A 57,671-nucleotide genomic window follows, 5' to 3' on the forward strand; every position below is an offset into this window, starting at 1 on the left:
CGTTGTTACGCTTGGCTGTTGCCCTCGACCGCCGCCAAGTTGGGGCGATCGCCCAGCTCGGTTGCCGCTATTTCCCCACCACCAAACAACTACATTTAATCCTCCATCCTAATCAACCCGATGACCCCTGCGTGTTAGAACTCTGGAGTCTGGACCAGAAAAAAGCCGTATTTGAAGAGGAATATGACATTCAAGTAATCCCCAAACTAGAAACGGTTCCAGTTTCCCTGCGCTAAGAGTTTTCGTTGTTCATTTTGCTAACCCTTTAGTCCGGTTTTTGCAAGCCATGAATCTCTCTTTTTTACCCCGATATCTTCACAGCTTCAATCGTTACAAATGGCTAGTTTTAGCGCTCATTACTGCCGGATTGGGCATCGGGGGCGTCATGGCTTTGCAGATAGAACCCGTTCCCAAATATATCGCCACGGGTTCTTTACGGGGGAATGAACTGACGGATTCTGTATCGGAAACCACCCGGCAAATTATTAATCAAGGGCAGCAATTTTCTCAGCCGGAAGAGTTGGTCGGGTTGCTGTTAGCGGATAATGTAATTCAAGCGGTGGCTAATAATGTGAATCTGTCTCCGGTGGAAGTTCGCGATCGCCTGTTATTGAAACTCCCCAGTCCCGAAACCTCCGGGTCTCTCCTGGTGATGTATCAAGATAATAACTCTGAGCGTGCCCTCCAAACTGCATCGGGACTGATGGAGGCAATGGTCCAACAGAGTCAACTGATTAATACTGCCCGCTTAAAGGGAGTGGTGGAACAGCTCAATCTACGCCTCGCCCAAGCGCGTCAAGAACTCCAAGGAGCCCAACAAAATTTGGAGCAGTATTATGGAGTGGATGAGGCAAAGCGATCGCAACTGCAACAACAGGTGACCCTCAAACAAGAACGACTGACTCAAATCCAAACTGCCGTGACTGAAGCGACAACGGCGCAAGGGGAAATGATCAGCAGTTTGAGGATTGCCGAATCCCCCCAAGTTGCCGAAACAAAAGCCAATCAACGGTTTATTACCACCTTAGCCCTCGGTGCGATCGCGGGATTATGCCTCAGTGCTCTGGTGATTTTAGTCTTAGCTTTAGTCACGAACCCACTCCATTACAAAGCCTTTCGCCGTCAGTTATTAGCCGCCTATAAAGGACGATGCCCCATTACCGGCTGTGATGTAGAAGCGGCCCTGGAAGTGGTTCGTCTCGATCCCAATCGCCTAACCCGTTCTAGTGATATCTGGAATGGCTTAATTTTACGGGCGGATATTCAACGGTTATTCGCCGCCAAGCAAATTGCGATCGAACCGGGAACGTTACAAGTCCTGCTTTCTCCCGAATTGGGCAAAACCAACTATGCCAAATTAGCAGGACGGCGGCTGAGTGTCCCCGAGGAAGAAGCGGATCAACCGAACCTAGACGCCCTAGACGCCCATTATCGCCAATGTCCGTGGATCACAGACTTTACTCCAAAACTGGAAGAAACCAACGATTTAAAATCAGTTTAAATTCTGGGGAATCTTCTCCGTAATCCCACGGATAAAATCCAGACTTTGCCCATTCTCAACTCTTTAATTTTGTCCAGTTCATGTCAAACCTTTTTATAAAGAAAAAGTTAAACACTGGCAAAACTTCATCAAAACTTCATACAGTTTGGGAACTCTTTAAAAATAAAATGCCTAATGACACCCAGGCCCGAAAAAAAGTTCAACCTTTTTAAAATTAGGGGTTGTAAAGGGGGATTGAAGGCAAAAATTAAAGGGGTAAAATTTCTGCAAACCTTTTGTATTCCGGTTTTCTGGAGTTGCAGCTTAGACTATTCTCAACCCCCTACAAAAACAATTTATTTTTTCTATCTTTCTTGTCCAGATAGAGCTTAAGGAATGCGTATTAGGGAATATCAGTTATCCTAGGCAGTTCCTTTATGCGCCTCTCTACTATTCTGGTTCTCTCTACCCTCTTATTTGCTAATCTTGCTCCTAGTGCGAAGTCTTACCCCGTAGACCCTGGGGCTACCTCCAGTGAGGGCTTCTTTTCTCATGCTTCGTTAGGACGCTTCACCTTACCCTCAGAAAACAACCAGATTAACCCTTGCGAGACTCAGGATAGCAAACCGGGTTGCAGCCGCCGGGACTTCCGCGCTTCTGGAGGAGAACAGTCCCCCAGTGATAGCATCCTGCTGGCGCAAAAGCTCACCAATTCTACCAAAGCTGAACCTAACTGTCCCATGATGAAAACTCATCAGCAAGTTGGACGCGGTAGTGGGCGATGCGAACCCTAAGTCACGAACAAACTTTTTCCTCAGCGCTAACATTCCTATCTAGTAGTCTTTTCCTCCTTGAGATAGCGATGTTTTATTCCTCCAATCAAAAGCCGGTAGCACTCAACGTGACTACCGGCTTTTGATTTGGGGGATGAGGAAGACCGCCATCGGGATGGGGGAGATAGGGGAGATGGGGGGAAATGGGGCCTTTATTCGGGTCCCCGGAGGTTTTGATAGCGGGATAAGGCATAGGCATCAAATAAGACTCCGACTACGCTACAGGTGAGTCCAATGACGACGGCCCCTTGGAGGGGATGACCACTGCCAAAGGTGGATAAAAATTGTAACAACTGCTTAACAGCGGATTCACCGAGGTTTTTCAGTCCGGGAAGGTGGGCGATCGCCTCGGCAATGACTAATCCACCGGCCAAGATTAGCGTCGGGACGGCAAAACTCAGTAAACTGCTTAATAATAGCGATCGCAGAAAATGAGGAAAACTATTCATAAAATCAAAAAGGGATACTGATAAACTGTCTCTTTCGCCTGAATCTGAAACGCTTTGATTTATAAGATAGGCCCGATCGCAGCCCTCAAACAGTTCTGTCATAAATATTAAATTTTGATTAAAAAAGTTGTTTAAAATTTGTAAACAACTCTGCCCTCACCTGTCGTCACCCCCCTCAACACTCCTTTGACTCAAACCAAGTCAACCTCCAACTTAAGCCAGTGGTTCCAGCGTTTGCTGGCCGCAGTCGTCCTTGCCGGACAGGTGATCTTTCACCTCGTTTCCGGCAAAATCCACCGACGTAACACCATCGAACAGATGGCCCTCGTCGGACCTGATTCCCTGTTTATCGCCCTCCTCACCGCCAGCTTTGTCGGCATGGTGTTTACCATCCAGGTAGCGCGGGAGTTTCTCAACTTTGGGGCGGGAAGCGCCGTGGGTGGGGTGCTGGCGATCGCCTTGGCGCGGGAACTCGCCCCGGTTTTGACGGCGATCGTTCTCGCTGGACGAGTCGGTTCCGCTTTTGCCGCAGAAATCGGCACCATGCAAGTCACCGAACAAATCGACGCCCTCTATATTCTCAAAACCGACCCCATCGATTACCTCGTCATTCCCCGAGTCCTTGCCTGTTGTCTCATGCTACCCGTGTTGACCCTCCTCTCCTTTGCCACAGGAATGATCGCGGGAATGTTCATCGCTACCAATTTCTACCCCATTTCCCAAACCGTCTTTCTCGATTCCGTCCGCACCTTAGTGGAAACCTGGGATTTAATCGCCGCCTTAATTAAAGCCTTGTGCTTTGGTGGGTTAATTGGCATCATTGGCTGTAGCTGGGGCTTGACCACCACCGGAGGGGCCAAAGGAGTGGGACAATCTACCACCACGGCAGTCGTCACCTCTCTACTGGCCATCTTCACCTTCAACTTCTTTCTCTCCTGGCTGATGTTTCGCGGCATGGGTAGTGGTGTCTTCTAACCGGATTCCATGACTGAGCCTTTAAAATAGAAACATTCAATTCTCTATCAGCCTCGATCGCAATACAAGGTACTGTTGTGACCACACCAACTTCCACCTCAAGCTCAACTTCCACCTCAACCTCAACCCAAGAACTGGCTCCCAGTTACGTCCTGCCTTGGGCCTTTATCATCGGCAGTATTCCGCTGTTGGCTGTGCAACCTTTGGCGAGTTTACCGATAGCCGCCTTCGGGTTATTTTTAATGATCCAAGCGGCAACTATTCGCCTGCAATTTACCCCGAAAGCCTTAGATGTTTATCGCTCGGGAAACTTGATTCGCTCCTTTCCTTACGCAGAATGGATCAATTGGCGAATTTTCTGGCCGGGAGTTCCAATTTTGTTTTACTTTAAGGAAGTGAAAAGCATCCATTTTCTCCCAGTTTTGTTCGATCCCAAACAACTGCAAACCTGTTTGGAAGAACGCTGTCCCCGGATTTAAGGCCGATCGCCATCGTTGTGCCACCGCTTCTTTTACCCCTTTGAAAACCTACCTTATCCCCAAGCTGGGGCTAGAGGTGCGATCGGGCCCTTGAATGATTCATTTACACCAGGCATCCCCACCTTACTACCTCCCTGATCGGCTCTGGGTCACCTCTAAAGTTTAAAATATTTGGCCATGAATGCAGACGAAACACACAATCCAGAACCCTTAGAAACTCAGGACCAATCCAACTCCCCAGAGCCGTTTGAGGCTTCCTCCTCTGAATCGCTCTCAGCGGATTCCACTGAGGGGATAAATCTCTCGGAAGACCTCTGGAAAGAGTCGGAACCCTCTATTCCCGATGAAGCAGTATCGCCTCTACCGGAGTTGACCCTAAAAGAGGCGGAGTCCCCGACAACCTGGGAACCACAAGCTGAACTCCCAGTGGAACCCTCAGAACAACCGGCACAGGAACAACCGCCTGAAGAACTCACCGCTGAAGAACTCACCGCTGAAGAACTCCAGGCTGAAGAACTTGTAATTCCCTCGTTGGCGATTGAGGATGAAGCGGCATCTTTGGGGCGACGGGTGGCGCAATTACAGGAGCAAGAACGCGAACTCAAAGCCTCTATTCTGCAATTGCAAGCGAATCGTGCCGAACTGTTGCAAGAACAGACAGAAACTCAAGCGGCGATCGGTCGCCTGGTCCAAGATGCCTTAACCGAACTGGAACAGCGCAAGCACAATTTACAAATCTCCGTCGAACAACTCGAACGCCGTCAAGAACGCATCCGCACGGAAATGCGGACCACCTTTGCTGGGGTGTCCCAAGACCTCGCCATTCGGGTTCAGGGCTTTAAAGACTATCTTTCCGGCAGTTTGCAGGATTTGGTCAATTCGGTGGAACAACTGGAGTTAACCCCTCCGGAACCGGAACCGGCGAAGATGGCTCCTAAAGCAGCACCAAAAGGCGGCGATCGCACTGGCGATCGCACGGGCGCACCCACTCCCACCTTTGCCGAACAGCCGTTTCAAGACCGCGCCAAACAGATTCGGCGGTTGTTGGATAAATATCGCACCATGCCGGACTATTATGGTCCTCCGTGGCAAGTCCGGCGCACCTTTGAACCCGTACACGCTGAACGGCTTTCCAACTGGTTTTTTACCCAAGGTGCAAGAGGCGCAGTCCGGACCTTGGGGAGTCGCTTGCAAAATATTCTGGTAGCGTCGGCAGCGATTTCGGTCCTGAAGAGTCTCTATGGCGATCGCCTCCGCACCCTGGTCCTCGCCAACTCTCCCGAACGTCTCGGCGAATGGCGCAGGGGTTTACAGGACTGTCTTGGCATTTCCCGGATTGATTTTGGTCCCGAAGGCGGCGTGGTGCTATTTGAGGCTCCCGAAGCCCTCTCCCAAAAAGCGGACCGCTTGCTCAAACAGAAGCAAGTTCCGCTGATTTTGATTGATGAAACGGAAAACCAAATCAACCTTGGACTACTCCAATTTCCTCTCTGGTTAGCATTTGCTGCTGACCCGGAACTCCCTACCCTTTAACCCTTTGGGTCTTTGGTCCTTACCTAAGGACCAACCCCAAACTTGACTCTAAATTGCTTAAAACTGAGGATAAACGTTTATGAGTTTGTGGCTACTTTTAAATGGGTTGTTGTTAATCGCTGCCTACTTATTTGGTTCATTCCCTACAGGTTATATTGTGGCTCGACAGTTGAAGGGAATTGATATTCGGCAAGAAGGGTCGGGTTCCACGGGGGCGACTAATGTCCTGAGAACTGTGGGGAAAGGACCTGCTTTGGTGGTGTTTCTGGTGGATATTTTAAAAGGTATAGCAGCGATCGTTTTGGTCCGTTTTGCTTACGCTTTGCCACAGTTCCAGGAACTTGCTGCAAATATCGGACCCGCTGCCAGTTGGTTGTCTTGGATGGTCATCCTCGCTGGATTAGGTGCACTACTCGGTCATACCAAATCAGTCTGGATTAATTTTAAAGGTGGAAAGGCGGTTGCCACCAGTTTGGGGGTGCTATTTGCCCTCAATTGGCCGATCGCCCTCGCCGGGTTTGGAGTCTTTGGAATTGTCCTCGCCTTTACCCGCATTGTTTCCCTCAGTTCGATGTTAGCCGCCCTTGCCCTACCGGGGATCATGTTTGTAATGCATCAACCCCTGTCCTATCAAATTTTTATGTTAGCCGCTTCGATGTATGTCATCTGGCTACACCGCAGCAATATCAATCGCCTGCTTTCTGGCACTGAACCCCGCATCGGCCAAAAGTTACCCCAACCCTCGGAAAGTATTCCCTCTTAGGATGTGGATACAGTAGCCAGAAAATTACGGGATTTGGTTACATAAATGCGGGTAATTGGCAACAAATTCATCTTGTAAAATCCGGTTTCTTGTCCTATTTATCTAATCCTGTACCGACATCCTAGTCCGTCGGTACAGTCTTCCATCGTCGCCCTAAGTTAAGAATCGGGTCTCTCAAAGTAGCTTTTGATGATTTCTTGTAACAACTCCTCGGGAACCACTCTTTTTTTTAGGGCAGCATCTTTAATCCTTTTGATATCGGAGCCTTGCATTTTAATGGGTGAAAACTGTTCAGGAAATGCCCAAGGGCAAGTCTGGCATTCTAGTTGACAGCCTCGGCAAGCGGTACTCTTAAAATTATTGCACTCTTTGCATAAGGGTTGCCAATTTTCCTCCTGGTTGCCACCCCCTCTCAGGCGCGGAATTTTATGGTCCTGGTCGAGCCTAACCAAGGGTTTACCTCTACCACAAACTGCACAAGAATGAGAATATTTATTCAATATTTCTTTCCAAAGAATGTCTCCGAGCTTAATTCTTTGGATCCGCTTAGGATTTATTTCTAAACTAACAAGCTGATATCGGGTGTAAACTCCATTTCCCTGCTTTTCTATGCCAATGATTCCTTCTTCTCCCTGCAATTCTCGGATTCGTCGAGAGACATCTTTATAAGGTTCGCTGCTCTCTCTAAAGCGATCAATGACTTGACGGATCTCGGATAAAAAAACAACGGGACCGGGCAGGGTATGACCTGGAGGCCATAAAGTTTCGAGAATTAATTTATAATAATTTCTATTGGCTTGGCCTGACGTTACAAAAGAGGCACAAACATTGGCAATCCACTCCTCTCGATTGACTTCACTTTTACTCATGAGTGCTGCTCATTTCCTCGTAAAAGCCATTCTGGAGTAACTTCTAACAAACGGGCGATCGCATCTAGCTCAAAATCTTTGACTCCACGCTTTTGCCGCTCAATTTCAGAAATATCAGACTGATCTAAATTAATATTAAAATCTACAGAGAGTGCAGCCGCTAATTCACTTTGATCCCATCCAAGCTTTTCACGCCCTTGTCTAATTCTGGGGCCACTAATATTGGCCTTGGTCATTATTTGCATCAGGATAAAACTTCGATTAACACTATATAATGGGTTTAAAATGACCCGTAGACGATTTTCGTCTATTACCCCTATCTCTGGGGTTAAGTCATAATTACATCAGACAGGTAGAGCTTAAGGCTAGAGTTCGGTAACATCATGCGAGTAGCATCTTTTTTCGCGGGAATTGGAGGATTTGATCTAGGATTTGAACGAGCCGGAATGCAGGTTATATTTCAATGTGAAATTGATAAATTTTGTCAAGCAATATTAAAACGTCATTGGCCTAACGTACCGATTTATGAAGACATCACAACCCTCACCCCTGCAACTATCCCTCAATCTGACTTATGGTGTGCCGGATGGCCCTGCCAAGACCTCAGTAACGCCAACACAGAAAGAAAAGGACTCGGGGGAGAACGAAGCGGACTCTTCTATAAATTTATGGAACTTGTTGGAGAAGTTCACCCGCCGTGGTTGGTCTTGGAAAATGTGCCAGGGTTGCTCTGTGCAGAGCAAGGAACCGCGCTTGAGGCAGTTATCAACACGCTGGAAACGCACGGGTATTTGGGGGGATGGCTATCGTGTAACGCTCTCCATTCGGGCTTACCTCACGACCGAGATCGCGTCTTCTTTATCGCCAGTTTTAGATCACCACGTGCCTATAAAATCTTTACTGACAGCAGCGAATTGTCTGGGAATTCTCCGCCGGGAAAATCGAGGGAAACGGAAACTCGATCCAGTATTTGTGAAAGCACTTTCAGAAACAATCCGCTTGTGGTACAACGTCGCGGAGGCTTCGGGTACACCGTGGCGAGAAATATCTGCCCCACGTTACGCGCCCAAACTGGAAAACATCAAGGAGGTCATTCAGACCGACCAATACTCTGTGGCGAGAAACTTGACCTGGACCGAATGGGAAAGGTTGATGGGGTTTCCCCCAGGATGGACAGTCGTCGAGGGAGAGTCCTTGGTAATGCAGTCATCCCCCCGATCGCCGAATGGATTGGGAGAAAAATCTTAGAAGTTGAAATGTCTAGTTCGGGGATTCACTAGAGAGAAGACAAACCGGGTTTCTTGACCCAATCTCTGCTTACTTTGCCACGAAGAAAGGTCCAGAAACCCAATGTCTTGTGGTTTCCTGGTTGAAGTTTTGTTAGCTTCCCAGTTGGCGCGATCGCTCGGTTGCCGCTTGTACGGCTTCGATGCAGGCGGACCGAAATCCGGCTTTTTCTAATTGCGCGACTCCGGCGATGGTGGTGCCTCCGGGACTGGTTACCCGGTCTTTCAGTTCTGCCGGGTGTAGTTGGGTTTCTTGAATCAGTGTGGCTGTTCCCAATACGGTTTGTAAGGCGAGTTGGGCGGCAATGGCGCGGGGTAGACCCGCACGAACGCCGCCATCTGTCAAGGCTTCGATAAAAATTGCCACATAAGCGGGTCCGGAACCAGAGAGGCCGGTGACTGCATCCATCAGGGACTCGGGAACCTGAACCACATCACCCACGGCTTGTAACACAGTTTTGGCGCGGTCGAGGTGTTCGGGTTGGACCTGAGTTCCCGGGGCGATCGCCGTGATTCCAGCGCCGACAGTAGCGGGGGTATTCGGCATGGAACGGACAATCGGTACGCCAGGAAAAGCTCGTTCTAATTTACTCAGGGGGACTCCGGCTAAAATAGATAGAATCACTGGCACTTGTCCATTCTGGCCGAGAGACGGTAAGGCAGTGGCGACGGACTCGAACACTTGGGGTTTGATGGCGAGGAGCAAGACTTCTGTCGCTGCCGCTACCTCAGAATTGTCAGCAGTGACGCCGACGCCATATTGTTGCGCTAAAAACTCGCGACGCTGCTGCATGGGGTCGCTAATCAGAATTTCCCCAGGCTGATAAGCGGCACGAGCAATCAGGCGGGATAGGAGCGCTTCTCCCATGACCCCGCCTCCAATAATTCCTAGTTTTACCAACAACGGTTGCTAATTTCCTGTAAGGGTTTCCAGGTCCTTGGTCAACTTGGCTATTAAGGGCGATCGCTGACCAAGAACAGTTCATTTACTGAGCCATCCGGACTTGTTCCGGGGTCCAGCTTGTTTGGACAGAGGGAGGACGAGCAGTCCGTAGGTGGGGTTGCAAGACATCGTGAACCACACCGCTTTGAGTGCTGACTTGAACACAGCTCGGGGTAAACAGGAAAATGCTTTCCCCAATTCGTTCTTGATGCCCATCTAAGGCATAAGTCCCACCGGCAATAAAATCAACGGCTCTTTGCGCTTGGTCCGGATCCATCATCGTTAGATTGAGCACGACAGATTTGCGTTCCCGTAGAGCTTGAATGGCTTGAGGCATTTCCTCAAAGGATTTTGGCTCCATCACCACCACTTCAGAGATGCCGTTGGCGGCTCCAGGTAGACCGATCACGTTATTGATAGCATTCATACTTGATCCCATTGCGCTTTCTGATCCCACCATTCCCATTCCGGTTGGGGTCGTCCGCAAAGGAGTGCGATTCCGACGCGCTTCTGCTTCGGGAGAGGCTGCGGGTTGGTCTTGGTAAAGGTTTTGGTATCCTTCTCCTTCGATTTCGTCGTACTCATACTCGTAATCCACGGATTCGTTGAGTCCGACCATATCTCGTAGCTTAGAAAAAATCGTATTCACGGTTTTTGCTCCATCAAAACTAGGGTAACATGAGGGCATTCTGATACATTTACGCGACCTTTGTCTGGCTATTGCTGGACAATGGAGCGATGGCACTATCGCCATTCAAGGTAATAGAGGCGATATCCCGCAAAGCTTTTAGAAAGATTCCAAAAGCGCAAGATGGTTTAAGGTCGATTCGTCTTATTAGACTCGTACCCTCTTAGACTTAAGAATCCACCCCAACCTCGGCAACCAAGCGAGGAAGTCTCAAAGGTAGGGCGGAAAAATCTAAGCTCCGGCGCGAGTGGCTGCTCCATTTTCAACTCTTGTCGGATCTTATATCCGATTATCCGCAGATGCCGGGGAAATAAAGGATTAAATCCTTACTCCATTCGCCATGCCCAACCCTACCCAAGTTATCAGTTTATTGTATATTGCCATAAGTTGCCGATTATGCCCAAAATTTTCCAGACTTTGTGCTGGGAATTTGGTGCAATCGGGGGCGGTGGTTGATCACTATAATTGAAAACTGGATTTGAACTGGATTTGAACTGGATTTTGGGGGGATGGAACCGGGAGATTGCCCATAGCGATGGCGACTGGACTCAAGGGGGTAAGGGGGGATGATTCGCCCACTTTTTCCTTAATTCTAACGGTCCGGGGCTAGATTTTAGGACGATCGCTCTCCAAATAGGATTGTCCCTAGTCTGACTATTGTGGACCCGGCTTGGACGGCTAAATGATAATCCCCTGACATTCCCATCGATAACTCCTGCATGGAAATCTGATCCCAATTTTGGGCTTGGATTTCTTGAGCGAGGTGACGAGTGTGCTCAAACAGGGCCAGGGTTTTTGCTTGATCCAATCCCAAGGGGGGAATGGTCATTAATCCTTTGATTTCTAAGTTTTTACACTGATTTAGCGAGCCTAAATCCCCGATGAGTTCAGGAATCTGCCACCCCGATTTGTTGGGGTCAGGTACGATTTTTACTTGGAGGCAGACTTTTGGCTTAACCCCGAGTCCTTCCGCCACGCGATCGACTCGTTGCGCTAATTTCAAACTATCAATAGAATGGATCCATTGAAATTGATCTAAAGCGGGTTTAACTTTATTACTTTGCAGGTGTCCAATCAGGTGCCAGGTTAGACCGGGCAGGTCCCCGAGTTGCTCAGATTTGGCTTGAGCTTCCTGAATGCGACTTTCCCCAAAATCTCGAATTCCCGCCTGATAAGCTTGCATCATGGCATCCACCGACACCTGTTTGGTGACGGCAATCAGTCGGACTGATTCGGGTAAGTTGGCGCGGATCTGTGCAATCCGTTGGGCGATCGTCATTGAAACGTGCGTTTGTGGATGAGTTGAAGTTCAGCGAATTCCTGGGTTTGCCCCATTCGTCGCAGCAATCGCAAGCGGTTTTCGACGAGGAGGCGAGCATCGGCACGGGTGAGCGGCTCAAATCTTAACCCGTCTATGCCAGAAAGCGCTAAAAAAAATAGGCGTTGGGCATATAGGGTCGTGAATAACTCCTGATTTTGTTCGATCAGACACACCCGATAGAGTAGACCAAAAGTAGGATGATTTAAGTAAGTTTCAGTGTTCATTCAGGTTCAGATGAGTACCGTTAATCATAACGGTTATAGAGTCACTAAGGTCCCCCTGGCGGAGTCAGCTAGTATGGAGTTTCGGGAAATGACCCGTTTCCCCCCTGAGTTTTGGCCGCAAGCTTGGACGGGGATAATTTTATCAGAAAGTGCGGAAATCCCCATGCTCTTAGGCTAGGGATAGATAATAATTTGGATAATTCTTCCTCCCAGAGGCAGCGTCTTGTTCTGTACTGATCATCCCTGAGGGAGACGCTCCTTCTTTTAAATTCTATTATTTAACGGCTGCCAGATGGTTTATATTCCGGTTTTAATCGGGAGTTATATTTTTATCTGAGGCACTGCTATCAAAGGGGAGGGATTGCTGCCTTAATTCTCGGGAGTTTCATAACACCTGAAGCCAGCGATCGCCCCGGTTATGAACCTTCACGAAATGCGATCGCCATCTGTAGGGCCGCGAGTTGGGCGCGAGCTTTATCGAGGGACTCATACCATTCTTTTTCCGGTTCACTATCAGCGACAATTCCGGCCCCCACTTGTCCCCACACTCGATAGGTTTCCCTGTCATTCTTGGCCGTTCCCCATGTGTCTGGGGCAAATAATAAGGTTCTAATCAAAATATTCAAATCAAGCTGTCCTCGCCAGTCTAAATAGCCACAGGAACCATAAAACAAACTGCGGCGCACAGGTTCTAATTCTTCAATAATTTCCATACATCGGACTTTGGGACAGCCAGTAATGGTGCCACCGGGAAAGGTGGCGCGGATTAAATCGATACTATCGCGATCGCCCCGGAGAGTACCCACTGCATTACTCACCAAATGCATGACATGACTGTACCGTTCAATGGTCAACAATTCGTTAACTTGTACTGTTCCCCATTCGCAAACTCTCCCTAAATCATTCCGTTCTAAATCTACCAACATAATATGTTCGGCACGTTCTTTCCGGTTAGCGAGTAATTCGCTGGCGAGTTGTTCATCCTGTTCTGCTGTTTTCCCTCTAGCGCGAGTTCCAGCAATCGGACGAGTCTGAGCGGTTTTTCCTTGTAATTGTACCAATCTTTCCGGGGAACAACTCACCACATTTCCCCAGGGAGTCCGCCAATAACTGGCAAAAGGAGAGGGATTAATGGTACGCAAGGTCTGATAAACGTCCCAACTATCCTGTTGAGTTGTCGTTTCAAATCTTAAGGATAAATTGGCTTGAAATATATCCCCAGCAGTGATATATATTTGAGCTTTTCTAACCCGTTCTTCATACTCAAATTGGGATAAATGAAACTGGGGATAAGGGGAAAGAAAGTCCTCAGTTTTAGGCGATTTTTGAGGAGAGGTTTCCCGAGGGAAAAAGCTTTCTAATTTTTGTTCTAGGATATCCAGTTCAGCGCGATCGCTACTGGCAATCCACAACTGTTGTTGATGATGATCCAAGATGGCAAAGTTGGCGGGTTCATACCAGTAGCTTACCGGAAAGGGTAGGGGATCATGGTTCAGATGAGGGAGTTTTTCAATTTCCCAGGCTAAATCATACCCCAACCATCCTAACCATCCGCCGGTGAAAGGAAGCGCATCGTGATGAAGGATTTCGAGGGTATCAAGTTCTGGTATAAATTCAGGTTGTTCTGGCTGTTTGCGCTGGAGAAGTTGCCGCAAACTGGGCAGAATTTCCCCGACTTCTGGAGTCCACAATTGAGGACGATTGTCAATCGATCTCGGTGCACCCGCACAGATAGAATATCTAGCTTCGGGGATGGGGGTGGGAGTCGGATAAGGACTTTCTAGGAGGGTGGCGATCGCCGCGAACGGTTGCTTGTTTTCCGATTGAGGAATGAGAAACAATGCCTCAAATACTTGAGTTCCGGTCCGCTGTTTTAAGGGGAGCGATCGCCAATACCAAGGGGGGATGGGTTCGGGATTTAATGGGTTCATGCTTGCCATCCCCAGATGAAACGCATCCCCCAAAATCCCAACAATATGGCGATCGCCACCCAGTCTCCATTTCGGAGTGTTAACGGATGCCACTGCACCCGGTGGGTATTCGGCGTCGTAAATCCTCTCACCTGCATCCCTCCAGCAATTTGTTGAGCGCGCAAGAGCAGATTTTCTAGCAATCTTTCTACTACGGTAAACCATACTTTTGTTGTTCCTCGCAAGCCCAATTTTTTCCAATTAATTGCCCGAGTTCTCACGGAACGAATTAAATTCTGAACTTCTTCTAACACCAGGGGGATAAACCGCAGAGATAGGGTTAGAGTTAGGGCAATTTCTATGGTGGGAATATTAAACCGTTTCAGAGGACTCATTAAATCTTCAATTCCCGCCGCAATCTCTTCGGGTGCTGTAGTCAGGAGGTAGAGATTGGTGCTATAAATTAAGGTAAAAAATAAGGTGCTGATCCGAATTCCTAAATCCAGAGAACGGCGGGTAATCATAAACCGCCCTTGCTCAAAGAGGACGTAACGGTAATCCGTCGGTTGAGGGATTTCCCCCTCAATTGTCTCCTCGGGTTTGGTGGTTTCTTCACCCCAGCCCAAGGGATTGTACCAGGGATTTCTGATGGGTGTTGGAGGGAGGGTGAGGGGTTGGCGATCAAAGGTGAGTTCTTGAGAGGGGAGGCGGGGTTGGTGTTCAACCGGGAGCCCATCGGGGGCGATCGCTGTAATCAAGCAAACTAACAGAGATAGGGTTAACAACCACCCCATTTGTTTGCGCCAGACTCGCAGGGGAATCAAGGCACTAATTGTAATCAAAATTAGCAGCAAAACCAACCCAATCCGCCAGAGGGGATTCGCTAAGACTGGGGCGATTAAAAAGCTCATCAACCACAGCAGTTTGACTCGCGCATCCAAGCCATGTAACCAGGTAATGGGTTGCTCTAAATACAAGCCGATAGGCAGCGATCGCAGTAAATCCATCGGATTTGAGAAAGTAAAGGTTCAAAGCGTCTAAAACCGCTGTCCAAAAGGTTCGGGTTTACCCTGTTTTTTGTAGGGAAAATTCCTGAATTATCCCTCTGTAGAATAGCCAGGTATTTTAGGGGAAATTCCTAAATTCCCCCCATGCCGAATAGCAGGTTAGGGGAAACCCTACACTTTAACGGCTCGATTGGTGGTATTATTATCCTCAAAGTCACGGGCTTTTTTCCCACGCCATAACAACCGCAATGGACTCCCCGTAAATCCCAGTTGTTCACGGAATTGACGTTCGATATAACGGCGATAATTATCGTTAAATCGTTTCGGGTCATTCACAAACAAAGCAATGGTGGGAGGTTGACTGGTAACCTGAGTCCCATAATAGATTTTCCCCTGTTTTCCTTGGCGGCTGGTGGGAGGACTGTGCCAGTGCAGGGCATCTTTTAACACTTCATTAATCACTGAGGTAGAAACCCGCCGACGATGTTCATCAGCGGATTTATCCACTAGATCTAGGATGTTTTCCACCCGTTTTCCGGTGGCAGCACTCACAAAAATGGCTTCCGCCCATTCTAGGAAATAGAGGCGACTTTTGATATCCCGTTCATAGTCATAAATGGTATAGGAATCTTTCTCGATCGCATCCCATTTATTAATTACCATGACGCAGGCGCGTCCTTCTTCTTCGATTCGTCCCGCCAGTTTTTGGTCCTGTTCCGTTACCCCATCGACTGCATCAATGACCAACAGCACCACATCCGCCCGACGAATTGCTTTAAACGCCCGGTTAATGCCAAAAAATTCCGGTCCATATTCGACATTTTTCTTCTTCCGAATGCCTGCGGTATCGATAATTCGGTAAGTTTTTCCGTTGCGTTCTACAAAGGTATCAATAGTGTCGCGAGTTGTTCCGGAAATTGGACTAACAATGGCCCTTTTTTCTCCCAAAAAAGCATTGAGTAAGCTGGATTTACCCACATTAGGACGTCCAACGATCGCTACTTTAATTTCTGGCGTTTCTTCAATTTCAGCAGTGGGCGGCAAGTGGGGAATGACAATATCTAATAAATCCCCGGTTCCACTGCCGTGAATGGCAGAAATGGGATAAGGTTCACCCATGCCTAATTCCCAAAATTCTGCCGCTTGGGTCAATCCTTCCATTAAAGATTCACATTTATTCACGGCAAGGACAACGGGGACTTTTTGATGCCGTAACCAGTTGGCAATTTCGCGATCGGCTTCTGTAACCCCTTGTTGTCCATCGACAACAAACAGGGCAACGCTTGATTCAGAAAGCGCTGTCAGGACTTGTTCTCTAATTAAGGGTAAAAATTCGGTATCATCATCAAAGACTAATCCGCCCGTATCGACAATCTGAAAGTCTCGGTCCTGCCAGAAGGCATCTCGATAGGTGCGATCGCGCGTGACTCCCGGTTCATCATGCACGATCGCCTGTTTACCCCCAGCAATCCGATTGACAAGGGTTGATTTGCCCACGTTAGGGCGTCCGATAATAGCAACTATAGGTAAAGCCATAGAGGTGAAGGTTCCTGGGATTGAGCGAAGCAATCATATCTGTTTATTTTTTTATTATAGCGAACCGAGGCGATCGGCACGCTCATGAATTAGCCCACCTCTTTACCCTGGGGCTTCCCCTCTCAAGCTGACTCCCACTCTTTAATGGCTTTTCCTCTTACTGACAGGTTAAACTTTCATTCACCGCAGCAAAATCTTGGGGAGTTTTTTTGTCAATCAGTCGCTTATAGTGTTCGGGGTTTTGAATTAATTTGACTCGCGCAGTATCTAAGTCCGTATTTCTATAGGTTAACTCTCGCCTTCCTGAAAGTTCAATCGTCTCCTCTAGCATTTCGCTGGGGTCGGGTTGATACGTGAAAATTGTATTTCCTTCTTGTTCTCGAATCCGGAAACTAGCTTTTTCCCCTAATGGATTGGGTTGGCCCGCAGCGGGAGTATATTCGCAAATTCTACCCGTTGTCTGTTCCGTACAGCCAATCAGTCCGATTAAGCCAACTAGGCTCAAACCTAGGTATATTCGATTATTTTTCATGAAGATTTTGCTTGCTCATTTTCGGTAAATTTTACTGCTTATTATTATATCACCTCTAACCTGTTTACTTAATTATTGTATCGGAAAATTTCTGAATTTAAGAGTCTATCTATAAAACAAATCCTGCGGCGGTAGCCTTCATTTTAAAGGAGGGATTTATCACGGAAATTAGGGTTAATCTGAGCTTAAAATAAAAAAGCGTCCCCCTCACCTATGGGGATCGCTTTGGGTTTGTGGATTCACACAGATGCAGCGGCGATCGCTTTAGATATCCCCTTCCCCATCCGGGTCAATTCCGAGCGATCGCAGACGTTCCGCTAATCGTGCCGCTTTGCTTTCTGCCGCTTCCGCACGCTGTTTTTCCTGTTCCGCACGCTGTTTTTCCTGTTCCGCGCGCTGTTTTTCCTGTTCCGCGCGCTGTTTTTCCTGTTCCGCGCGCTGTTTTTCCTGTTCCGCACGCTGTTTTTCCTGTTCCGTTCGCTGTTTTTCCAATTCAGCGCGTTCCGACCCAATCAACAAGAGATTCCCTTCCAAATCCCACCAGCGTAACCACAATTGGTCTTGATTTTGATAAGTTCCCTGCCATAATCCCAACTCCACTCCCATTGGCACAATCGGATAATGACCTCGTTCATTCGGTTCTATCTTTTGATAAGAAAAATCCATCCAATGATAAACCTCTAACTGACCCGACTTGATTTCATAAATTCCATAGTAGGGAATACGGATAATCTGTTCATACACCCAAAACTTACCCGGTCTAACCGTTTTTCCCTCCACAGACACCCCCAGGGGAGTTCTATCCCGTTCTTCCTCCCCATTGCCACTGGCAAACTCTAAGGCAATCAAAGGGGCCCTCAATTCTCGCCACAGCACATAAGAACGGCGCACCTCCCCATCCAGGTTGGGTGGCACATTGGGCACATAAAACCAGTCCGGGGCCTCCGCTCCCTTTTCCGGGGGGTCCGTTTCTCGCCAGTAAATGCCGCTATCTTGTCCAATACAATACTGTCCATCCGGATGCCGTTGCTCTAAAACGGGTCCGAGGGAATCAGTCAGTAGGATGCTCTGGGGATGCTCCTGAAAATTTTTCACAAACGTGCCGTCTTCTTCTGGTAGTTGCGTATGGTCAGGGAATGGCGTTAGCCGGTTGATATCGGTTACTGTTTCGCTCATAAAAAAATTTTTCCCTTAGCTTTTATTTATTATCCCAAATTGTCGCTCAAAGAGCCTGCATCCCCAGGACAACTCTGGACTCTCTGCTGAAGTTGAGACTTATCATAAATCCCTTAAAAAATCATTGCTGATTGCAATGGGTAAAGTCTGACTCCGGCTGCGTACCAGGTATTTAGATATACTTTACGTTTGAGCCTGACTAAGCCAGTGCGGCGATCGCATCTTTAACCGTCACCATCAGTGTCATCGGATCGATCGCAGAAGCAGTAAATCCACACTTTTCATAAAACTGCTTGGCATCTTCCGAAATCGCCTGGACAAAAATTGCGCGAATTCCTGCAATTTCAGCAGCTTGCAGGGTACGAAGAATAGCATCTCGGAGCAGTGCATTCCCTATTCCTTTGCCTTGCCAGTGGCGATCGACAGCCAGTCTTCCAATCACCATCACCGGAATCGGATCGGGCATATTCCTCCGAACTCGACCCGTTGCTGTAATTTGGGCTACTGCTCCATTTGCAAGACAGTAATATCCAATCACTACCTCCCCCGCGCAGAGAACATAAGTTCGGGAAGCCCCCTCAGCTTCATTTTTTAATGCACGGCGCTTGAGCCAGTCATTGAGCGGGCTGTTTCCTGAGTCAAAGCCCTCAATTTGATGGGACGAATTCAGTTTTTCCGGCGGGCGAAGCGCGTCCCTCTCTAATCCCACGGAGATTGAGTTGTTAAGAGATGGTGTAACTGGGCGTTTGGCTGAGGGGCTGCATCGAGCAAGGCGACAAATTCCTGATATTTTTGCTCATCTAACCCAAAAAAAGTCCGCTCTAGCAAAGCATCTTGTGCTTTTTGATAGGCTGATTCAAGCATGAACTCGGACCGGCTTTTTCCCTGGATGTGAGCGGCTTGATCAATGAGATCCCTCTGACTCTGTGTGGCTCGGATGTTGATCGTTACATCCCGAGTCTGGCGAGATGAGTCTTCAAATTCTGACCTCGACATAATTTTCAACCTAGCAGCGACATTAATATAAGGCGACTTAGGGGATTCCAAAAAATAAATCATCCAAATTCTTTACTCTTGTAGCCTGCGGAGGCAGGCTTTGTCCGTGTAGCCCCAGGCTTCAGCCTGCGGGGTTTTTGCATATTTTATTTTATGGAGTTCCCTTAATGCCGACCCTTCATTAAATAATATTAGGCTCTTGTACACACAATGTCAACACAAACTGTCGAGTTGACTCCGAACCCCACAGCGATAATCTCAGCTTATCGCTCTCATCAGGATTGTTGTAGCTGAAACCCCTTTACAAATCGTTACAAACTCGTTAATCTAAAAACATCATAACTACCTCGACAAACCAATAGCAATCATAAAACTATGACCACCACATTACAGCAGCGCGAAAGCGCTAATCTGTGGGACCGCTTCTGCGAGTGGGTCGCTTCTACCGAAAACCGCCTCTATATCGGCTGGTTCGGCGTGTTGATGATCCCCACCCTCTTAAGCGCCACTGTCTGCTACATCATCGCTTTCATCGCGGCACCCCCCGTTGACATCGATGGTATCCGCGAACCCGTTGCCGGTTCTTTGCTGTATGGAAACAACATCATCTCTGGTGCAGTTGTTCCTTCGAGTAACGCAATTGGCTTGCACTTCTACCCCATCTGGGAAGCAGCCAGCTTGGATGAGTGGCTTTACAATGGTGGCCCTTACCAGCTCGTGATTTTCCACTTCCTCATCGGCATCTTCTGCTACATGGGTCGTGAGTGGGAATTGTCTTACCGCTTAGGTATGCGTCCTTGGATCTGCGTTGCTTACTCTGCACCTGTTGCAGCAGCTTCCGCCGTTTTCTTGATCTACCCGATCGGTCAAGGTTCTTTCTCTGATGGTATGCCCTTGGGTATCTCTGGAACCTTCAACTTCATGTTGGTGTTCCAAGCTGAGCACAACATCCTGATGCACCCCTTCCATATGTTGGGTGTGGCCGGTGTGTTCGGTGGTTCCTTGTTCAGTGCGATGCACGGAAGTTTGGTGACCAGCTCTTTGGTTCGTGAAACCTCTGAAACCGAATCTCAAAACTACGGTTACAAGTTCGGTCAAGAAGAAGAAACCTACAACATTGTTGCCGCTCACGGTTACTTCGGTCGCTTAATCTTCCAATATGCTTCTTTCAACAACAGCCGTTCCTTGCACTTCTTCTTAGCTGCTTGGCCGGTTGTGGGTATCTGGTTCACCGCTTTAGGTGTGTCCACGATGGCCTTTAACTTAAACGGATTTAACTTCAACCAGTCGATCATTGACTCTACGGGTCGTGTTGTTAATACCTGGGCTGATGTGATTAACCGCGCTAACCTGGGTATGGAAGTGATGCACGAGCGTAATGCTCACAACTTCCCCCTCGACTTGGCTGCTGGCGAAGCAACTCCGGTTGCTTTGACTGCTCCTTCTATCAACGGTTAATCTAAGATTTAACTAAAAAAAGCGCCTCCAATTTGGGGGCGCTTTTTTTATGTCTACATAGCTTTTTTAGGTCTATATAGTAGAGTCTTGAAAGAACCTCCATCCCCTAATTTAGGATTCCTGTTGTACAAGTGATTGAATTTCCCGATTAAACTTTTGGTTAATCGTCTCTATTACCTGTGCTTCTTCTGGTGTAACGATGCCATCTAATTGAGCGAGTTTTTCACATTGCGCTAGCAGCGGTATAGCAAAATCGCTATTGATTTGTTCGAGCAAGGTTTCCAAAGGCGGTGGTGATTGGAGATTGTTGCCGATCGCATCCAGTGAAGCTGGACTGAAGTTCAAGGTTTGTAACTCGGGCAAAATTTGTTCCCAAGTTTTATCGGGATTACCCGCTAAAACGAGGTGAACGAAAATCCGATCCATCAAGGATTGTTGCTCGATCGCTTCTTCTAAATATTTTTGACTTTCTACTTGGGTTTCTGCGATCGCCCCTTCCATTATTAATGGCTCGCTGAAATTTTCTTGATAAAAACGGCAGGCAGCATATCCCAGTCCATAGATGATCACTGCATTGCTACTAGCTCCAATTACCGCTCCGGCTAAAGGTATATTACCCACCAGACCCACACCTGCTTCAATAGCTAAGTTACTACCCAGAGATAAACTAAAAATGGCTAAAGCTTCCCCTTTGCGCTCGGGAGCTTCCAAATTATATCCATAAGCGGCAGCAATTTGATAAACTAATTCGGCTGATAATGCAGTGGTAGCGGCCAAATCAGCCCCTAACATCGCCAGTGCGGTTCCAGGAACTAAGCTACTCGCCAATCCGCTTCCGGCTGCAATTAAAGCTTTTTTTAACATCAGACGATGAGCGATTTCTCTTGGCTTTTCCTGCGGATATTTCTGCTGTAATTCTCGGACTTCAGTTTCAGCTCGGACTACATCGACTGCATCTATAAACTGAACTATCCAATCAACCTTGAGAGCTTTGGTAATATTTTTAAGCAGGGGACTCTTCTCAATCATTTCTAATACATGGCCCGCTCCTTTAGTTGATTGCATAGCGGTATTTTTAGCGGTTTCGATCGCCACCTTACTCGTTTGGAATGCTGTATTGGCAATCGAACCACCAACTTCAGGCGCTTTCTGGACAACTACTTTACCGGCTGTAAAGGTTGTAAAGGTAGCTTCAGCAATTGCCCCACCAGTTCCTGTTGCAGTTTCCAGCACTACTTTACCTGCACCCGATGCCATACCTGCGATCGCACCACCTACGTCTGGAACTTTTTCGCTCGCAGATTTACGGGCTTGTACTGTAGCGTCTGCGATCGCGTCCCCTGCTTGTTTCGCCTTCTTAGTCATCTGCTCCCAAAAAGATAGCTGTTTTGATTCCTTTTGAAGCGACAATGGGTTATCTGCTTTCCCCTCAACCAGCTTATTATTTTCAGCTTCATTCGCAATGGCTTCCGGTGTTTCTGTTAGTACAGGTTCCGCTTTTTCCACAGCAAACTCTTGTTCCCACTCCGGAAAATCATCGCCGTTCTGTTGGGCGAATATCTTCACGCTCGCCAAAGTTGGAATCCCTATATCAATTAAACCCGCCTGAATTATCGGAATTATGCTCTGTTGTTGGGGTACTTCGTCTGATTCTAGCTTGACCTGCAAACAATCATTTTTCCAACTCGCTTTAACTGCAATTCCTGGAGAGTTTAGCCACTGCTTGATTAAAGTGGCGATCGCATTCACATCACCCTGTTGAGCAGTTTCCTCCAAGCTGGCAACAATCGGCGCTTCCACCTCAAATTCTTCACTCCAAGCGGGAAATTCTTCCTTTGCCTGTTTCCCGTAAACCTTCACCCGCTTGATACCTTCTGCCCCCAACGTCAGAACCGACTTCCGGATAAGCGCTACTAATGTTTCTTGGGGGGCCACCTGCGCTGATTCCAGCATAATTTGCAGGCAATCATTTTTCATCGAGGCTTTAGCAGTAATCCCTTTCGGTTGTAGTTTGCGGTTCATTAGGGTGGCGATCGCCTTGGCATCTCCCTGTTTGGCAAGTTCCAGAAGATTCGGCTGATTCATAACTAGCAGAGACGGCCAGTCTCTAGAATAAATTTGAGTCTAATTATACCTCCATTGCCCGCCCTAAAAGATAAAAAGGCTAATCAATTTCAGTTTAATCAACTCTCCTGCTGACCGAGGATCCGGCTGAAAGCGGGAGCTATACCCCTGGGATATCGACAGATTTGGCTGCTGGAGAAGCGACTCCGGTTGCTTTGACTGCTCCGGCTATCAATGGTTAATCTAACTTTTGACTAAAAAAAGCGCCTCCAAATTGGGGGCGCTTTTTATTTGGGGCTGGACAGAGTTCTGACAACCGCTCAAAGAAGCAAGCTAAAGGATGTCAAACTTTTGATGGGTTAGCTTTGCTGGCGGTAGCGGTTGCTTTGCCGTTTTTGGTCTGACCGTTGCCATTGCGGGGCTGGAGAACGCCGTAACCACCGTGGTTGCGTTCGTAAATCACGTTAATTTCACCCGTGTCGGCATTGCGGAACATATAGAAGTCATGATCCACGAGTTGCAGTTGTTCCAAGGCTTCGAGAACACTCATCGGAGGCATGGCAAAATATTTAGTTCGCACCACTTCCTCTGGAAGTTCGGGGGTGCGTTCGCCGATTAGATCCTCGACTAGGGGTTGCTCTTCGAGAAGCGCTTCATTAAGCGTGTCTGGCGCTTGAACTTTCTGAGCGTGACGTTTTTCTTTGTATTTACGCAGTTGGCGAGCGATTTTATCAGCGACTAAATCGATGCTTGCGTACAGATTTTCACTGCTCTCCTCAGCTCGAATGATGGTACCATTTGCAAAAATGGTCACTTCAGCAGTTTGTTTAGAATTGTTCCGAGGATTTTTGGCCACAGACAGATGAACGTCTACTTCCGTGGTCAAGTTTTGAAAGTGACTCACTGCTTTCTCAACCTTTTGGTTGACGTATTCGCGAATGGCCTCGGTTATTTCAATATTTTTGCCGTGGATAACAAGCTTCATATCAATCTTCCCACTGAAGACTCCATCGTATTAATGATTTAGATTTTAGGGTTTGGAGGGGTGATAATAAAAGCGAAATACGCATCTCCAAGCCCGGTTTCTAAAGAATAGACGGAGGGAAAGCGGGGCGGGTAATGCCGCTTTCCTAACATTAGTTCTTTTGCCCGTTTTTGGCGTTTCGCTCGCTTAAGAACGGAGCCAAAACTTATCAAGGTTGACTACATTTGAAAGGGTAGAATTACTCTGCCCTGAGTTGCCCCGAGATTACGGCAGCTCTTTCAGGCATCGCGGTTGGGAATTGGGTAGGGCGATCGCCCGGAGTGGGGGATTGCCTTAAGACTGTGGAGCACTCGTCATCAACTGCGATGGCACGAGCTTCAAAGTCTGATGTGCCTGTTGGTCAGCACGTTCTGTCGATAATGAAGATGATTATAGCAATCAAGACCCAAAATTGTAAGTCTTGGAGACTTGAGTCGGAGGGTTCCACAAATTCTGTCCTAGGGGACAAGGCCACTTAGCGTACCCGATCAGTCAACTAAATGGTGTTGTAGGTTCTATAAAAGATGGCTTTTGGGAAACCCCTCCTGTGCTGCAATTCAACTCCTTACCTTTCACACTACCACCTTGGATTGAGAATTACACCGAATTTTGTTATCTCTTTAAAATTCGTTGCAATACGTTACGCAATGACAATCCAGTTACCCTGGGCTATAGTAGTTGTCCGGATTCCCTAACTGATATTTGTCGAAATTTCTGCCAAAAACCCCTTGCTTTTTTGGATGATATATAGTAGAAGTCTAGCCAATCCTGTTGAAAGCAGTTCCCCTCGTCGGCGTTGTGGGTTCTACAATCTCGATCGCCTCCCCTATCAGGAAGCTTGGACCTGGCAGCAGTCTTTGGTGGCCGCCAGACGGTCAAATCCAGATTTAGAGGATGTCTTCATTTTGCTGGAACATCCTCCGGTTTATACCTTGGGAAAAGGGGCGAGTTTAGAATTTCTCAAGTTTGACCCCACCTGTAGCGATGTGGAACTGCATCGGGTGGAGCGTGGGGGTGAGGTGACTTATCATTGTCCAGGTCAAATCGTAGGTTACCCGATTTTGAATCTGAGATATTACCAGACGGACTTGCACTGGTATTTGCGGCAGCTAGAAGGGGTGATTCTTCAGGTACTCGCTGAGTATGGCTTAAAGGGCGATCGCATTCCGGGGTTGACCGGAGTTTGGCTAGAGGGGCGAAAAATAGCGGCGATCGGGATTAAAGTCAGTCGATGGATTACCATGCACGGTTTTGCACTCAATGTTTGCCCGGATTTGAAAGGGTTTGAGCAAATTGTCCCCTGTGGGATTGTCAACAAACCCGTGGGTAGCTTGGCGGAATTTGTAGAGGGGATTAACCCCGATCGCGTGCGTCAGCAACTCGCTACAGCGTTTGCCGATGCTTTTGCCGTTGAATTGTGTGAGTTAAAATTGCCACAACAGGCCGAGCAGATTTAAGAGCGATAGACACAGAACCAGGGCGATCGCTCTTTCTTGGGGTGCATCAACACAGAAAACTCAAAAGAGCATAAGCCAAAAGCGGCATTTATCCCTCTCGCCCGAGGCAGCTTCATTGCCAACGCCAGGTTACCCGGTGAGCGATCGCCTGTTACCCGGTAGGGGATGAGCGCGCCTTAAACATTAAAAAAGGATAAAGAATTGCCCAGCCGCTCAACTCAGCCTTCATTCATAGCGCCCATGACTGCCTGTATTTCTCTCCCCCTCTCTTAAGAAACTCTCCCATCAGCTTAATTGCACATCCGCGCACCTGATTCGGGGTAAGCGCGGGAATTTTAAATCCCTCCCCCAATTATGAGTTCATCTACCAACTCCAGGGATCCCTTTTTCACCCAACTCCTTGAATTTAGTAAAAAGGCAGCAGTCTCGACACCATCAAGAAGGTGGCGGCGTTTTTTCCCAAGCAAAATTGAACCCCTATCCGACCTAGAGATCGCCACCTCTGACTTTACCGCCAATTCCTGTGATTTTTCCTCCGGGGCAGCCGAACCCTTGTGTGCCCTCAAAGAACGAGATACTAAAGCCTTAGCCGAACTGTTCGAGGACGAAGAGATCGACGCCATCCAAGCCGATGTTCTTCTTTGTTTGAGCTTCCTCTCTCCCGCACCCTGTTGGGATGAGCAAGCCTTTGAGTTTTTAAAAGAATTCCTTTAACCCTCGGATTTTTTGCGTTATAATAGCATGATAAAGCATCAAATCAACCCCCAATCCAATTAGCAACCGGGGCGAGCAATTGACCATCGCCCCGGTTGCTAATTCATACATTTCCCACAGCCAAAAGCAATGTCCTCTCCCAAACCTTGTCCCCACTCCGAATAAGCGATTCCATTGAAGAGGCGGAAGGCCAATTCACCCTCAGACAGCAGGATAACGATGGGTAGCACTTCCTCCAGTTCACGACTACAATAACAAACAAGCCGAGGGATTTCCAAATCATAAACCCCTAAAGGAATAGCCCTTTTACCCTAAATAGGTTTAACTCAAAGGGAACAAACCCGGAGAAATTTAGACTCCTCCAGTGACTATTTACCGAGAAAATTGCTCTATTCTTTCTTTCCATCCCCCATCCCCGGTTACCCAACCCCCGTTACCTAACCCTTGTTGATCATCCTTCTTTTGATATGCCTTCCATAGCCCGAAAAAACCTATTTGAAGATCTCCCGCGCTTTCTGGTCGCCCAAGCAGGCATTATGTTTGCGGTGAGTTTGATTACCATCCAAACTGGAATTTTCAAAGGGGTGATGCGCTCAACCGCCTTACTGGTGGACTATTCTCCAGCGGATATATGGGTCACTTCCCAGGATATGGAAACCTTAGAAATGACCCTCCATATGCCCTACAAGCGATTGAAGGAAGCTCAAGAAGTGGAAGGGGTCGCCCAAGCGGAAGCGCTGATCGTCCAGGGGACCCTGTGGCGAGATTCAACCGGCCATATTAACCATGTCCGAGTGTTTGGATTTGACCCAGATGGGGAACTCTTCGTACCGGGACAGATTGTCAGAGGCAGCTTAAACGACCTCCACAAACCCTACACCATGTTTGTAGATGAAGCCAGCTTTGATACCCTCAAGGTCTCCTGGCTGGGGGACAAAGTGGAAGTGGGGGCATTTTCCGCCACGGTGATGGGATTCACCCATGACACTCAATCCATTGTGGCGAGTCCCTATATTTTTTCTTCCTTAGATAGTGCCAACGCCTTCACGACGACTCGTCCCAGTGAAGAGGCGGCTTCCGAGACGCCAGAGGATCCAAAACCCTTAACGGAGGATGATCCGATCACTTACATTTTGATCAAAGCTGAACCGGGACAAGATTTGCAGGAACTCAAAGACAGACTGAAAGAGGCATTGCCCTATACCCGCGCTTATAGCCAGGAAGAAATGGCCCAACTCAACCGCGTTTACTGGCAAGAACGCACGGGAATTGGCTTTGTGCTGAGTTTGGGGGCCGGAGTGGGGGTGATGGTCGGCATGGTGGTTGTCGGACAGATTCTGTACGCTTCCGTCTCGGATCACATCAAAGAATTTGGAACTCTGAAGGCGATGGGGGCCTCCCAAAGCGTGATTTATGGGGTGATTATTGAACAGGCGCTGTGGATGGCTGTGTTAGGATACCTGCCAGGAATGCTGCTGTGCTGGGGGATCCAATATTGGGCCCTGGCGGCCCAGGGATTGACCATCCTGATTTCACCGGGAACTGCTGTGGGGGTATTTGGGATTACGGTGGTGATGTGTGTATCTTCGGCAATTTTTGCCATTCAGAAAATTAACCGAGTCGATCCGGCGATTGTTTTTAAAGCCTAGGTTGCAATTATGGGGGGTATTGGGCATAATTACTCAAACCCATCGGGGGATGACGATTCTAAAAGTGGCACAGACAATCAGAATAGAGTGAGGACCGACTGCCAGAATGCGATCGGGCATCCTCTTAACTTCTAACTCCTGATTGTTTTGCTCTCACAGCCTACCGTATATAGCATATTCACTAAACATTGAGACCAATGACTGCTTCACTAAACTTTAATGAATCTATGGGAAATCTCTCCACTCAGGTGATTGCACCCTCGTTAGTCGCACCAACAGCGGCACCGACAACAATGGGTGCGATTAAAGCTAGAGGCGTCAAGATGGTCTTTGAGTCGGGTTCCGAGGAGTTTCATGCACTCAAAGGGGTTGATTTGGAAGTCCGTCCCGGAGATATCCAACTGTTGATGGGACCATCGGGTTCGGGCAAAACGACCTTGCTCTCAATTTTGGCTGGGATGCTAACCCCAACAGCGGGAACGGTTAAATTACTCGGGGAAGAAATTACTTGGATGTCCCGGGCTGAATTATCCCGGTTTCGCCGAGATAATATTGGCTTTATTTTTCAAGGTTTTAATTTATTTCCCGCACTCACGGCGGCGGAAAATGTGGAAGTAGCGCTGAATTTGAAAGGAATTCGGGGACGCCATGCTCACCTAGAGGCGCAGCATCTTTTGGAACAGGTGGGATTAGGAGAGAAAGTTCATCAGTTACCTCGGGATTTATCTGGTGGACAAAAACAACGGGTGGCGATCGCCCGCGCTTTGGCGGGTCATCCTCAGTTGATTATGGCGGATGAACCCACGGCAGCGTTAGATTCTCATAGTGGTCATGCGGTGATCGAACTCCTGCGCCGATTGGCAAAAGAAGGGGGTAGCACTGTATTAATGGTGACTCACGATCCGCGCATTCTGGATGTGGCCGATCGCATTCTCTATCTTGAAGATGGGGAATTACAAAAGCCCAGTGCAGCCTAACTTTAGTTGATATAGAGTGCCTCTCAATCCGATGTCTCTATAGAAAAATTTAGAATTCCACAAAGGGAGCATTTCGCTCCCTTTGCTTTTGCCTAATTTTAGCCCAGATTCACCAAATTTTGGAGAAATTATTACCCCCCCAATAGATTAAAAAACCCAACCCGACTACCCAAACAGGAATCAGGGCGAGCAAAGTCTGTTGAGAGAACCATTTATTCCAGAAGTTACCCTGTATGCTCTGTGTTGAAACGGTGGGTTCGGGCCCGACTTGAATCTGAGTTTCGCTGCCTGAAAATCCGACTTGAATGCCTGCTCTAGTATTTTCTTTGGGACTATCGGGGACAAGTGCGAGAGTGTCAAGTTTTTGAATCTCTAAATCCGTTGCCGTTTCTCCCATTAAAAAATCATTTTGTGATATTTGGAGTGATTGCCTTGCCATTTGAATCTGACCCGCGATCGCAGTAGACTGGTAAGCGGGGGTAGCGGTAGCCCTTTGTGTGGGTTGGCTGCGGTAAAATCGCACATCTTCAACATTCAGATTACCCGGTATCCATTGAGGCGATGGTTGGGGAACGATCGCCGCGATCGCCGCTTGCTCTCTCAAAGTTAAGGTTAGCGCTTTTTCCTCGGGAATCCAGGTAAATTCTAAGGGAGTATCGCGGTTGAGGCGGCTACTTGGCGACTGTAGTTCTGTAATTTGATATCCTCGTAAACTCACTCGCAACGGCTGATTGCCGAAGTCAAGTTCTAGCACATTGGGACGAATTGCGGGTTGTAAGACAAGTTGGAGACGACGGCGATCGTAACGGAACTGTTCGACTAAGGTATGTTGTCTTAACCACAAGCGTTTGAGGGTCAGTTCACTTGGGCGATCGCCTTCAACGGGTGCGATTTCCCATTCACTCTCGGCAGTGGGTAGATCAACTGTGAGGCGGGATAGCCGATTCAATCGCGGATCATTGGCACTCTCAAACCGCCCGGTTAAAGTGAAGCTTTGTTTCCCGGCGATCGCCATCTGACGCAACCCGCTTATCTCTTCAAATAACACAAAACTTTGGGGCGATTCTCCATATCTAAAACTAAGTTCTTCTACTAAAATCCTGCCTTCAAATGGATGGGGAAAAGGGATGAATGTTACCAAGGGCAGGACGGCTAAGCAGAGGGCAATGAACGCGATCGCCCGATACCTATCTTGCGGCAGTCTGCCTTGTTGCTTCCGAGGCGGATTCTCTGGGGGAATTGGCTGTAGCCTGGGTTGAGAAATGCCCGACTTGCCTCTGGAATTTCCCAAGGGTGGAACAGTTCGGGTCACTGTTGGCAAATGGGTAATATACCAGGCAATCAATTCAATCAGATGGATCAACAACCAGAAGCCTTGAAAAGCGAATTGCCAAATCCCAAGCAGTAGCCATTTGAAGGGGAAGAGTAAAATAATGAAATCTCTTTGGGCGATCGCTTCCTTGACTTGTAGGAGCAGTCGCTGTATCCACATCCGGAGTTCTAAAAAGGCCCACACCAACAATTCAATAAGCTGAATCCCCAGCCAAAACAGGTTAACCAGCAGGTTCCAGATTCCCACCAGAACCCACCGCCCCAATTCCTGCACCCCCTTAAAAATTAGTCGAACGCTTGGTTTCACAAATGGTTCAAGGCTATGATTGGTTTAAGACAAGAGCATCATACCATTTTAGATTTTTTAAAAGGGCTGGAGGCGATCGGCTGGGGTTTGTCAAGTCCAAGGACACTTTAGGGGAACTGCACCGCATAAAATCTTCAATCCCTGTCAGCACAAAGCACTGCCTTGTCCTGACGCTTCCGTACAAAGTCCAGTCGCGAAGGACTAAAGTCCAATGCCTTAGCGCTCTTGCTGATCCCTGATAGCATAAAGTCTCGCGATGACACAGGCTAGAACTGCGTTGGGAACCGCAATCCAGGCATATTGAGGATTCAGGAACTAGAACATCCAGTTCGCAATGCTGGTTCAGAAGGACCAAGGAGAGATTTTTGGATGGGGGTTTATATTGCGCACACTCTGCCCGAGAAACCCACGGAAACTTACCCTCCCTCCCTCTGTAGCTACAGGGGAGGGAAAGGGTTCGGTGTCTCAGACGGAGGATTGGGAAGTTAAGTCTTAACTGGGCAACGCTTGTTTTAGAAAAATCTATGCCAATAGATAGAGGTTATTTTTTATTTTTTCCTCTGGTTTTCCTCACTAGAGGAGGATTGATAAATTTTTCTTTTGATTCACAAGTATTTTGGATGAGTTATATCATCTTAGTTGATGGCGATCGCTGTAGTTTTTTCTGGAGAAACTGGGTAAGCTGATGTATAGAGAGTTTCTCACGCGCTTAACTCTCTAGAAGGACATTTTATCCAAAGGAATGCAGGTGTTTATTAGCTAATGTAAGAGTTGCAGCCCGCCGGGAGAGATGACGGGTTCTACCGTTGAGACGGCGGCTCCCCAAAGAGGCTTGGTCTATAAAAATCAATCCGCGATCGCCTTGAGCTAGTTTTCTCTCTACCCCAGTGAGTGTTTTTGCTGATTGCCAGCCTTGTATTATTGTTGTAACATAGAAATAGGGGATTGCCCCTAACGAAGGAACATCACCCCGTAGAGAGATAGAGAGGCTCTTGGAGTGAACCCTACACCTTCAAACCTAGTCTAAAAGGAAAGGAGACTCCTACAGTCCCAGCGGGATGAATTTGCCCAGAAGCTCGACCTAAAGTTTGTCAAAAATTTATACCCTTGCCTACTCCCGCAGCAGGATTCAGGTCAAGAAAGGGAGGTGGTAAACTCAGGCTACTAAGTAGCAAACTCTCTCATTCAGTGGGGGAAACCCCCCTGTAACCCGGTTTTAATAGTACGGGCATTGCCCTGTTTAAGGTGCTGTCAAAGGCAAGTGAAATAGTGCATGATCTGTAAACAGAGGAGAATATCGTGGAAGTAGATTGGCACAAAAGACCTAAAACTAGAAACGCGATCCTAGGGGGTTTAACGGTTAAAGCCTATCCCCTAGTTTCTAAGTTGAAATCTAAAATCTTTCTTCTTTCACACCCCTTACATGGGATCGCTCAAATCCTCGTTGACCCGGGAAACGGGAATATTAAGGAAACTTTAACGTGACCAGGACTGACTCTAATCCCAATAACCCTTTACTCAATTGTAGATCTGACATAAGATAGAAGAAGTCAAAATCATAACGACTTTGAGTTGACTAGGAGTCACCCCCGGTCTGGTGCAGTGGATAAGCCCCCCCGAACAGGCATCTGTAAGGCGCTGAACCAAATCGCGAGGCGGATGTAACTTAGTCAGTGAGACCAAACCGCGAAATGCTACCCGTTGAGTGGGGCGAGTGCTTGCTACGCATAAGAATGTATTTCGTTTGGAGAACTGCAAAATGCCCACAATCAAATCTCGGCCAACCACTGTTAAGCAAACTTATATGGGTGCAAGACAAAGCGATTCGACTGATACCATTCGTTCGTATTTACATGAAATTGGTCGTGTGCCGCTGCTCACCCACGAGCAAGAAATTGTCTTTGGGAAGCAAGTGCAGCAAATGATGGCGTTTTTAGAAGCCAAAGAAGCGCTAGAGAAGAAGCTCAAACGCGAAGCTACGGAAGAAGAATGGGCCGAGGCGGTTGGACAAAGCGTCGCAGAGCTCAAGAACTCGGTCAAAATCGGTCGTCGCTCCAAGCAAAAGATGATTGAAGCGAACCTGCGCCTGGTAGTGGCGATCGCCAAGAAATACCAGAAGCGTAACCTAGAATTCTTGGACTTAATCCAAGAAGGAACCCTCGGATTAGAGCGCGGTGTAGAGAAATTCGACCCGATGCGGGGATATAAATTCTCCACTTACGCCTACTGGTGGATCCGTCAGGCGATCACCCGGGCGATCGCCCAGCAAGCGCGGACCATCCGTCTGCCGATTCACATCACCGAGAAACTCAACAAAATCAAGAAAGTGCAACGGGAACTCACCCAAAACTTAGGGCGGAGTCCTTCTCCTTCCGAGATTGGTGAAGCACTAGAGTTAGAACCGGCACAGATTCGGGAATATCTCTTAATGGCACGTCAGCCTGTTTCCCTGGATCTGCGAGTGGGAGATAACCAAGACACCGAACTGCAAGACCTCCTAGAGGATGCAGAAGCTTCTCCGGAAAATTACATCACCCAAGAATTGCTGCGGGAAGACTTAGAGAGCCTTTTGGCCGAGCTAACCACTCAGCAGCGCGATGTGATTATTTTACGATTTGGGCTGAAAGATGGGCGGGAATTGTCCCTTGCCAAAGTGGGTGAAAAGCTCAATCTGAGTCGCGAACGAGTACGCCAGCTAGAACATCAAGCGCTCGCGCACCTACGGCGCAGACGAGCGAATGTCCAAGAGTATTTAGCCAGCTAACCTATGGCTAATAGCAATGGGCTATTGGCGTTGAAGATGCGGAAGGGGATCGATTGAAGGTCCCCTTCTGTGTTTTTTTAGGGGAGTTGGGGGAGATGGGGAGGATGGGGAGGATGGGGAGGATGGGGGAGATAGGGGGGATGGGGGGGATCTTATACGGAATGCGGTTGGCAAAGGTCTATAAAAACCCACACCCTCAAGGGTGGGTCTATACGGACAAAGCCCAAGAAGCGCGGGCTAAAAGCGAAAACCGACTTTTAACAACCGGATTTGGTATTACAAGGGGAGGTTTTTTACGTTCAGGGTGATTTACCTTAGATTAATGGCACTTCCGGTCCCCTCCCCTGTGTCTTGGTCCGGGTTAGGGTGGGGTCCGCTCCCCTTAGAAGGTGACGCGATCGCGCAAGCGTTCTGATAGAGTGGGACCGATTCCGGAGACCCGTTGCAAATCCTCCACGGACGTAAACGGTTGCTGCTGCCTGGTGGCAATAATCCGAGCAGCTAAACCGGGACCAATACCGGGTAACTCTTCTAACTCCTGCTGAGTGGCTCGATTCACATTGATGCGGGCTGTTACAGGTAAGGCGGGAACAGGAGTCGGGGAAGCACATTGCTGAGTCTGCTGTTGGATTTGGGCCTGAATGGAAGTCGGTAACCCTAAATGAGCCGTGCTATAAAGTCGTTCAAACTCCCGCCTAAAATGGGCCGCCACGATGGGCGAGTCAATGACCAATAGGGTCTCATCATTGCGAGAATTAGCGGCGGCGGACCAGTTATGAGACCCGGTGATCACGATGCGATCGTCCAAGAGGGCAAATTTATGATGCAGGCGATCGCCCGGAGGTAATTGCGGAACACCTACCGTATCCAGGGGTGTAGTCCAAGGTTGGTTGCCCTGATGATACTGACAATTTTGATTGGGTAAAGCCACCCCCATCATGTCCAACCCTTCGCTATAACTGCGATAGGCAAAACTGGATTCAATGAGAGCACGGACCCGCACCCCCGCGCGATGACGGGCGTAAAGCGTATCGCTCAACTGCTGTTTTGAGAAGACAAACAGGGCCAGGTCCACGGATTGAGTGGCGCGATTTAACGTAGTGGCGATCGCTCCATTGACACTCTGGTCCCAAGGAACTCGCGCCCCCGTCGGGGCAAATTGCACCCCCACCGAAGTAGCCCCCAAATTAACTGACTGCTTCGGGCGAAAGGGTTTTTGCACTCCAAAGAGACTATCCGACTTACCGCCGGGGCCATCCCCCCACATTAAGTTAAACTCTTGTTGAAATAAACTGGCCAATTCCGGACTCTTAATTTTGAGTAAATTATTGGGATTACCGCGACTGGTGGCAGAGAGAAAATCTCCGTAGATATCACTGGTGGTAAAATTAGCCGAAGTGACGAGCACCGTGCGACCATCGGCGATCGCAAACTTGTGGTGCATCAACCCGCTGCCTTTGGAACCATCTGCGGTATCGTCAATTTTCGGCACTCCGGCATTTTTTAAAACGATTAAAGCGTCCCCCTGGGCGATTTCCTCGGGACTGAGGGAATCATCTTGGTTGCGATCGATCAGGTGACGCCACTCCTCATACCTCGCTTTGCTGCGTTCATCCAGACGGGCGACTTGCTGCGTTGTCAGCTCACTGAGGGGTTGGTTATAGGTATTTTCCAAAATCACCCGCACCCTAACACCCGCCTGATGCTTAAGCGCAAGGGCCTGGGCAATGTTGGGCAACTGCAACTCCTGAACTGCCACATCCACCGTGGATGTCGCGCCATTGATGGTATCCACAATCAACTGTTCCAAATCATCCCCCGGTCGAGTGATGCCTCGGTAAGGCTCTGGGTACTCCAAGACCGGATTGTGGTTCAAATAAACTTCTACAAAGGGATCTTGGGGTAGGGGAGGGAGTGGATGCAGTTTGGGTTGAATTTCTTCTTTGCAACTGCTGGCGAGCAGGCCCCAGGTCACTACAAGCAGAGGCCGAATAAGAGCTAAGAATTTAGGGAGTTGTGGAGTTGTTCGTAGGATCAGCAGTAGCAGCATAAGACCCGACAAAGGAGATGGGGGAGAGTTGGGGGGATAGGGGAGAGTTGGGGGAGATGGGGCTCAGTTGGGGGAACCGAGATAGAAGGGTTTAGGAAAAAAGTGTCCCAGGAGAGTAGGGAGTAGTAACGCATGGTAGAATTGCGATCTGTTAAAAAAGATTTGTCCATCGTCTTCGCCCTCCTTGTCCGGCATCATAGCATTGAGGATTGGTTATTCTGCCCTTTCGAGGGGAGGAGCCATGTCAACAAATTTTTAAGGGTTCAATTCAGCCGTTGAACCGGCAGTAATTTGGTTGACTTAAGGGATGTCTGGTGATGGCATGGAAAGATGGCCGAAATTAGGTTTCGGCTCGGGGATTAGGGTAACATCAGATCGATTGCTGACTGAGAAAGTTCGTGCAACGGGAAACAGTTGGCATGGACTAGAGGCTATTGGTTGAGGATAAGCTCTCATCACGAGTTGAAGTTGGAGGTTTGGGCCAGACAAACCAACACCAGTGTTTTATGCCGAGAAGAAAAAAAATCTTTCCATGCGGTCACAAGGGTTATGGTCAAGTTTGTCACCGTTGCGCCCACGATCAGGAGGTTCAGGAGCAAGCGGTACGTTCGCTGGCGGAAAAACGACAGCAAAAAATGGAATGGGAAGCCACTTTTGACAATGACCCTATCGATTTGAGAGAGTTACCCGATTACGTGGTTCATAAGGCCCGAAATATTATTGAGGGACTCAACGAACGGCGGAATTATCGCGAGTTTGGCGGAAAGCGTCTCCGTCACAATCGCTGCATTATCAGTATCCCAGTTACCCGAAACTATCGGATGATCTGCCGAGAGGAGGGGAATGTCACGATTCCCGAATCGGTATTGTCACATGAAGATTACAATGTGTGCAAGCCGGGGAGTTGAGGGTGCTGAGGGAATGGAGCGTGAATTTTCGATCGCACTGATGAAAAGATTGGTAAACTGCTTAGGTGGCGATCGCCAGTCTCCCGGGGTTATAGAGTCAGGCTCTTAGACCGATGGAGAGGCGAGCGCTCCCCCACCCCCAGTCGCTGCTGGATCAAGGCTCACGAGCGATTAGCCCTGTAGCAGCTTATCCTCAAGCTGAGTAACTCATGCAAATCTATTTAGATTACAGTGCAACTACACCGACTCGACGCGAGGCGATCGCCGTCATGCAAGAGGCCCTCACCCAGAATTGGGGCAATCCTTCGAGCATCCATGAATGGGGGCAAAGAGCGGCAACGGTGGTAGAAAAGGCTCGAATGCAGGTCTGCAATCTCATCAATGCACCGGCGGATTCGCTCATTTTTACCGCTGGGGGAACGGAAGCGGACAACCTGGCAATCCTCGGAGTGACTCGTCAGTATCAGACGCCACAACATCTGATTATTTCCGAGGTGGAACATTCTGCCGTCAGCAAAACGGCAGAGTTGCTAGAGCAGTGGGGATGGCGGGTGACGCGGTTGCCAGTCGATCGCTTAGGAAGGGTGAATCCCGAGGACCTGAAATCTGCCCTGCGATCGAATACGGTTTTAGTGTCGCTGATTTATGGACAGAGTGAAGTGGGAACGGTGCAACCGATTCAAGAATTGGGGGCGATCGCTCGCGCGGCAGGGGTGTTGTTTCATGTGGATGGGGTGCAGGTTGTCGGGCGATTGCCGGTGAATGTGCAAGAATTGCCGGTGGATCTGCTTTCCCTATCCAGTCATAAAATTTATGGCCCTCAAGGGGCGGGGGCGCTTTATGTCCGGGAAGGGTTGGAACTGGTTCCTTTGCTGACGGGAGGGGGACAAGAATCCAATCGGCGATCGGGGACTCAGGCGGTACCTGCGATCGCGGGATTTGGGGTGGCAGCAGAATTAGCGAGTGAAGAAATGCCAACGGAGACGCCGAGATTAATTCAATTGCGCGATCGCCTCTTCGACTTATTAGCGGATACCCCGGAACTGATCCCCACCGGCGATCGGTTGCACCGCTTACCGCACCATGTCAGTTTCTGTCTGCGGGAGGATGCTCATAGCCGAGGGAGTCACCCCATCTCCGGCAGGGCGATCGTCCGTCAAATGAACCTCGCCGGAATCGCCATCAGTTCCGGATCCGCCTGTAGTAGCGGCAAACTCAACCCCAGTCCCGTCCTCTTAGCAATGGGATACAGTCCCACCGAAGCCACCGCTGCTGTACGCCTCACCCTAGGACGACACACCACCGCCGCAGATATCGACTGGACAGCAATGGTCCTCAAGCAAGTTTTAGCCCGACTGATGCCCGAATTAGCCTTAGCTAGACTTTAATTCCATTGGCTCATTTTTTTGAATTTCCCTTTTTAAACTACCCAATTCTTGACTTGGCTTATGTCTTTTTTAGTCCAACAAAAGCCCACTTCATACCTGCATATTAAAGGGGATATACCCGTAGACCTTCCTAATGGCAGTTTTATCTCTATTACTAGAAAAACCCCGCTGAAAATTTACTCCCTGGGTTTTCAGCCTGCTAAATCAATTCCAGAAATTCCTCGGTGGTTTTTGCAAAAATACGGAACTAACCAGCCATTTATCGTATTAGAACCCTTTGCGGGATCCGGCACGACCCTGATTGAAAGCATCCGACAGCAAGCCTCCGTTTACTGGCTAGATTATCATCCCTTAAGCCGCTTAATTTGTCGCGTTAAAACCACCCAATTTTCACCAGGAGACTTACTCGAAAACACATCTAAAATTATCCAGTCTGCTTATCTTCACAAAAATGCCCCAAAAACCGTTAAATTTGCCAATAAAGATTTTTGGTTTCAAGCTGCTGTGCAAGATGGACTAGAAATTTTAAAATATTACATCAGTCAATCTTCTGAAAAGAATCAACCATTGCTATGGGTAGCATTTGCCTCTACAGTTAGAAAAACTTCAAATATGAATGATGGAATGCTGTTAGCTGCAAGGCGTGCTAACTTCAAAAAAATTCCCGAACGGTCACGGGAGGATGTATTTGAGTATTTTCAGGGTTATGTGGAGCGAGCAATCGAAGCCGTGCAGGAGTGGCAAGCTATCAACCCCGATTTGGAAAAATCTCAAGAATTACCTAGTCAAGATGCGCGAGATTTGGCTGGAAATTGGACTTGTGATGGAATCATTACCTCTCCGCCTTACATCAATGCGATCGATTATGTTTGGGCTGCAAAATTTGAACTCCACTGGCTGGAAATGGTTAGGGACGATAAAGCTCGGTTAGAATTGTATTCTCAAGAAATTGGGACGGAAAGAATACCAAGAGACCAATATAAAAAACTGGGTAAAACAGGCAATTCTCTATTGGATAGTCTTATTGAAGACATATATACTGGTAAAAAATATAAAGCAAGCAAGGGGCAAAATGAGCTGAGGGCCAGAGTGGTCTATCAATATTTTGTCGATATGAAAACCCATTTTTTGCAGAGTAACTCTCACTTAAAGCCGGGAGGATATTATTGTTTTTCCATTGGAGACATCAGTAAAATATGTGGCGTAGAAATCCCGGTTGCCTTGATTTTAAAACAAATGGCTGAATCCACCGGATTACGAAAGATATTTCATTTTAATTTACTCTTAAAAAATCGCCAATTAAATCTCCCTCGAAATGTTGATTGGGCTGGAACCATTAAACATGATCAGGTCATCATTTTGAAAAAATCTTTTTAATGAATCAAAATCCCCTAGACCAAACCTTAGAAAATATCCTCCAAAGGTACAGCCTATCCTTTTCCCTCAAAGTCTTTAGTGAAGAATCTGCAACAGAAGATGATTTGATGAGAGTCTTTGGGCTGACTCAACTCATTAAAGCGGAAAACAAACAATACTGGGGAAGAGAGTTGGGAATGTGTTGGCAACGAGTTATCACAGAAGTATGCCGAGAAAATTGTGAAGATTTTCGGACACCTATTCGACAAGGCAAAGATGAACTTTGCGATTTGATAATTGGACTCGATGCCATAGACACTAAATACCGAATTGGTTCGGGAGACGCGGGAACTTTAAAAAAATTTAGAGAGTATGCCGGAAAATTGCAAGGGTTAGGATTAACCCCCATCTTGCTCATCTTGCGGACAGACAATTTGCCTCAAGCTATTAATGCTTGTCGAATGGGAGGTTGGACTGTGATGGAAGGAAGTCATGCTTATGAGTACATCAGAAATAAAACTGGCTTCGATTTAGAATCCTGGTTACAAGATAGAAGAAATCGTTATTCTATAGCATCCTAAGTAAGAGAGATTAAACACCGGGGTTATACAGGAATTTTTGCAGTAAGTGTATCCTCATCCACCAGACATCAGCTTGCTGGGAGCTGAGAATACACCCGTTTTTTTATTTACTCTGTCGCCAGTTTCTATTCATAATGTCCCCCAGTGACTTTGCCTCGAAAGACCACATATTGATAGAGATTGTAGAACAACATCACCGGAATCAGCGCCCCAATCATTATAATCATAATTACTAAGGAACTCGGGTCCGCTGCGGCTTCATAAATGGTGATTTGCGAGGGAATGATATAGGGAAACACAACGAGGGCCAAGCCTAAAAATGTCAGTAAAAAAAGCAAAATAGTCCAAACTAAGGGCATTCTTTCCTGTTTACGATCCAAGCTTTTCAGCAATAGCCAAATTAGCAGCACACCGAGTAAAGGAATCAGGGCAAACACATAAACTTGGGGTCGTTCAAATAACCGAGACCGGGCTTGTTCATAAAAGATGGGCGTGACAATGGTAATTAAAATTGCGCCAATTAAAGTTGTTATGGAGGCAAGTCGGGCGGTTTTATAGTGGGTTTCCTGGACTTCTCCGGTAGTTTTCCAAATCAGATAAGTTGAACCAATTAAGACATAGCCTTGAATTAAAGTTAAGGCCACTAGAATGGATTGCCAACTCAACCAATCCCAAGTGCTGCCAATAAAATGGCCCTTGCTATCGACCTCAATGCCTTTAAGGACAGCACCCAAGGCAAATCCTTGACCGAGGGCGGCAAGAAAACTCCCGCCACCAAAGGCCAAATTCCACAAAATTTTTCGGGTAGATTGCTCTCGAAACTCAAAAGCAACCGCCCGAAAAATGAACCCAAATAGCATTACGAAAATGGGAATATAAAGGGCGTTGAGAATGGTAGCATAAGCTAAGGGAAATCCCCCAAATAAACCTCCCCCCATCAAAACCAGCCAAGTTTCATTGGCATCCCAAATATTGCTCAAACTGGTGATTAAAATATCTCGTCTATCTTCAGATGAAGCAGTCAGAGATAAAATTCCCACCCCTAAATCAAACCCGTCTAACATGACGTAAAGAAACAGGAACAGGGCTAAGACTCCAAACCAAACTTGGGGTAAAAAATAACTGAGTGTCTCCACGATCGCTCCTATTGTTTTGCTTCTACGGGTCGTTCATCGGGGAGAAATTCTCCCGGTTGAGTTTCTAGGGCCGGTTGCGGTTCCAATCCAGGAATGGGTAAGTCAAACCGGGGCCCGCGCCGAATAATCCGGCTGCCAAAATAGAGGACACAGAAGAATAAAATGCTGTAGACGATCGCAAAGGCAGTTAATGAGGTTAAAACATTACTTGCCGGGAGATTAGAAGCTGAATCAACGGTGCGGATTTGCCCATATAAGGTCCAGGGTTGCCGCCCCACACAGCGCACAATCCACCCGGATTCAATAGCAATATATCCCAAGGGTGCGGCAAAAATCCAGCTTCCCATTAACCACCGTTGCTGGCTAATATTTTCGGGAGAAAGTTTCCCGCGCATCCATTGGAGGGTAGAAATTAGCATTAAACCAGCTAAAAAGAACCCAATCGCAATCATAGTCCGAAAGGCATAGTAGATTAAACCGACTAAATGAGGTCGGTCCTCCGGTTGCCATTCTTTGAGTCCTTTAACCGGAAGGGTGAGTTCTTTTTTAAATTCCAGAATGTATCCCAAGGCATTAGGAACTGTAATTTCCCAATCATTTTTTTGGGCTTTTTCATTAGGGAATGCTACTAAACTCCAATCTCCCCCTTGTCCAGCCGGAATAGTTTCCCATTGCGCTTCCATTGCGGCTAATTTGGCTGGTTGATAGTGATAGACTTGTTCACCGCTTAAATGGCCGATATAAAGTTGTAATGGTGCCACGGCGATCGCCGCTGCCACCACAATTTTAAACGACTTGCTAAAAAATTCAGGGTGGCGATTTTTAAGAATGTACCAGGCGCTAATTCCTCCAATCACAAATAACGAGGTTTCCAGGGTGGCAAAAAACATATGAAGCACGCTATTCACCATAAAGGGATTCGTAATGGCTTCAAAATAATCCCGCACTACAAATTTCCCATCTATTAACTCTCCCCCCGCCGGAGTTTGCATCCAGGAGTTAGCTGTTAAGATCCAAAATGTGGATAAATTCGACCCGACTGCCACTAAAATAGTAGACAAATAGTGAATCACTGAATTTACCCGTTCCCAACCAAACACCATAATTCCTAAAAAAGCCGCTTCTAGCATAAACGCCCAGGAGGCTTCAAAGCCAATGACACTGCCAAAAAAATTGCCCACGGCTTCAGAAAACGGTGCCCAATTGGTTCCAAACTGAAATTCCATCGGAATCCCTGTGGCTACTCCAATTCCAAAATTTAGAATAAATAATTTGGACCAAAATCGGGCATGGTAATAGTAGTCTTTATTGCGCGTTTTCAGCCAGATTCCCTCGACAATCACCAGATAAATTGACATCCCCGTAGTCAGAACCGGCCACAGCATATGAAAAATAGCGGTCAGCGCAAATTGCATCCGCGATAACACTAGGGTATCGGAAAGAAAATCCACAATTTCACCTCCTTTAGAGTGTTATCAAAGGTTAACAAATTTTTGAAAAATAAACAGTTATCTACACAACGGTTTTAGGTGATTTGAGGGGCCAGAATATAACTTATAAGCAAGGGGTAAACCTCCCCACCTCAAGTAAGTCTCCCTGTGATTAGACAACCTGGAACGTGAGGGGTTACCCGTTGAGCTTAGAAATTGCCCTAGTGTAACGATGTGCTTAGTCAAATAGCCCTTGGTAAAATCTCCTGGAATATATCCGTAATTTTTATTTTTTAAATTTGGAATTAGCCTTAATTTTAGAGCGTTGCTCTGCCACATAAAGTAAGGTTTTTTGGGCCTCTGAGGCCGGGGTTTGCTCGGGGATATCTGTAATATGCCACCAGGCATAAATGAGTCCGGCTGCCACGCCTCCGACCACCCCAAATAAAATACTCAAAGTGGTGGAATAGCCTAAAACCCCAAACGCTACCATAAAAAATATCCACATTTTAACACCAAAAGAAATTCCTTTTTCTTTTGGTGATTTGGGAGGTATTTTGGCTGTGGCTGTCCCTTGTTTGTCTTGCAAGTTTGCCATAGAATTGCTCCGAATCGGGGAGAGGTGAAAAATGGGCGAAATTAGAGATTGATTTGGGTGATAAGGGGCTTTAATTGGGCCTCGATATCGGCGGTGGTGTCTAGGGAAGTAAGGTAGGGAAGTTCCTGCTCACAAAAGGGTTCGGCAGCTTGTTGCTGGCTGTCGAGGAGCTCGGCTGTGGCATCGGCGATATCTCCTTGGCGCTGATTGAGCCGATCGCGCAAGACGGCGATCGGGGCGGTACAATGCAGAATCAGCACAGGCAATCCAGAGTCTGTAGCAGCAGCGATCGCCGGTTGGCGCAACTCTTGGCGGTCATATTTGGCATCCAAAATCACCGTCCGTCCCTCACTTGCTACCATTATCCCTAATTCTAACAATCGCCCATAAGTCTGGGCGGTCATTTCTGGGCTGTATATCTCCTCACTCCCTTTCGACTGCAAGGGAATCCCCGCTAAATGCTTTCGGACTGCATCAGAGCGGATGTGAATCGCCCCAGTCGTCCGGGCTAATTGGCGGGCGATCGTACTTTTTCCCGAACCGGATAAACCAGACATTAAAATCAATCGCCCTTGCTTCGGTTGTGTGTACCGCCATGCTAATTGATAATAATCGGCGGCAGTTCGCCATGCTCCTTCCTTCTCATCCTCCGCAATGTTGGCATCGTCTAACATCAACGAGGTCACTTTAGCGCGCACATAAGCCTGCCGACTTAAGTATAATCCTAGCACTTGCAACCCTTGCCAGTCGCAGGTTTGTTCCAAATAAGTATTTAAAAACCCGTTGGCGAGGTCCTGCCGTCCCCTGGCTTCCATATCCATGACGACAAAGCCAATATCATACATAACATCTACAAACCGAAAAGCTTCGTTAAATTCAATGCGATCAAATAGCAAAATCTGCTCATCCCACCGGGCAATATTTTTTAAATGTAAATCCCCGTGGCATTCGCGAATTTTATCGGTTTGCATTCGCTTCTCAAACTGAGCGGAGCGTTCAGCAAAAAACCTGTCGCTGTAGGCTTTGGTTTCTTCAAATTGCTGGCGGGTTTGAGGTCCATCAATATAGGGTTGAGATTGCTGGTAATTATTATCGATCGCCTCCCGGATTTTAGCCACTTCTCCAAAACTTTTAATATAATCACTCGTCGGCGTTTGCCGATGGAACTCAGCTACCACTTTGCCTAATTGTTCCATCTGCTGCTGGGTGAGGTGACCCTGCTCAAATTGATGAATTAATAAAGCTTCTTGCGGAAACTGCCGCATTTTTAACGCATATTCGACGGGTTCCCCCTCCCCCTTCAGTTCCAAGCCACTGTCTGTTTTAGTCACTGCCACGACTTCCAGATACATCTGGGGGGCAATCTGTCGGTTTAAGCGCAACTCTTCGCAGCAAAAATGATGGCGTTTTTCTAAGGTGGAGTAATCTAAAAAACCAAAATTAACCGCTTTTTTGACCTTATAAACATAGTCTCCAGTCAGCAGCAAAAATGAGGCGTGGGTTTGCATCAAGATGACAGGTTGTTGCACCGGATGGGGATAAAAGTCACCCTGCATCATCTGGGCGATCGCCTGGGGAAGTCTCACCTGACTCATGTTGTCCTCCATTGTGATCAATTCCGCTCAGGGAAAGCGGAAGGATAAATGAATTGTCACCCTTCATCCTTCCTGCTTCTCCTATTATTCTTCTATTAGCGATCGCGTCTCTTCTTTCGATAACCGAGGGCCGTAGGTGGTGACAATTCGCGCCGCTGCTTTAGCCGCTAATTGTCCTGCTTCTGCATCACTCATTCCATGAGTAATCCCATACAAAAAGGCTCCGGCATACATATCTCCCGCGCCCACTGTATCGATCGCCTGCACAGAAATCGCCGGAATTTCGATGATTTTTTCTCCATCAAAAATTATCGAACCTTTAGCACCCAGGGTAATCGCAAAGCGTTTGGAAAGGGTTTTTAAATGGGCGACGGCCCCATCAATAGTATCCGTTTCAGCCATTCCGAAGGCTTCGCTTTCGTTGGCAAAAATAAAATCAATTCCGGGTCCAATCATCTCCAATAAACCCGATTTAAAGAATTTCACCATATTGATATCTGAGAGAGACAGGGCAGTTTTCACTCCGGATTGACTGGCGATTTCTCGGGCTTTAATAGCAGCAGTTTGTGCCGTGGGGGAACTGACCAAATAGCCTTCGATGTAGAGATATTCCGAGGCAGCAATCGCGTCGGGAACCAGTTCCGTGGTTCCCAAATTGCCGGTAATTCCTAAATAAGTATTCATGGTGCGATCGGCATCAGGGGTGACGAACACCAGACATTTTCCCGTTACCCCTTCCGGTCGAGGTTGGTGTTGTAAGTTAGTCTCTACCCCGTTGCGCAGAAGGTCTTCCAGATAAAATGTGCCGGTTTCATCATCGGCAACCTTACAGGAATAAAATCCTTTACCCCCGAATTGACTCACAGCGATAATCGTATTAGCGGCAGAACCCCCACAACTTTTTTTACAAGGGCGATCGCTGAATTGTTCAAGAAGGGAATGATGCCGATCTTCCTCGATTAAGGTCATCACTCCTTTATCGATTTGCGTCTGGACCATGAGTTCGGGGGATATTTCATATTCCATATCCACCAAGGCATTGCCGATGCCATAAACGTGATAATTGCTCATGAAGTTGTTAGTTTTTACGACGATACGGGAAAATAAATTTTGCCTTAAACCCTACGATACAAAGCAAAAAGGAAAAAGGCAACAGGGAGTAACCTGCCTGCCTTTTTCCTTCTATAAAATCAGAGGTTGGATTGTCGGACCCCAGAGAAACGATGCGATCGCCCCTGGTATCCCTGCCGCCAGGGATAAAACCGCTGCCTTTAGCAAGGGGTTCGTAGTCTCAGGGACCGGCAGAGGAACACAAACTAGAAGCGAACTATGCAGTGGCTGCTTCCTCAGCACCCTCTCCGCTGCCCGATTTCTCGCTATTTCTGGACTGGAGAATGGCCAAAACCGTGCGATCGCCCTCAACGTGAGCCGTTACTCCTTCCGATAAGGGGAGATCATGGACTTGTAAGGAATCCCCAAGTTTGAGGTGGGCAATGTTAATTTCAATAGAATCAGGGATATTGTCCCGAGTACATTGGATCGGGAGTTCCGTCATCATGATATCTAAGACGCCCCCTTCCTGGGTGACCCCATGAGGTTCTCCCACAAAATGCAGGGGAACCACCAAATCCAAACTCGTACCTGCCGACACCGCAAAAAAGCTGATGTGATAAACAGAGGTTGATTTCCAAGGATGAGTCTGAACTTCTCTGAGGATGGTTTGGCCCTTCCAGGAAAGATCGGGGATATTGAGATCCACCAAGGTATTGTTCACTGAGGCTTCTTTAAGCAATTTTTCAGCAACTTTGGCGGGAATAGTCAGGCTAATGGATTCGCTGCCTTGATGACCATACAGGGACGCCGGAATCAATCCTTCCCGTCGCAGGGCTTTGGGTTTGCTTCCTTCGTGGCGTTTTTGGCATTCAACGATGACTGTCATGTTAGGTGTTACTCGTTAGGGGTTAGCGATTTAATGATGGATCGGACGTTGTTCACGGTTTAACCAGAGGGTCCGGGAAAAACGCTGCAATCTCCTATTCTATCAACAGCGGGGACAGATATTCAAGCCCGCTGGAGATATTGATAGGTTTCATTTTCCACACAGCGGCGTAATTCATGCAGTTTTTTCAGGGGATAGGTCAGTTTTTGATAGTCCTCTTTGGACGGAGCATCTCCCAGGTTTTCAATGATTTTTTCACTTTCTAGGATAATCGCATCCCGCAGAAAATACTTGAGAAGCTGGCGATTTTCTGGATCGAGTTTAATCAACAGCAGTTCTTCTTTCTCTTCTTCTATTTTAACCACTGTCTGGTGAGATTTGCCTATTCTGGAAAAGTTCGTATGAGCCAACCACTCAAAAAAGTCTTCTTTCATCTCTACCGTATGCGGTTCTTGCCCTTCTGCGTAAAAGCTCATATCTAACATTACCTTTCCTCCTGAGATGTAGATTCCATAAATTCTGTTTCTGGAATATTTTCCGCCCAAGCTATCTGCGCTTTATCCAATAATTGTTTGGCATTCGGTGAAATAGTTCCGGTTGTCAAAACTGGGATTACAGTTCTTTTATTAATAAATTTTTGGGCTTTTCCTGGATAAATAGTTTGTTTGGTCTTGATTTCGATGTAAGGCATCGCTCTATCCATTAAATTGTCTGTTAATCCGCCGAATTATCTCTTGAACGCGGGGAGCCTGCTCTGGATTAATCAGCAAAATATCGCCATTTCGGTCGTTTCCTGTTGTTTTTTGACAGGGAATATTTTCTTTTTCTAATTGTTGGATCACCCAAGTAATGAAATTTTTGTGAAGGGTTAATTTATGAATCATCCTATCTTCATCAGTATCCCATCCTTGATTGGCCATTTTTAGGATTTACCTTTTAAATTAAAAAAATATTACCCATCACAGAACAGCTAAAGACCGGAACCCAATTTTCCTCCGGTGAAATGTTGGTCTTGAACCCCAAGGAATTAGAATCCTGAGAATTGCCCTTAACAGAAAAAGGGGGACAGCCCCCCTTTTTCTGTATTTTAAATCGTCAGGATTGAGGATGTCAAACCTGAGCTTAGACCGGGATGCCGTTGGCATCCAAAAGACCGCGTTTGGGACCGTGGATGGGGTCTTCAACGATGATGGTTTGGTCACGACTGGCCCCAATGGAGACCACGGCGATCGGGGCTGCCATCAATTCGGCTAAATATTTGAGGTAGTCTAGGGCTTGCTTGGGTAAGTCTTCTAAGGTGCGGCAGTTAATGGTGGATTGCTGCCAACCGGGAAGGGTTTCATAAATGGGTTTACACCGAGCAAACTGACGGGAACTGCTGGGGAAATTATCGCAGCGAGTGCCATCAATTTCGTAGGCAACGCAGACTTTAATTTCGTCGAGTTCGTCTAAAACATCGAGTTTGGTAATGGCGAGACAGTCGATGCCGTTAATGCGGACTGCATAGCGACCGATGACGGCATCAAACCAGCCACAGCGGCGTTTTCGGCCTGTTGTGGTTCCGAATTCTGCACCGCGATCGCACAAAACATCTCCGATTCCCTCGGTCATTTCCGTGGGAAAAGGCCCTTCACCCACCCGGGTTGTGTAAGCTTTCGCCACCCCAATCACGCGATCGATCATCGTCGGGCCGACTCCAGCACCCACACAGGCCCCACCCGCCACCGGGTTGGACGAAGTGACATAAGGATAAGTCCCATGATCAAGGTCCAGTAGTGTCCCTTGCGCTCCTTCAAATAAAATATTGCGCCGTTCTTGAACTGCGTCATAAATTTTCAGGGAGGCATCCACCACATGAGGACGCAGGCGTTGAGCGTATTGCTCGTACTCGTCGATCACTTCCTCCGGATCCAGAGGGGGCAGATCGTACAATTTTTCCAAAATTACGTTTTTATAATTAATCGTCCAATTGAGTTGCTTGCGTAGCCCCTCCGGATCGATTAAATCTAAGACCCGAATGCCAATCCGTTCGGATTTATCGGCATAAGTCGGGCCAATTCCGCGCCCGGTTGTCCCGATTTTGTGGTTTCCCCGACGTTCCTCCGATGCCTGATCGATGAGGCGATGGTACGGCATCGTGACATGAGCCGTCTGGGAAATCATTAGGTTCTGGGTAGAAATATTGAGCGCTTCGAGGCGATCGAGTTCTTCAATTAAAGTTTTTGGATCGATTACTGTTCCCGAACCAATGATACATTCGGTTTCTGGATAAAGGATACCAGAGGGAATCAGGTGCAGTTTGAAGGTTTGGTCCTTGACTACTACCGTGTGACCGGCGTTGACCCCCCCTTGGTAACGGACTACAACATCTGCCGATTTGCTTAACAGATCGGTAACTTTGCCTTTTCCTTCATCGCCCCACTGGGCACCGATTACAACGACGTTAGCCAAGGGTCTTTTTTGCTAAAGTTTACACAATCGACAATTATCGCCATATCCCGTCCCACTTGTCAAATTAATTTTTGTTAAATTTTCCGTTTCCTAAAAACCACACTAAAATATAACGTAATGGGCTTGACTCGGAGTGCATCTTTTCGATAGTCTAGATCTAATTAGCTCTCCGAACTCATTGACCCCTCACCCATCCACAAGAGGAGAAGCTGCTGTGGCTTTATATGCTGAACTGCACCGACATCTAGGAGGTTCGGTGGTGCCTCGGGTTCTGTGGCGATATTTTCAGCGCCACGATCGCAAACTGGCGCTTCGCTTTCCGGAATATCCGCTGTTTGAAGAGTTTTACACCAAACCCCGGGATACCCTAGATGAGTATTTAGAACTTCACACCCTGGTTGAAAATGTTCAAAGCGTTGAAACCCTCCCCTATTTTATCTATCGCTTGATTCGCGGGGCCTATATTTTTGAGAATTTGGCCTATTTAGAACTGCGTTATACCCCATACCTGCGGACTCCCCATGATTTGAGTCAATCTCAGCGAATCGATCGCATGGCAGAGATTGTAGAAGTTGTCGGCAAGGCGTCCCAGTTATCGGAATATCCCATCGTCACCAGCCAAATTCTCTGTATGCATTCGCGACTGCCTTATGAGGTGAATCGGGCGATCGTGGACTTGGCGAGTCAGATGCCTCAGTATGTCTGTGCGATCGATGTAGCGGGAGGGGACAATCATTATGGCGATCGCCTCGATGAATTTGTCCAACTCTACGCTTATGCCCGTAGTCTGGGTATAAATACCACCGGCCACCTCTACGAAACCCCCGACGGATGCCATCCGGAATTACTCCCCTACTTAATGCGAATCGGACATGGGATTCAAATTCCCTTAAAACATCCGGAATTATTACCGGAAGTCGCCCGTCGCGGACAATGTTTAGAAGTCTGTCCCACCACTTATTTTAAAACCGGAACCCTCCAGGATATCCAAGACCTAAAAATTGTATTTGACCGCTGCTTTGATGCCGGGGTTGATATTGCCATTTGTACGGATAATGCCGGATTACATGATATGCGCTTACCCTTTGAGTACGAAAGTCTATTAACTCAGGATATTATTGATTTTCGCCAGATGCAAGCCTGTCAGGAAGCCGCATTTCGTCACGCCTTTGCATGGCCTTATCAACAACCCCCAGCCGAAATGTTAACGGATTTGTTGAAACCGGAATCTATGCCGGTCATGCCCGGGGTTTAGGGTAAATTATCATCCAGAATCCCCCTAAATTGAGGGTGTAATCCTCATCAATCAGGCCCCGACAGGGGCTTTTTTGTGGGGAAATGAGTAGATTTACAGGGTTGGGTGCTTTGCCTAATCTGGAGCAAAAACCCGCACCCTAAAGGGTGGGGCTATACAGACAAAGCCCGCCTGCGCGGGCTAATCGATTAAAATGACTTTTCAGACCCGGATAATGCTCTATCTTGACAAAGGAGCGATCGCCCTCTTATCATTAAAAATAGGAGACTTATCCAAAAATCCCGTCAAATTTCTCCTTGATCATCACCAAATTTGACACCATCAGACCCTATAAATAAAACTCAATCGATTAAATCGAACCTATCGTTAATAGATTATGCCCCCCCAAAAGCAAAAGAAAGAACCCAGTGGATGTGGATGTGCCAGCATTCCGTTTTCGGTAATCCTCCTGTTTTTAGGTGGGGGTTATTTTTTATTCACCCAGCGCGAACATTTGCTCAGCCGAGTGATACCCGCAAATTCAAGAGAAAATATTGCCTCACAAATCAGTCGATTTATACCCGAGGATTTACAAGCTAAAATTCCCTTTTTGAATGCGTCTGATTCAGCGGATGCGGAGGAAATCAGTAAGAATTTGCCCGAGGCGACCCCAACTCCGGAACCCACGCCACAACAACCCCGGTTACCGGCAGCCCCAATTTCTAATCCATCTCCCCCCACCCCCACTGCTGAAATTAAACCACCAGCCACTTTACCAAAAAATCCCCCAACCCCTTCCACGCCTAAAAGTCCTTGGGAAAAAAAAGCGATTAGAGGGATTTATTTTAGTCGCTACCAAGTTACCAATAACGCAACAGAAGAAACGATTAGAGCGAGGGTAAGGTATTATCGCGATCGCGGGATTAATACCCTCATTCATGGAGTCTGGGGAAATGCTTGCACCATGTACAAAAGTGCAGTTATGCAGGCTAAATTCGGCTATGAGAGTTGTCCCAATGAGTTTGAGGATAAATGGCTGGATTGGTTAATTGACGAAGCGCATAAACATGACATGGAAGTCCATGCTTATTTTGAAAAAGGCATTAAAATTGATGAAAATAGTCCGGCATTCGATTTAGCCGTTCAGCGGGGGTGGATTGTTCCGGGAGTGGACCGCACTCATCCTGGAGTTGACCATTATGTTTTGAATGTTGGCATTCCGGAAGTTGCAGAATTTTTTACTAATATCTTGGTCGAGTTTGTCACAAAATATCCCAAAATTGATGCGGTACAGTGGGATGATTATTTGGGATATCATGCCGAGTTACCGGGACAAGTCGATCGCACCCTGGAATTAACCAAGTTTGTGAAGAAAGCGATTTCAGCGACAAAAGCCGCCAATCCTACCGTGAGTTTTGATATTTGTCATCATAACCCCTATTGGGCCAAACGCTACTTTGCAGCCGATTGGGAAAACTGGGGAGTGGATCGGGTGTTTATTCAAGTTTATGCCGACGAAAATTTCGCGGAAGAACTCCCTTATGTCGAGGCTTATGATGGTATTTCCATTACCGAACGGCAATTTAATCGCTTAGAAGAATTAGTCATGAATCCCAAAGTTGACAATATTTTGTTATTTCCCCTCTCTGGGAACCCGGAAAAAATGGCCGATGAGGTCAAGCGTTTGACAGCGAAGATTAAGTAGAATAAATCCCCCGCATTTTTTATCACAAATCAATAGGCTTTGAATGTTTGGCTTTTCTTCCTTCTACGGCCATCGATTAGGGTAGCAGTTTTTGAATGAAGGTAATTTTTGTCAGGGTTTACGGGAGTAAGTCAATTCTCAAAACGATTCTGTTTGTTCTTCATAGTCGTAAATGGTCAAACCGAGTATTTTCAGATAGGCGCGATCGTCGGCATTTAACTCGGGCTTATCTAAAATTTTGTTGATTTGGGTTTGCGTAGCTTGATATTCAAGCTCATTGGTGATAGGGCGAGGGGGAAAGGCTGTAATGAGTTCTAAGTAGTAACGGCTAGGATTCTTTAAACCACTCGTCATTTTTCCAGTTCTCCTTACTATATTCTGCATGGGTCAAAACTGACCGAATAAACACCATTCTATACTCGTAGTCAATATAGACGATGAGACGATTGGGTTTACTCGGGATGAATGGGAAGGGAAATCGAAAATTCTGTTCCCTTTCCGGGGATGGAAAAACATTCGAGTGTTCCGCGATGTTTTTCAACGATGATTTGATAGCTGATGGATAAACCTAAGCCGGTTCCGGCGCCGACAGGTTTGGTGGTAAAAAACGGGTCAAATATTCTTTGTCGGACTTGCTCTGTCATGCCGCTACCGTTGTCGGAAATTTTGATTTCAATTTGGTTTATCCCCTGGCGGGTTGTTTGAATGCGGATGTAAGGAGCCGGATTTGTGATAGTTAGGACTGCATCGGATTCGGTGGGTGTAGCCGGTAAGAGGGCATGATTGCGTTTGGAATTGTTATGATGCAGGGGTTGCTCTAAGGCATCGATCGCATTACTCAGCAGGTTCATAAATACTTGATTCAGTTCACCGCCATAGCATTCAACAAGAGGCAAACTTTCATACTCTTTAATAATTTTAATTTCACTCCGTCCTGGTTTAGCCTTGAGGCGGTTTTGGAGAATTAAAAGAGTGCTATCAATGCCTTCATGGAGGTTAACTGCTTTCATTTGAGATTCGTCTAACCGGGAAAAGTTTCTTAAAGAGAGAACAATTTCGCGGATGCGGTTGGCTCCGACTTTCATGGAGGATAAAAGTTTGGGAAGGTCATCAATTATAAATTCTAAATCGATTTCTTCTATGACCTCTTGGATTTCGGGGACGGGTTCTGCATAGTGGGTTTGATATAACTCTAATAAATGGAGTAAATTATGGATATATTCGTTGGCGGGTTCGATATTTCCATAGATGAAGCTAACGGGATTATTAATTTCGTGGGCGACTCCCGCTACCATTTGACCGAGGCTGGACATTTTTTCTGTTTGGATGAGTTGGGTTTGAGTTTTTTGCAGTTCTCGTAAGGTTTGTTGGAGTTGTTGGGCTTTTTCTCGGGCATGGCGGGCGGAGTCGGTGGCGCGGGTGTATAGTTCGGCTTGGGAAATGGCGATCGCCACTTGATTAGCGATCGCTTTGAGGAGTAACAGTTCGCGATCGCTCCAGGGGCGAGGTCCCCGACAGTGACCACAACTGACTAAGCCAATTTCCCCATTTAGGGTTTGAATGGGTAACGCCACAAATGCTTCATAACCCCATGCCGCTTGTAATTTCTGGTAGTCGGGATTCTGGGATTGCCTCACATCGTCTACCTTAATGGTTTCCCGATTCAACAATTGAGCCATTAAGGAACTTTCTCTCTCCGTGGGATAGTACCCTAAGAGGCTAGTTAAGTCCGGGGTGTGAGATTCTTTGACCACTTCCCAGCAGGGGGAAAAGGTGGGGCTTGCGCCATTGTGAGAACCGTTGTTATTTGCCAACCCTTGGGGACGATACCAGATAAATAAACAGCGATCGACTTGCAACAAGGACCGGATTTCACTCACAGCAGTTTCCAGAATGGTATCGATTTCTAGGGAGTTCCGGATTTGGTCCGTGAGTCGGTTAATTAAAGCTTCTTGTTTGGCAAGTTTCCGATAGCGTAATTCCGATTTGCGTAATTGCGCCTCAGCTTGTTTGCGATCGGTGATATCGCTGGCAATGCCGTCGATCCGCAGGGGATTGCCGTCGCGATCGCGCACTAAGCGGGTACGTTGCCGTAACCAGCGAACCTCTCCCGAGGGTCTCACAATCCGATATTCCACATCTGTCATCCCAGTTTCCAGACTACTTTGAAAAGCCAGATCCACCACGGACCGATCCTGGGGATAAATCACTTCCTGCCAAAGATTGAAGTTTTCAAAAAATGCTAAAGAAGGTCTTTGGTATATCGTTTCCACTGCCGGACTCAAATAGAGCACTTCTGAGCGGGTTCCGGAAATGGACCAAACCACATCATCAATGGACTGTAATATGCCGTTGAGCCGTTCTTGGCTTTGATGTAATGCCTCCGCGACTAACTTCCGTTCCAGGGATTCCCGTTGCAATTGTTCCAATGCTTGCCTTAACTCAAAGGTCCGATTTTGGACCCGTGTTTCTAATTCATCATTGGCTTGTTGTAGGGCTTCCTCCATCCGTTTGCGTTCCGTGATGTCGGCAATGGTTCCCACATAATCGCTGCTGTTGCAGTCTTTGTCGCCTTGGCAAACCGCTTGGCCCCAAACCCATCGTTCCATCCCATTTTCATCTAAAAACCGAAACTCAGATTGGAAGGGTAATTGCTCTTTTACAGACAGATTCCACTCCTGGATCACCCGCTCGCGATCGCTCGGATGAATCGCCTCAAACCAATCTCCTGTTTTAGCTTGGTTTTCCGTGAGTCCGGTAATTTGAGATAGGCGCTCATTCAGATATAAAAATTGACCTTTTTGACTCATTCGGAAGATTCCCACCGGGGAAATCGATGCCAAAGTATGATAGCGATATTCGCTTTCTCGTAGGGCAGCTTCGGCTCGTTTTCGCTCGCGAATATCCTGCGCTAAACAGACGATCGCCTGAATAGGACCCCCTTCTTCTCGCATCACAGAGGCGGAAAAATACACCGGAATAGTCTCCCCATTTTTACTTACAAACTCCACTTCTTTCCGACCAATTAAGCTATTGGCTATTCCAGCTTGAGTTGCTAATTCATCATAGGTAATCTGGTCTTTTAATAGGTTACTAATAGATACTCCTAACAGTTCTTTATCTTCTTCATAGCCTAGTAAAAACAAAGTAGCAAAATTAAAATCGCGAATTGTTCCGTCTGGGTTTAAGACAATTAAAGCATCAATCAGGGATTTAAAAATATTATCAACATAATGCTTGGAGACCGTTTTTTTAGTGAGTTCCTCTGCCATGCTATTGAAGGCATCGGCTAAAATGCCAATTTCGCTGCTACTGTTGATACGAACGCGCACATCTAACTTGCCTTGTCCGATGGCGATCGCTGCATTTTTGAGTTTAATAATCGGTTTAGCAATATTTTCCGCCAGCAGCAGTCCCAAGCTAAGGGCTAAAAGGCCAATTAAAATAATTAAAATTAGGTTAATTAAGTTGGTTTCATTGGTTTGATTTATAATAGATTTTTTTTCTTGTTGCAGCTCATAAATAGATTGAGAAGTTTGCTGGTTTATTTTTTTAACAAAAATATCCTCTATTTCTTCCAAGTCTTGATAAATCGTAGAAATAGGAAAATCGGTATTTTGAGATTTTAATTTAATAATTTCTTGAGCAATTCGGTCAACCTCTTGGGTAAGTTGCCGCACCTCTTCTAAAAACTCGCGCTCCTCTCCGCTGTCCGGGGTTAGCTGGTCTAATTGAGCGAGCCAGGTTTGGAGAGTTTCATAGGCTTCTTTATATTCCGTTGATTCTCCCTCTACGAAACTAGGGGGATTGTTCCGCTTTTCGCCCAACTCCTCTAATTCTGATTGGAATAAAGCGTATGAGGTGACTTCAGTTATCATCCGCAAAGAAGTTATTTTGATTTCCTCTAGGGCAACAAGTCTAGGGACTTTATGGGTAGAAATTACCTCGATCCTTTTGCTGATGTTTTGGTTTGAACTGACATGAATAATGCCCAGGAGACCAACAACGGCTGTTAACCCCAAAAAACTGGAAACCAATTTTGTTTGTAACTTCATCTTTTTTTGAACGAGAAATAAAAATAGAGGGAAATATACGAACCCTTAATCTAGAAATTAGGGCGAGGAATGAATGGACCTAAGTGGGGTCATGAATCGAGCCGATCGAGGCAGGCGATCGCTGCGGGACCTCCCCCAGTAGACTTACCGGCAAGGCACTTTTAGAGATCAACCCAGGTATCGCAGAACCCAGATACAGCTTGGCGATCGCCTCTCCTCTCCCTTGGTTTTGATGCCGAAGAACTCCTCCCTCCATTCAGGAGAACCCCCTGGGAACCTGAAAACGGGTTCATTCACACTCCCTGACTCAGAAGGGGAGAGGCGGTTGGTGCTACCCTATTCTAAGAGTTCCCGTTTGACCTGTTGGTTTGACTAGAATGTTTTTATTTATTTCCAAGCTGCTTCCCGTCTTCATTTACCCCCTCGGACTCAGTTGCTTATTGATGTTGGTTGCATTAGTAACCTTATGGAGACGTCCGAAATGGGCATCGGTGCCGATCGCCTCCGCATTGGTAATATTGCTCCTAAGCAGTAATGGATGGGTTGCCAACGGCATCGCGCAATCCCTGGAATGGCAGAATTTACCCTCGGGAGAACTCCCCAATGCAGCAGCAATTGTTGTATTAGGCGGCGGCATCAAACCCGCGATTTACCCCCGTCCCAGCGTCGATGTCAGTGAAGCGGGCGATCGCGTCCTTTATGGGGCCCAACTCTACAAGCAGGGAAAAGCACCTCTAGTCATTCTCTCCGGGGGCCGCATTGAATGGAAAGGCGGAGGACCCCCAGAAGCAGACGATATGGCTCAAATTGTAGCAGCAACCGGAGTCCCAAACTCAGCGATTCTCCTGGAACCCAATTCCCTGAATACATACCAGAATGCGGTGGAAGTCCGGAAACTCCTAGAAGCCAAAAATATTGAAAAGCGCGTATTACTCGTCACCTCCGCCACCCATATGCCGCGATCGCTGCGCATCTTCAAACGTCAAGGCATCGATGCCATTCCTGCACCCACGGATTTCCTCGTCTCGCAACAGGAACTCGACGAACTCTCCGAATCCTGGCAATCCGTGACCCTGAACATTCTCCCCGATGCCTATCGCCTCCAACAAACGACCCAATCTCTCAAAGAATATATTGGCACAATCATCTATCGCCTCAGAGGTTGGCTGTAAGGCGGGCAATTCTCCCGATTTGCGGAAATTGGCCCCCCTGCTGGTCCTCAGAGGCAGATGCTAGAATCAAAAGGAATTGTCCTAGAGCATCGGTACAATTTTAGAGTCCAGGGACAAAAAACTGAGTTTCTAGCCCAAAATCAGTTATGAATTGCCAAAAATTTTGTACAGAAACCCGGTTTCTAACCCAGGAAGTACCGACGCCCTAGAGCATCGGGATTGAGCTTAGAAAGCGGGTTGTTTTATAAAATTCAGGCATTTTTTGTAGCCCCGTCGAACAGAAATTTCGTTTTTAGTCCCTGGGATTAAATATTAACCCAAAAGCCCTGGGGCGATAAAAAAAGATTTAGGTAATAATAATTATGATGCTTCCCAACGAGTTTCCCCAAATTGCGCCCATTCCCCAAGATGTGGCGGAAAATTTAGAATCGGCGCAAGTCACTCGCCAATTTTATCACGAACTAGAATATCGTCAAGCCTTTGACGGGTATTGCCAATGGTACTACCAAACCGCAGAATGTCACCGCAAAGAGTTGCAAAAAATGCGGGGTGATATTAATATTCTAGGCTGGTTTACCCGCCGAAAATAACAGGGAAACGGTTAAATTAGCAATTAGCGGTCTTGCTAATTGCTAATCAGTCAGCGGAGTTTACACCGAGTTAGTTGAGCTTTTATTCAAGGGCTTCTATCTCATCTTCGCGGAAATGGGCTTTAAACTTTTTGTCAAATTGAACGTAGACAGGCAGGTTAGCACTAACGGGTCTCCCCTGCCATTCGGTAACAATGCCTATGACTTCGCCTTCGTGACCCTGGACATCATAGGGTTGATTGCGATGTTCTGGACTGTGGTAAACGATAACCGACTTTGTGATGCGGACGCGATCGCCAACTTTCATAGAGCTCTCAAATTCTAGTGTTCTCTTCTCTTACCGACTGCAAAGTGCAGGGTTTCAGTATCTTATCAAACAGCGTTTCCCTTTGGTCCTTGGTCTTATGTCGTTGGTCGTTGGTCTTATGTCATTGGAGATGGGGGGTTTATTCTTGTTGTTGGAAGATTCTTTCGCGCAGTTGGGTGAGTCCTCCTGAGTCGATTTGCCACCAGGCGGCAAAACCTACGGCGGCGCTAATGAGGGTGACGCCAACTAGGAGGGCGATGGTTTGGGGGAGAGTTAAGCCGGTGCGATCGCCCTTGGATTGGCGGCGACGACCCGGGGATGGGTCTTCCTCTTCATAAAGGAGGGCTTTGGACGCATCGGAAAGCTCATCCTCAGATAATCCCGTAGGGGGGAGTTGATTGGGGTCGAACAGGACCAGTTTTTCTGGGGA

General features: G+C 47.3%; 55 protein-coding genes and 1 pseudogene (1 of these 56 running past the window's edge). 22 read left to right on the forward strand and 34 right to left on the reverse strand.

The window, feature by feature from the left end:
* The 3 genes and pseudogenes from NG792_RS12750 to NG792_RS12760 all read left to right on the forward strand — a co-directional run.
* Positions 1–236: pseudogene (locus tag NG792_RS12750) on the forward strand (Ppx/GppA phosphatase family protein); the annotation flags it as partial.
* Positions 237–286: 50 nt separating this feature from the next.
* Complete coding sequence (locus NG792_RS12755; RefSeq protein ID WP_261235654.1) at positions 287–1,501, forward strand: hypothetical protein; 1,215 nt, start codon at positions 287–289, stop codon at positions 1,499–1,501.
* 416 nt (positions 1,502–1,917) lie between these two features.
* Positions 1,918–2,274 carry a hypothetical protein gene (locus NG792_RS12760; RefSeq protein WP_261197122.1) on the forward strand — a complete coding sequence of 119 codons (357 nt, stop codon included), beginning with the start codon at positions 1,918–1,920 and terminating at the stop codon, positions 2,272–2,274.
* A gap of 191 nt (positions 2,275–2,465) precedes the next feature.
* Here the strand turns inward: NG792_RS12760 and NG792_RS12765 are convergent, their stop codons facing one another.
* Positions 2,466–2,762 carry a hypothetical protein gene (locus tag NG792_RS12765; RefSeq protein WP_261197121.1) on the reverse strand — a complete coding sequence of 99 codons (297 nt, stop codon included), beginning with the start codon at positions 2,760–2,762 and terminating at the stop codon, positions 2,466–2,468.
* Between the two features lie 186 nt (positions 2,763–2,948).
* On the opposite strand from NG792_RS12765, the gene NG792_RS12770 reads away from it, so the two are divergent.
* The 4 genes from NG792_RS12770 (at position 2,949) to plsY (ending at position 6,512) form a co-directional block, all read left to right on the forward strand.
* Positions 2,949–3,737: an MlaE family lipid ABC transporter permease subunit gene (locus NG792_RS12770; RefSeq protein ID WP_261235655.1), complete on the forward strand. Its 789-nt coding sequence runs from the start codon at positions 2,949–2,951 to the stop codon at positions 3,735–3,737.
* Positions 3,738–3,814: 77 nt separating this feature from the next.
* Positions 3,815–4,216, forward strand: a complete 402-nt coding sequence (locus NG792_RS12775; protein ID WP_261235656.1) for a DUF3119 family protein — start codon at positions 3,815–3,817, stop codon at positions 4,214–4,216.
* Between the two features lie 177 nt (positions 4,217–4,393).
* Positions 4,394–5,749, forward strand: a complete 1,356-nt coding sequence (locus NG792_RS12780; RefSeq protein ID WP_261235657.1) for a DUF3086 domain-containing protein — start codon at positions 4,394–4,396, stop codon at positions 5,747–5,749.
* 79 nt (positions 5,750–5,828) lie between these two features.
* Positions 5,829–6,512 carry a glycerol-3-phosphate 1-O-acyltransferase PlsY gene (gene plsY / locus NG792_RS12785; protein ID WP_261235658.1) on the forward strand — a complete coding sequence of 228 codons (684 nt, stop codon included), beginning with the start codon at positions 5,829–5,831 and terminating at the stop codon, positions 6,510–6,512.
* Between the two features lie 158 nt (positions 6,513–6,670).
* Here the strand turns inward: plsY and NG792_RS12790 are convergent, their stop codons facing one another.
* Positions 6,671–7,381: an HNH endonuclease gene (locus NG792_RS12790; RefSeq protein WP_261197116.1), complete on the reverse strand. Its 711-nt coding sequence runs from the start codon at positions 7,379–7,381 to the stop codon at positions 6,671–6,673.
* Entirely contained in the window at positions 7,378–7,626 is a 249-nt protein-coding gene (locus NG792_RS12795; RefSeq protein WP_261197115.1) for a helix-turn-helix domain-containing protein, read from the reverse strand. Before NG792_RS12795 ends, NG792_RS12790 begins: the two co-directional genes overlap by 4 nt.
* A 138-nt stretch (positions 7,627–7,764) precedes the next feature.
* Here NG792_RS12795 and NG792_RS12800 point away from each other — a divergent pair, with 138 nt between their 5' ends.
* On the forward strand, positions 7,765–8,661 hold the full coding sequence (locus NG792_RS12800) for a DNA cytosine methyltransferase (protein ID WP_261235659.1): 897 nt from the start codon (positions 7,765–7,767) through the stop codon (positions 8,659–8,661).
* A gap of 100 nt (positions 8,662–8,761) precedes the next feature.
* Here the strand turns inward: NG792_RS12800 and proC are convergent, their stop codons facing one another.
* The 11 genes from proC to NG792_RS12860 form a co-directional block, all read right to left on the reverse strand.
* Complete coding sequence (proC, locus tag NG792_RS12805) at positions 8,762–9,571, reverse strand: pyrroline-5-carboxylate reductase (RefSeq protein ID WP_261235660.1); 810 nt, start codon at positions 9,569–9,571, stop codon at positions 8,762–8,764.
* An 82-nt stretch (positions 9,572–9,653) separates the two neighbouring features.
* Entirely contained in the window at positions 9,654–10,259 is a 606-nt protein-coding gene (locus tag NG792_RS12810; RefSeq protein ID WP_261197112.1) for a cell division protein SepF, read from the reverse strand.
* Between the two features lie 652 nt (positions 10,260–10,911).
* The gene (locus NG792_RS12820; RefSeq protein WP_261197111.1) at positions 10,912–11,577 is read right to left on the reverse strand and encodes a YggS family pyridoxal phosphate-dependent enzyme; all 666 of its coding nucleotides are present in this window, start codon (positions 11,575–11,577) and stop codon (positions 10,912–10,914) included.
* Positions 11,574–11,843 (reverse strand): transcriptional coactivator PipX, encoded by a 270-nt coding sequence (pipX, locus tag NG792_RS12825; protein WP_261197110.1) that lies wholly within the window; start codon positions 11,841–11,843, stop codon positions 11,574–11,576. Before pipX ends, NG792_RS12820 begins: the two co-directional genes overlap by 4 nt.
* Positions 11,844–12,259: 416 nt before the next feature.
* Entirely contained in the window at positions 12,260–13,867 is a 1,608-nt protein-coding gene (locus tag NG792_RS12830) for an anthranilate synthase component I (protein ID WP_317619506.1), read from the reverse strand.
* On the reverse strand, positions 13,771–14,760 hold the full coding sequence (locus NG792_RS12835) for an energy-coupling factor transporter transmembrane component T family protein (RefSeq protein ID WP_261235661.1): 990 nt from the start codon (positions 14,758–14,760) through the stop codon (positions 13,771–13,773). The genes NG792_RS12830 and NG792_RS12835 overlap by 97 nt, the downstream gene beginning before the upstream one ends.
* Positions 14,761–14,931: 171 nt before the next feature.
* Positions 14,932–16,296 (reverse strand): ribosome biogenesis GTPase Der, encoded by a 1,365-nt coding sequence (gene der / locus NG792_RS12840; RefSeq protein ID WP_261197108.1) that lies wholly within the window; start codon positions 16,294–16,296, stop codon positions 14,932–14,934.
* Between the two features lie 157 nt (positions 16,297–16,453).
* Positions 16,454–16,828, reverse strand: a complete 375-nt coding sequence (locus NG792_RS12845) for a hypothetical protein (protein ID WP_261235662.1) — start codon at positions 16,826–16,828, stop codon at positions 16,454–16,456.
* A gap of 264 nt (positions 16,829–17,092) precedes the next feature.
* Positions 17,093–18,004, reverse strand: a complete 912-nt coding sequence (locus NG792_RS12850; RefSeq protein WP_261235663.1) for a Uma2 family endonuclease — start codon at positions 18,002–18,004, stop codon at positions 17,093–17,095.
* 199 nt (positions 18,005–18,203) lie between these two features.
* Positions 18,204–18,713 carry a GNAT family N-acetyltransferase gene (locus NG792_RS12855; RefSeq protein WP_261235664.1) on the reverse strand — a complete coding sequence of 170 codons (510 nt, stop codon included), beginning with the start codon at positions 18,711–18,713 and terminating at the stop codon, positions 18,204–18,206.
* Positions 18,704–19,063, reverse strand: a complete 360-nt coding sequence (locus tag NG792_RS12860; RefSeq protein WP_261235665.1) for a type II toxin-antitoxin system TacA family antitoxin — start codon at positions 19,061–19,063, stop codon at positions 18,704–18,706. Before NG792_RS12860 ends, NG792_RS12855 begins: the two co-directional genes overlap by 10 nt.
* A gap of 312 nt (positions 19,064–19,375) precedes the next feature.
* Between NG792_RS12860 and psbA the strand changes: the two genes are divergently transcribed.
* Complete coding sequence (gene psbA / locus NG792_RS12865) at positions 19,376–20,458, forward strand: photosystem II q(b) protein (protein WP_015149763.1); 1,083 nt, start codon at positions 19,376–19,378, stop codon at positions 20,456–20,458.
* A 111-nt stretch (positions 20,459–20,569) separates the two neighbouring features.
* Here psbA and NG792_RS12870 read toward each other — a convergent pair whose 3' ends face one another.
* Both NG792_RS12870 and hpf read right to left on the reverse strand, forming a co-directional pair.
* Positions 20,570–22,543, reverse strand: a complete 1,974-nt coding sequence (locus tag NG792_RS12870; protein WP_261235666.1) for an EcsC family protein — start codon at positions 22,541–22,543, stop codon at positions 20,570–20,572.
* Between the two features lie 322 nt (positions 22,544–22,865).
* Positions 22,866–23,507 (reverse strand): ribosome hibernation-promoting factor, HPF/YfiA family, encoded by a 642-nt coding sequence (gene hpf, locus NG792_RS12875; protein ID WP_261235667.1) that lies wholly within the window; start codon positions 23,505–23,507, stop codon positions 22,866–22,868.
* Between the two features lie 779 nt (positions 23,508–24,286).
* Here hpf and lipB point away from each other — a divergent pair.
* From lipB to NG792_RS12895, 4 genes are all read left to right on the forward strand, one after another.
* Positions 24,287–25,003, forward strand: coding sequence for a lipoyl(octanoyl) transferase LipB (gene lipB, locus NG792_RS12880; protein WP_261235668.1), 717 nt, complete (start codon positions 24,287–24,289; stop codon positions 25,001–25,003).
* Positions 25,004–25,357: 354 nt separating this feature from the next.
* Positions 25,358–25,717: a hypothetical protein gene (locus tag NG792_RS12885; protein WP_261197095.1), complete on the forward strand. Its 360-nt coding sequence runs from the start codon at positions 25,358–25,360 to the stop codon at positions 25,715–25,717.
* A 467-nt stretch (positions 25,718–26,184) separates the two neighbouring features.
* Positions 26,185–27,366 (forward strand): FtsX-like permease family protein, encoded by a 1,182-nt coding sequence (locus NG792_RS12890; RefSeq protein ID WP_261197093.1) that lies wholly within the window; start codon positions 26,185–26,187, stop codon positions 27,364–27,366.
* Between the two features lie 293 nt (positions 27,367–27,659).
* Positions 27,660–28,343, forward strand: a complete 684-nt coding sequence (locus NG792_RS12895) for an ABC transporter ATP-binding protein (protein WP_261197286.1) — start codon at positions 27,660–27,662, stop codon at positions 28,341–28,343.
* A 109-nt stretch (positions 28,344–28,452) separates the two neighbouring features.
* Here the strand turns inward: NG792_RS12895 and NG792_RS12900 are convergent, their stop codons facing one another.
* A complete protein-coding gene (locus NG792_RS12900; protein ID WP_261197092.1) occupies positions 28,453–29,982 on the reverse strand; it encodes a hypothetical protein in 1,530 nt (509 codons plus the stop codon).
* A 1,759-nt stretch (positions 29,983–31,741) separates the two neighbouring features.
* Here NG792_RS12900 and NG792_RS12905 point away from each other — a divergent pair.
* Complete coding sequence (locus NG792_RS12905; RefSeq protein WP_261197090.1) at positions 31,742–32,746, forward strand: RNA polymerase sigma factor, RpoD/SigA family; 1,005 nt, start codon at positions 31,742–31,744, stop codon at positions 32,744–32,746.
* A 382-nt stretch (positions 32,747–33,128) separates the two neighbouring features.
* On the opposite strand, the gene NG792_RS12910 is transcribed toward NG792_RS12905, so the two are convergent.
* Positions 33,129–34,796 (reverse strand): phospholipase D-like domain-containing protein, encoded by a 1,668-nt coding sequence (locus tag NG792_RS12910; RefSeq protein ID WP_261197088.1) that lies wholly within the window; start codon positions 34,794–34,796, stop codon positions 33,129–33,131.
* Between the two features lie 506 nt (positions 34,797–35,302).
* On the opposite strand from NG792_RS12910, the gene NG792_RS12915 reads away from it, so the two are divergent.
* From NG792_RS12915 to NG792_RS12930, 4 genes are all read left to right on the forward strand, one after another.
* Positions 35,303–35,704 (forward strand): DUF7682 family zinc-binding protein, encoded by a 402-nt coding sequence (locus NG792_RS12915; protein WP_261197086.1) that lies wholly within the window; start codon positions 35,303–35,305, stop codon positions 35,702–35,704.
* A gap of 209 nt (positions 35,705–35,913) precedes the next feature.
* Positions 35,914–37,092: a cysteine desulfurase family protein gene (locus tag NG792_RS12920; RefSeq protein ID WP_261197084.1), complete on the forward strand. Its 1,179-nt coding sequence runs from the start codon at positions 35,914–35,916 to the stop codon at positions 37,090–37,092.
* 60 nt (positions 37,093–37,152) lie between these two features.
* Positions 37,153–38,469, forward strand: a complete 1,317-nt coding sequence (locus tag NG792_RS12925; RefSeq protein WP_261197082.1) for a TRM11 family methyltransferase — start codon at positions 37,153–37,155, stop codon at positions 38,467–38,469.
* A complete protein-coding gene (locus tag NG792_RS12930; protein ID WP_261197081.1) occupies positions 38,469–39,029 on the forward strand; it encodes a hypothetical protein in 561 nt (186 codons plus the stop codon). The genes NG792_RS12925 and NG792_RS12930 overlap by 1 nt, the downstream gene beginning before the upstream one ends.
* 125 nt (positions 39,030–39,154) lie before the next feature.
* On the opposite strand, the gene cydB is transcribed toward NG792_RS12930, so the two are convergent.
* The 10 genes from cydB to NG792_RS12980 all read right to left on the reverse strand — a co-directional run bounded on the left by cydB (position 39,155) and on the right by NG792_RS12980 (position 48,178).
* Positions 39,155–40,165: a cytochrome d ubiquinol oxidase subunit II gene (gene cydB, locus NG792_RS12935; protein ID WP_261197079.1), complete on the reverse strand. Its 1,011-nt coding sequence runs from the start codon at positions 40,163–40,165 to the stop codon at positions 39,155–39,157.
* 8 nt (positions 40,166–40,173) lie between these two features.
* On the reverse strand, positions 40,174–41,616 hold the full coding sequence (locus tag NG792_RS12940; protein ID WP_261197077.1) for a cytochrome ubiquinol oxidase subunit I: 1,443 nt from the start codon (positions 41,614–41,616) through the stop codon (positions 40,174–40,176).
* A gap of 265 nt (positions 41,617–41,881) precedes the next feature.
* Entirely contained in the window at positions 41,882–42,193 is a 312-nt protein-coding gene (locus tag NG792_RS12945) for a hypothetical protein (RefSeq protein WP_261197075.1), read from the reverse strand.
* Between the two features lie 41 nt (positions 42,194–42,234).
* Entirely contained in the window at positions 42,235–43,800 is a 1,566-nt protein-coding gene (locus tag NG792_RS12950; RefSeq protein ID WP_317619507.1) for a bifunctional aminoglycoside phosphotransferase/ATP-binding protein, read from the reverse strand.
* 72 nt (positions 43,801–43,872) lie between these two features.
* The gene (locus NG792_RS12955) at positions 43,873–44,859 is read right to left on the reverse strand and encodes an adenosine kinase (protein WP_261235669.1); all 987 of its coding nucleotides are present in this window, start codon (positions 44,857–44,859) and stop codon (positions 43,873–43,875) included.
* 256 nt (positions 44,860–45,115) lie between these two features.
* A complete protein-coding gene (locus tag NG792_RS12960) occupies positions 45,116–45,727 on the reverse strand; it encodes a 50S ribosomal protein L25/general stress protein Ctc (protein WP_261197071.1) in 612 nt (203 codons plus the stop codon).
* Positions 45,728–45,849: 122 nt separating this feature from the next.
* A complete protein-coding gene (locus tag NG792_RS12965) occupies positions 45,850–46,212 on the reverse strand; it encodes a hypothetical protein (protein ID WP_261197070.1) in 363 nt (120 codons plus the stop codon).
* A complete protein-coding gene (locus NG792_RS12970) occupies positions 46,212–46,418 on the reverse strand; it encodes a hypothetical protein (RefSeq protein ID WP_261197069.1) in 207 nt (68 codons plus the stop codon). The genes NG792_RS12965 and NG792_RS12970 overlap by 1 nt, the downstream gene beginning before the upstream one ends.
* A gap of 4 nt (positions 46,419–46,422) precedes the next feature.
* Complete coding sequence (locus NG792_RS12975; RefSeq protein WP_261197068.1) at positions 46,423–46,647, reverse strand: hypothetical protein; 225 nt, start codon at positions 46,645–46,647, stop codon at positions 46,423–46,425.
* A gap of 202 nt (positions 46,648–46,849) precedes the next feature.
* On the reverse strand, positions 46,850–48,178 hold the full coding sequence (locus tag NG792_RS12980; protein WP_261197067.1) for an adenylosuccinate synthase: 1,329 nt from the start codon (positions 48,176–48,178) through the stop codon (positions 46,850–46,852).
* Positions 48,179–48,392: 214 nt separating this feature from the next.
* Between NG792_RS12980 and NG792_RS12985 the strand changes: the two genes are divergently transcribed.
* Both NG792_RS12985 and NG792_RS12990 read left to right on the forward strand, forming a co-directional pair.
* Positions 48,393–49,433: an adenosine deaminase gene (locus NG792_RS12985; RefSeq protein WP_261235670.1), complete on the forward strand. Its 1,041-nt coding sequence runs from the start codon at positions 48,393–48,395 to the stop codon at positions 49,431–49,433.
* 376 nt (positions 49,434–49,809) lie between these two features.
* On the forward strand, positions 49,810–51,117 hold the full coding sequence (locus tag NG792_RS12990) for a family 10 glycosylhydrolase (protein ID WP_261235671.1): 1,308 nt from the start codon (positions 49,810–49,812) through the stop codon (positions 51,115–51,117).
* A gap of 138 nt (positions 51,118–51,255) precedes the next feature.
* On the opposite strand, the gene NG792_RS12995 is transcribed toward NG792_RS12990, so the two are convergent.
* From NG792_RS12995 to NG792_RS13010, 4 genes are all read right to left on the reverse strand, one after another.
* Entirely contained in the window at positions 51,256–51,471 is a 216-nt protein-coding gene (locus NG792_RS12995; protein WP_261197064.1) for a transcriptional regulator, read from the reverse strand.
* Positions 51,446–51,658, reverse strand: a complete 213-nt coding sequence (locus NG792_RS13000) for a type II toxin-antitoxin system HigB family toxin (protein WP_261235672.1) — start codon at positions 51,656–51,658, stop codon at positions 51,446–51,448. The genes NG792_RS12995 and NG792_RS13000 overlap by 26 nt, the downstream gene beginning before the upstream one ends.
* The gene (locus NG792_RS13005) at positions 51,570–54,995 is read right to left on the reverse strand and encodes a PAS domain S-box protein (protein WP_261235673.1); all 3,426 of its coding nucleotides are present in this window, start codon (positions 54,993–54,995) and stop codon (positions 51,570–51,572) included. Before NG792_RS13005 ends, NG792_RS13000 begins: the two co-directional genes overlap by 89 nt.
* Before the next feature lie 256 nt (positions 54,996–55,251).
* Entirely contained in the window at positions 55,252–55,428 is a 177-nt protein-coding gene (locus NG792_RS13010; RefSeq protein ID WP_261197056.1) for a hypothetical protein, read from the reverse strand.
* Between the two features lie 121 nt (positions 55,429–55,549).
* On the opposite strand from NG792_RS13010, the gene NG792_RS13015 reads away from it, so the two are divergent.
* Together NG792_RS13015 and NG792_RS13020 are read left to right on the forward strand one after the other, a co-directional pair.
* Positions 55,550–56,344 (forward strand): YdcF family protein, encoded by a 795-nt coding sequence (locus NG792_RS13015; RefSeq protein ID WP_261197055.1) that lies wholly within the window; start codon positions 55,550–55,552, stop codon positions 56,342–56,344.
* A 362-nt stretch (positions 56,345–56,706) separates the two neighbouring features.
* A complete protein-coding gene (locus NG792_RS13020) occupies positions 56,707–56,934 on the forward strand; it encodes a hypothetical protein (protein WP_261197053.1) in 228 nt (75 codons plus the stop codon).
* Between the two features lie 82 nt (positions 56,935–57,016).
* On the opposite strand, the gene NG792_RS13025 is transcribed toward NG792_RS13020, so the two are convergent.
* Together NG792_RS13025 and NG792_RS13030 are read right to left on the reverse strand one after the other, a co-directional pair.
* Positions 57,017–57,241 (reverse strand): ferredoxin-thioredoxin reductase variable chain, encoded by a 225-nt coding sequence (locus tag NG792_RS13025; protein ID WP_261197051.1) that lies wholly within the window; start codon positions 57,239–57,241, stop codon positions 57,017–57,019.
* A gap of 139 nt (positions 57,242–57,380) precedes the next feature.
* A protein-coding gene (locus tag NG792_RS13030) for a protein phosphatase 2C domain-containing protein (protein WP_261235674.1) crosses the window boundary here: on the reverse strand, positions 57,381–57,671 show its end. 1,626 nt of this gene lie beyond the right edge of the window; only the last 291 of its 1,917 coding nucleotides appear in the window; its start codon lies off the right edge, out of view; it ends in the stop codon at positions 57,381–57,383.

The sequence above is a fragment of the Laspinema olomoucense D3b genome (assembly GCF_025370785.1).
Lineage (GTDB): Bacteria > Cyanobacteriota > Cyanobacteriia > Cyanobacteriales > Laspinemataceae > Laspinema > Laspinema olomoucense.

Excerpts from the sequence above, each read along its gene's own strand:
- plsY (WP_261235658.1), top strand. The coding sequence starts at position 5,829 with ATGAGTTTGTGGCTACTTTTAAATGGGTTGTTGTTAATCGCTGCCTAC.
- NG792_RS13015 (WP_261197055.1), top strand. The coding sequence starts at position 55,550 with ATGTTTTTATTTATTTCCAAGCTGCTTCCCGTCTTCATTTACCCCCTC.
- NG792_RS12965 (WP_261197070.1), bottom strand. The coding sequence starts at position 46,212 with ATGTTAGATATGAGCTTTTACGCAGAAGGGCAAGAACCGCATACGGTA.
- NG792_RS12975 (WP_261197068.1), bottom strand. The coding sequence starts at position 46,647 with ATGGCCAATCAAGGATGGGATACTGATGAAGATAGGATGATTCATAAA.
- NG792_RS12945 (WP_261197075.1), bottom strand. The coding sequence starts at position 42,193 with ATGGCAAACTTGCAAGACAAACAAGGGACAGCCACAGCCAAAATACCT.
- NG792_RS12790 (WP_261197116.1), bottom strand. The coding sequence starts at position 7,381 with ATGAGTAAAAGTGAAGTCAATCGAGAGGAGTGGATTGCCAATGTTTGT.
- NG792_RS12795 (WP_261197115.1), bottom strand. The coding sequence starts at position 7,626 with ATGCAAATAATGACCAAGGCCAATATTAGTGGCCCCAGAATTAGACAA.
- NG792_RS12970 (WP_261197069.1), bottom strand. The coding sequence starts at position 46,418 with ATGCCTTACATCGAAATCAAGACCAAACAAACTATTTATCCAGGAAAA.
- hpf (WP_261235667.1), bottom strand. The coding sequence starts at position 23,507 with ATGAAGCTTGTTATCCACGGCAAAAATATTGAAATAACCGAGGCCATT.
- NG792_RS12890 (WP_261197093.1), top strand. The coding sequence starts at position 26,185 with ATGCCTTCCATAGCCCGAAAAAACCTATTTGAAGATCTCCCGCGCTTT.
- NG792_RS12885 (WP_261197095.1), top strand. The coding sequence starts at position 25,358 with ATGAGTTCATCTACCAACTCCAGGGATCCCTTTTTCACCCAACTCCTT.
- NG792_RS12955 (WP_261235669.1), bottom strand. The coding sequence starts at position 44,859 with ATGAGCAATTATCACGTTTATGGCATCGGCAATGCCTTGGTGGATATG.
- psbA (WP_015149763.1), top strand. The coding sequence starts at position 19,376 with ATGACCACCACATTACAGCAGCGCGAAAGCGCTAATCTGTGGGACCGC.
- NG792_RS12820 (WP_261197111.1), bottom strand. The coding sequence starts at position 11,577 with ATGACGATCGCCCAACGGATTGCACAGATCCGCGCCAACTTACCCGAA.
- lipB (WP_261235668.1), top strand. The coding sequence starts at position 24,287 with ATGATATATAGTAGAAGTCTAGCCAATCCTGTTGAAAGCAGTTCCCCT.
- der (WP_261197108.1), bottom strand. The coding sequence starts at position 16,296 with ATGGCTTTACCTATAGTTGCTATTATCGGACGCCCTAACGTGGGCAAA.
- NG792_RS12910 (WP_261197088.1), bottom strand. The coding sequence starts at position 34,796 with ATGCTGCTACTGCTGATCCTACGAACAACTCCACAACTCCCTAAATTC.
- NG792_RS12960 (WP_261197071.1), bottom strand. The coding sequence starts at position 45,727 with ATGACAGTCATCGTTGAATGCCAAAAACGCCACGAAGGAAGCAAACCC.
- NG792_RS13020 (WP_261197053.1), top strand. The coding sequence starts at position 56,707 with ATGATGCTTCCCAACGAGTTTCCCCAAATTGCGCCCATTCCCCAAGAT.
- NG792_RS12755 (WP_261235654.1), top strand. The coding sequence starts at position 287 with ATGAATCTCTCTTTTTTACCCCGATATCTTCACAGCTTCAATCGTTAC.
- NG792_RS12760 (WP_261197122.1), top strand. The coding sequence starts at position 1,918 with ATGCGCCTCTCTACTATTCTGGTTCTCTCTACCCTCTTATTTGCTAAT.
- NG792_RS12800 (WP_261235659.1), top strand. The coding sequence starts at position 7,765 with ATGCGAGTAGCATCTTTTTTCGCGGGAATTGGAGGATTTGATCTAGGA.
- NG792_RS12915 (WP_261197086.1), top strand. The coding sequence starts at position 35,303 with ATGCCGAGAAGAAAAAAAATCTTTCCATGCGGTCACAAGGGTTATGGT.
- NG792_RS12845 (WP_261235662.1), bottom strand. The coding sequence starts at position 16,828 with ATGAAAAATAATCGAATATACCTAGGTTTGAGCCTAGTTGGCTTAATC.
- NG792_RS12995 (WP_261197064.1), bottom strand. The coding sequence starts at position 51,471 with ATGACGAGTGGTTTAAAGAATCCTAGCCGTTACTACTTAGAACTCATT.
- NG792_RS12860 (WP_261235665.1), bottom strand. The coding sequence starts at position 19,063 with ATGATTTATTTTTTGGAATCCCCTAAGTCGCCTTATATTAATGTCGCT.
- NG792_RS13005 (WP_261235673.1), bottom strand. The coding sequence starts at position 54,995 with ATGATAACTGAAGTCACCTCATACGCTTTATTCCAATCAGAATTAGAG.
- NG792_RS12780 (WP_261235657.1), top strand. The coding sequence starts at position 4,394 with ATGAATGCAGACGAAACACACAATCCAGAACCCTTAGAAACTCAGGAC.
- NG792_RS12990 (WP_261235671.1), top strand. The coding sequence starts at position 49,810 with ATGCCCCCCCAAAAGCAAAAGAAAGAACCCAGTGGATGTGGATGTGCC.
- NG792_RS12905 (WP_261197090.1), top strand. The coding sequence starts at position 31,742 with ATGCCCACAATCAAATCTCGGCCAACCACTGTTAAGCAAACTTATATG.
- NG792_RS12870 (WP_261235666.1), bottom strand. The coding sequence starts at position 22,543 with ATGAATCAGCCGAATCTTCTGGAACTTGCCAAACAGGGAGATGCCAAG.
- NG792_RS12925 (WP_261197082.1), top strand. The coding sequence starts at position 37,153 with ATGTCTTTTTTAGTCCAACAAAAGCCCACTTCATACCTGCATATTAAA.
- NG792_RS12765 (WP_261197121.1), bottom strand. The coding sequence starts at position 2,762 with ATGAATAGTTTTCCTCATTTTCTGCGATCGCTATTATTAAGCAGTTTA.
- NG792_RS13010 (WP_261197056.1), bottom strand. The coding sequence starts at position 55,428 with ATGGAGGGAGGAGTTCTTCGGCATCAAAACCAAGGGAGAGGAGAGGCG.
- pipX (WP_261197110.1), bottom strand. The coding sequence starts at position 11,843 with ATGAACACTGAAACTTACTTAAATCATCCTACTTTTGGTCTACTCTAT.
- NG792_RS12930 (WP_261197081.1), top strand. The coding sequence starts at position 38,469 with ATGAATCAAAATCCCCTAGACCAAACCTTAGAAAATATCCTCCAAAGG.
- NG792_RS12950 (WP_317619507.1), bottom strand. The coding sequence starts at position 43,800 with ATGGAGGACAACATGAGTCAGGTGAGACTTCCCCAGGCGATCGCCCAG.
- NG792_RS12895 (WP_261197286.1), top strand. The coding sequence starts at position 27,660 with ATGGGTGCGATTAAAGCTAGAGGCGTCAAGATGGTCTTTGAGTCGGGT.
- NG792_RS12920 (WP_261197084.1), top strand. The coding sequence starts at position 35,914 with ATGCAAATCTATTTAGATTACAGTGCAACTACACCGACTCGACGCGAG.
- NG792_RS13025 (WP_261197051.1), bottom strand. The coding sequence starts at position 57,241 with ATGAAAGTTGGCGATCGCGTCCGCATCACAAAGTCGGTTATCGTTTAC.
- NG792_RS12835 (WP_261235661.1), bottom strand. The coding sequence starts at position 14,760 with ATGGATTTACTGCGATCGCTGCCTATCGGCTTGTATTTAGAGCAACCC.
- NG792_RS12850 (WP_261235663.1), bottom strand. The coding sequence starts at position 18,004 with ATGAGCGAAACAGTAACCGATATCAACCGGCTAACGCCATTCCCTGAC.